Below are 57,671 nucleotides of genomic sequence, written 5' to 3' on the forward strand. Positions count from 1 at the left end.
AGAGGAGAAAAGCCTGTATTCCGCGGTATGACTCGACAGCGAGTCCAATCTGTACTACAATGCGCGCTGTGCTTTGTAACAGACATCGCACTTTGCAGCATCGCGAACCGTTAGCATTAACGATAAAGCCCCCCGCCTTCAGGTGTTGAATTCTAGACACCGTCCCGGCGCAAAGCTTTTGTGCCGAAATCTCTCAGAGCTTTCTTAGCTGTTTCGTTGGTTGGCGTTGCATTTTTTGCGCACTCGCAGACATTCATCGTGGACACAATCCATGATGCGCGCTGTCGCGCTGATATATACGAAAGAAAAATAATGACTTTTGAATCACTAGGCCTCCACGCGTCCATCATCAAAGCACTGACCGAATCGGGCTACACAGCTCCAACAGGTGTGCAAGCCCAGGCGATCCCTGCAGGCATTGAAGGCCGCGACATGATGGTTTCGTCACAAACTGGTTCCGGCAAGACAGCGGCATTCATGCTGCCTGCGCTGCATAAATTCGCAGTTCAATCCGAACAGCAACAACCTGAATCTGGCAAAACACCAAATCAAGAAGCGCAATCGGCTCGCTCACGCGGCGATCGCCCACGCTTTAAAGCTGCACAACCGAAAATGCTGGTGTTGACCCCAACCCGCGAACTCGCACTGCAAGTAACTACCTCGACCGACAAATACGGCGCGTTCATGAAACGTGTCAAAGCTGTTTCGATTCTGGGCGGTATGCCTTACCCGAAACAAATGCAATTGCTGGCCAAGAATCCAGAGATTCTGGTAGCAACCCCAGGCCGTTTGATCGACCACATGGAATCGGGCAAGATCGATTTCTCGCAACTGCAAATCCTGGTATTGGATGAAGCGGATCGCATGCTGGATATGGGCTTTATCGACGACATCGAAAAAATCGTCGCAGCTACACCAGAGGGTCGTCAAACCATGTTGTTCTCGGCAACACTGGACGGCATGGTCGGCAACATGGCAAAACGCATCACCAAAGATGCATTGATCATTCAGATCGCCGGTTCCGCTACCAAGCATGAAAACATCAAGCAATGCGTCCACTTCGTCGACGATCTGTCGCACAAGAATCGCATGCTCGATCACCTGCTGCGTGACGAAACCATGGATCAAGCTGTTGTGTTCACCGCAACCAAACGTGATGCAGACACCATTGCTGACCGTTTGAACATCGCTGGCTTCGCTGCAGCTGCATTGCATGGCGACATGCACCAGGGTGCGCGTAACCGTACATTGGACGGCTTGCGTCGCGGTCAGATTCGCGTATTGGTTGCAACTGACGTTGCAGCACGCGGTATCGACGTTCCAGCTATCACGCACGTCGTGAACTACGATTTGCCTAAATTCCCAGAAGACTACGTTCACCGTATCGGTCGTACCGGTCGTGCTGGCCGTAACGGTATCGCGGTATCGTTGGTCAATCATGCAGAAAGCATGAACGTCAAACGTATCGAACGTTTCATCAAGCAATTGATCCCGGTCGAAGTCATTGAAGGTTTCGAACCAAAACGCAGCGCTTCGGCACCGCGTTCGAACCACAAACCAGGTGGCTGGAAACCAGGCGACAACCGTGGCAACACAGCTAAACCAGGTCAACGCACCTTCAGCAAGCCAAATGCACCACGTAAAGATGGCAGCAGCTTCAACAAAGGTCCACGTACCGGCGATGCAGGCGGTGCAACACGTCGTCCTTTCGGCGAGCGTTAATCACTGACGTCATTCAGGCGTTGAAGTAAAAAAGACCGGGTCCTAGACCCGGTCTTTTTTTATGCTTCCACAGTTCTCAGCACAGTATCTTTATGTAAAGACGGAAATAACATACCGTAACAATTGTAAGCAGATGCATAAGTTGCTGAAGTAATTGATGCAAACGCTATAGTGAACCCATCATCACTTTCGAGACCAGAAATCATGAAACGATTACTTTTAGGTGTCGCCGCTCTTCTGCTCAGCGCAACTGCCGTTGTACCAATCCAAGCGATGGCACAACACACCAGCGTCAGCATCAATATCGGCACAGCGCCGCCGCCACCACGTTATGAACGCATGCCGCCGCCACGTCACGGCTATGTATGGGCACCTGGCTACTGGAATTGGAATGGCTATCAACACGTATGGGCGCAAGGCCACTGGGTACGCGCTCGTCCCGGCTATGTCTATCAACGTCCGCAATGGCGTCAGGATCATGGTCACTGGAATTTGCATCAAGGCGGATGGCAGCAAAACAGACACGACAAGCACTATCGCAAAGACAAACATCACAACAAGAATCACGGTTATCACTGTCCTCCCGGCCAAGGCAAGAAGGGCAACTGCTAATACCAACTCAGGGGGCGATAAATATCGCCTCCTGAGTTGAAGTCTTTCCGCTACAAAGCACAGGTACGAAATCCAACCAGCATATCGCTGCGTTCCGGCAGATAGAAATTTCTGAATTTAGGTGAACGTATTCTTTGTCGTGTCGCAAACGATGCACCACGCAACACTTGATGCGTCATGAAATACGGCTCCGAATATTCGCGATAAGCATCAACCGAGAATCCGGGATACGGCTCAAATGGCGAACAAGTCCATTCCCATAGATCGCCCCAACGCAATGCCGGATGCCCAGACATTGCAGCAAACTCCCATTCAGCTTCCGTCGGCAAACGTCGATGGGCCCACAAACAAAACGCTTGTGCTTCAAACAAACTGATATGCCGTACAGGTTCATGATCAGGCAACACGATCAATCGACCGAATCGTTCAGCACACCAACGATGTCCATCACGCTGCCAGCTAATCGGCGCTGAACGTTCCTGCTGCATCAACCATGCGCGCCCTGCCTTGCTCCAAAAATTCGGATTGTCGTAACCACCATCAGCGATAAATTCCGCAAATTGTGCATTCGATACCAAAGTGGAATCCATCGTAAACGCCGGCACATACATCGCATGCGCATACTTCTCGTTATCGAAGATGAAGTCATCCGTTTTTTCACTACCCAGCTGTATCGTCCCACCAGGAAAACCAATCTCGCCTTGCGACCAGTTCGGCAAGGCAGGTGCTGCCAGACGCGTCAAGGGCATGACACGCAGCGTTTGCATTTGGCAAACCAGCGTTTCGGCACGCATGTCTTCATATACCAATGCCAGACGATACGGATAGAGTGCAGCATCGTCGTCCTCTGCCCGCGAGAGCTTATCCAGCACGCGATCCAACACTTCATGGCAATAGGTTTTCAAGGCGCCAGTACGTGGCAAGTCCAAAGTCCAGCGACCACGATGCGGCAAAGTGTTCGGATCGAACCAGTCATCGCCTTTGGTCAGCATCGAGGTACGCTGTGCGGCCGTCGGCGCACTCGATTCTGCCTCGCGCAAGATATACCATTCGGCAAACCATGCAATATGCCCCAAGGTCCACAAAGGGGGAGAAACGTTGGGTGATATCGGCACATTCGCAGGAACATCCAAGCCTGCTTCACAAAAACAATCAAAAAGCTGCAGCGTATAATCACGTGCATCTTGCAGCGCGTTGGTCAGCTCTTCAGACGTGGCATTGCGAAAAGATGAAGTCATTGAATAAACGCCGGTCGCAGATGGATAAAAACATCTTGATTGATACGACATGATGCCATATCAAATCGACTAAAAGCCAAGCAGCAAAGAAGCAACACGCACACTTTAAAAAGAGAAATTCATGAATGCACCAATCAAACTTACTTCGTTCTCGCATGGTGGCGGTTGCGGCTGCAAGATTGCACCTGGCGTGCTGGCTGACATTCTGAAGAACTCTAGCGGCTTCCCGGTACCGAAAGAATTGATGGTCGGAATTGAAACTTCCGATGATGCTGCCGTCTACAAGCTCAATGATGAGCAAGCATTGATCGCGACCACAGATTTCTTCATGCCTATCGTCGATGATCCTTACGACTTTGGCCGCATCGCCGCTACCAATGCGATCTCCGACGTCTATGCGATGGGCGGCACACCTATCATGGCACTGGCCTTGGTCGGCATGCCTATCAATCAACTGCCGATAGAAACCATAGGCCTGATCATCAAAGGTGGCGAATCGATTTGTGCTGAAGCCGGCATTCCGATCGCGGGTGGCCACACTATCGATTCGGTCGAGCCTATCTACGGCTTGGTAGTACTTGGCTTGGTTCATCCTTCCAAAGTCAAACGCAATGCGGATGCCAAAGTCGGCGACAAGCTGATACTCGGTAAACCCTTGGGCGTCGGCATTCTTTCCGCAGCGTTGAAAAAGAATGCACTGGATGCAGACGGCTATGCCGCAATGATCGCCAACACCACCAAATTAAATAAACCTGGCATGGCTTTATCCAAACTGGATGGCGTACATGCACTGACCGACGTGACCGGCTTCGGCTTGCTCGGACATTTGCTCGAACTCGCACGCGGCGCAAAGTTAGGCGCGCAACTGAATATGCAAAGTATTCCGCTTTTGCCGAATGTTCAGCATCTGGCAGAGCAAGGCTGCATCACCGGCGCATCGGGACGTAACTGGGATGCGTATGGCCACGATGTAGCACTGGCCGCAACCGTCACACCAGTACAGCGCGCGTTACTGAGTGATCCACAAACCTCGGGCGGTTTGCTGGTCGCCTGCGATCCCGCGGTGGTCGATGAGGTTCTTGCCTTGTTTCAGCGTGAAGGCTTTGCCGATGCTGCAGTTATTGGCGAAATGACCACAGGTGCGGCCAAGGTCACCGTTTCTGCTTGATGCAGCTCAATTTCGCTATGGAAATACAAGTTTAGCCAGCGTTACTGATTATCAAATCAGCAACGCCGTGGACTACCCGTCTAATGTCAGACTTGACAGCCCAAGCCTGCTTCGCCTAAAGTTAGCCCCATGTCTTACGCAAACCACATTCCTTCCGCACCATCGCACATCGCTAGCGCATCGCTATCGACGCTGCTATCGCTACTACTAGCCTAGTATCGATCCCTTGTGTTGCACGCAACACACATGTTTTACCAGTCGTAGTCCATATCGCAGTACAACCGAGTTACCCGTAACCATCATGCCTATCAAGCCGATTTCAGCAGTGCGCATCAATGGCGATTTGTTCGCCGGGATGACGTTCGCTCGTTCATTGGCTTTGCTATTGCTACCGATCGGTTACCTGACCTAGCGCACGTGGCAGTCAGGTAGCCCACATCGCCACTCCTGACGCTTTATCCCGATTACCGAATTAAAGGATTTATCATGATGTTGACCAACCCGGCTGCGAAATACCGCGCCTTCCCGCCCGTGCAACTCAAGGACCGTACCTGGCCTGACCAAGTCATCACCAAACCGCCTATCTGGATGAGTACCGATTTGCGCGATGGCAACCAGTCCTTGATCGAACCGATGAACCACGAGAAGAAATTCCGTTTCTTCGACATGCTGTTGAAAATCGGCCTGAAAGAAATTGAAGTTGCCTTCCCTTCCGCCTCGCAAACCGATTTCGATTTCGTGCGCAAGCTGATTGATGGCAAACGCATTCCTGACGACGTCACGATTGAAGTCTTGACACCAGCACGTGAAGATCTGATCCGTCGCACCGTCGAGTCCGTCATTGGTTCACGTCGCGCCATCGTGCACATGTATAACGCGACCGCACCTTCTTTCCGCCGTATCGTGTTCAATATGTCGAAGGAAGAAGTGAAAGCATTGGCTGTCGCCGGCACCAAGCTGATCCGCGAATTGACCGATGCGCATCCAGAGACAGAATGGGTATTCCAGTATTCGCCAGAAACTTTCAGCATGACTGAACTCGATTTTGCGAAAGAAGTCTGCGACGCTGTGTCCGAAGCTTGGCAGCCTACACCTGAACGCAAGATGATCTTCAATTTGCCAAGTACGGTAGAAGCCAGCACGCCTAACGTCTACGCTGACCAAGTCGAATGGATGCACCGCAATCTGGCACGCCGCGACTCCATCATCCTCAGCGTCCATCCGCACAATGATCGCGGCTGTGGCGTCGCCGCAGCGGAATTGGCTGTGATGGCTGGTGCTGATCGCATCGAAGGCTGCTTGTTCGGCAATGGTGAACGTACCGGTAACGTTGATCTTGTCACGCTTGCCTTGAATCTGTATTCACAAGGCGTCAATCCTGGCCTTGATTTCTCCGACATCGATGAAGTCCGTCAATGCGTGGAAGAATGCAATCAAATTCCGGTTCATCCGCGCCACCCTTATGTCGGCGACCTGGTCTACACAGCGTTCTCTGGCTCACATCAGGATGCGATCAAGAAAGGCTTTGCCAAACAGAAAGCTGACGAAATCTGGGAAGTACCTTACATGCCTGTCGATCCAGCTGATCTCGGCCGCAGCTACGATGCCGTCATCCGCGTCAACAGCCAATCTGGTAAAGGCGGCATGACTTATTTGCTCGAACAGGAATACGGTCTCGTATTGCCGCGCCGTTTGCAGATCGAATTCAGCCGTGCCGTGCAACGCATCACCGATGAAACCGGTGGTGAAGTGGCAGCCGGTGATATACACAAGATTTTCAATAGCGAATATCTGACTGCCATCACGCCTTATCAATATCGCAGCCACCATATCGACGATACAAAGGGTAATGAAATCCAGATCAAAGTCGAGCTGGAAAAAGATGGCAAACCAGTGACGGTAAGCGGCTCTGGCAACGGCCCTATTGATGCCTTCATCAATGCGCTGGGCTTGGATATCAAACTGATGGATTTCCATGAGCATGCCATCGGTGCTGGCGCTAGCGCCAATGCTGCCAGCTACATCGAGCTGCGTGTCGACAATGGCCCGACCCGCTTCGGCGTCGGAATCGACAGCAATATCATGACGGCCTCGTTCCGTGCTGTGCTGAGCGCAGTGAATCGGGATGTTGCATTGACCGTGAATGTAAAAGCTGCCTGATCTGCGCACACCTCAAGAAAAAGCCGCTGAGTTTCAGCGGCTTTTTTACGTCTAAAAATGACCGCAATCAGCGATCAAATTCCTCTTCGACAACAAAGTTGATACAAGGACTGCCTGCTAGTCTTGAAATTGATACGTATGGCAAAATACGGCAAGGTCACATTTCCAGATTTCTCTCCAGGTATGTCGTATGCGTCGGATTATCCTATTACCCATCGTCATACTCATTGCTGCCTGTAGCACTCTGCTCAGCTCGCGTATCGATAATTTGTATGGCCCAGCGGATCCGACACGCTTTGATATACCGATGGCCCCACCCGCAGACAATTCCTATCTGCAAACAATACAACCGATACTCAATCAACGCTGCGTGGTTTGTCACGCCTGCTATGACGCGCCCTGTCAGCTCAAGACCACCAGTTGGGATGGCCTAGCACGTGGTGCCAACAAAACTGCGGTTTATGATGCGACACGTCTGCTAGCAGCCGAACCATCGCGCCTTTATATCGACGCGCAAAAACCTTCTGAATGGCGGCAGCGCGATTTCTTTCCTGTTCTGAACGAGCACATGTCTACGCCGGAAGCCAATCGCGCAGTCGGTTTGATCCATCGCATGCTGGCACTCAAACAGCAGCATCCTTGGCCGTCTGACGATAGCAAGCTCAGCAAACTGGATGTATCGGAAAATCGCGCCAATATGTGTCCGGCTGATTTTGAAATGGATGCCTACGAACGCAGCACACCGCTAGGCGGCATGCCTTTCGGCCTTCCCGCACTGTCGCCGGCAGAGCATCGCACCATGACGAACTGGCTGGAACGAGGTGCTCCTTATGAAGGGCAACCCGCATTGCCAGCGGCAGTGACGGTGAAAGTAAACCTGTGGGAAAAATTCTTCAATGGCGATTCATTGAAAGAACAACTGTTCGCGCGCTATGCCTATGAACATTTATTCCTGGCACATCTGTATTTCGGCGACGAGCTCAACGACGACAAGCAGCGTCGCTATTTCAAACTGGTACGCTCAGCGACGCCACCAGGACAGCCGATCAAAATCATTGCAACACCACGCCCGGTAGACAATCCCAATGTTGGCCGCGTCTACTATCGTCTGACTGAAGAACTCGAAGCAATAGTCGCCAAAACTCACATGCCTTATCGGCTAGATGCACAACGCATGACGCGCTGGCGCAGCCTGTTTTTCGATGTTCCTTATCAGGTAGATAAACTCCCTGGCTATAGCGAAGAAACCGCAGCCAATCCTTTTGCCACCTTCGCTCAATTACCAGTGGGTGCACGCTATCGCTTCATGCTGGATGAAGCCGAGTTCACCATCATGGGCTTCATCAAGGGCCCGGTATGTCGTGGCCAGGTTGCACTCAACGTCATCCGTGATCAGTTTTGGGTGACCTTCCTTGCACCATCCGAAACCTACGATAAAGAGGTTGACCACTTGCTGCAACAGAGCGCTGCTCTGGCAAGCCTGCCTACCGGCAATCGCAGCAGCGGCATCCTCGTCCCTTGGCTCGAATATGGGAAGCTGGAAAACGACTACCTGAAGGCGCGCACAACCTTGATGGCCAAAGTCATCAAACAACCGGCTGATATCAACCTCAATCTGATCTGGGATGGTGACGGCAACAACGATAATGCAGCGCTGACCGTGTTCCGCCACTTTGACAATGCAAGTGTGGTCAAAGGCTTTGTCGGCGACACACCAAAAACTGCCTGGGTCATAGGTTACCCATTACTGGAACGCATCCACTATCTACTGGTGGCCAATTACGATGTGTATGGCAACGTTGGTCATCAACTCAATTCTCGGCTATACATGGATTATCTGCGGGCAGAAGGCGAGTCCACTTTCCTGATGCTGCTACCCAAAGCACAGCGCATCGCCACACGTGACTACTGGTATCGCGGCGACAGTCTGTCTGTGCGAGAACAAGTTTACGGTGGTCCTGCCAGTACACTGAACGTCGATAGCGGCATCCCTTATGTCACCGATAATCCGAAAAAGGAATTGCTGGAGCTGATGAGAAAACGACTGGCACCCGTGATCTCTACCAAGCTGGATTGGACGAAGCAAACACCGACATACTTGCAAACTCCGTTGACGACACTCGCAACGACCAAGGGCAAGGCATTGCAATGGTTGCCGGAAACTGCGCTGCTGGTAGTCGATACGCCGGACGGCAACGCCAGAACCTACAGCCTGATACGCAATACGGCACATGCCAGCGTGTCGCATTTATTGGGTGAACGGAAAGAAGTGATACCGGAAGAAGATACCTTGACGCTGGCACCAGGCATCATCTTCAATTATCCGAATGCCTTTTATCGCGTGCGCTCTGCTGACTTGCCAGCCATGATCACCGCACTGCAAAGCCTACGTTCGGAAAGTGACTATGCCGCCTTTACCAAACGCTGGGCCGTACGCCGTGACAATCAGGATTTCTGGGCATTCAGCGATGCGCTACATCAACGCTACTTCAGGGAGCAATCATTGGAAGCAGGCATACTGGATTACAACCGTCTGGAATTCCGTTAAGCGGCTGAGTAAAAAACTACGACTGTCCAGCTCTAGCCATAAGCAAAAACACTTAAGCGATTCGATTGACTTGCTTCGCCGGCCAACCATACTATGGAGTCGTCTGAATATGCTTGCACACGCTTATGTCCGAGAAGAACATCGAAGGCAATAACATCTTGCTCTTCACACGCTCTGTAAAACGCCCCTCCCCCGAGGAAGTCGCTGCTATTGCTGCATCAGATCTGTACGAGCTATTACCCGTCTACGATCGGTTGATCGGACTGTTACGAGAAACCTACGACTATGAACTGGATATGTTGACGGATGACATCGTGCTTTCCGTCGTACGTTGTCGAGCAGCCCTGGCAAAAGGGATGGACGATCAAACCAGTTTGAAAATGGTCAAGGAAATGCGCGAAGGATTGCGTGAAATGCCTAAAACCTTGCGCTCGCTACTGCCGGGCCTGGGACCGCGTCTGGGAGAAAGCATAGAACACAAACTGGGAATCCGGTTTTCCAAGTACTAGGATCAAACCTGAGATCAGCATCCATCCTCTAAAGTACCTAGCGCGCCAAACGAATTCCGGAAAATTGCCAACGCGCCGTCGCCGGAAAGAAATTTCGATAACTGACACGCTCATGTCCGCTCGGTGTCACAGATGAAGAACCACGCAGTACATACTGATTCGACATGAACTTGCCGTTGTATTCACCCAGCGCACCCGCTGCAGTTTGATAACCGGGATACGCTGCATAACTGCTGCTGGTCCATTGCCAGCAAGTACCAAACAACTGGATCAAGTCTCTCGCTTCCCGCGCAGCATGTTCCCATTCAGCTTCAGTCGGCAAACGCGCACCACTCCAGCGCGCATAGGCATCCGCCTCAAAATAAGAAACATGCGTCAACGCTGCATGCAAATCAAGCGGCCGCAAGCCATGCAGAGAAAATGTATGCCAGCCTCTATCATGCTGCCAATACAGCGGATGCGAAATTTGTTGTGTCTGCACCCAATCCCAACCTTCCGACAACCATAAAGCCGGATTCTCATAGCCGCCCGCTTCGACGAAAGCCAGATACTCGCGATTCGTCACCAGTCGTGTCGCCAGTGCATACGGTTCGACAAACTGCCGATGGCGTGGCAACTCATTATCAAAACAAAAATCTGTTCCCTCATGCCCCAGCTGCACCACACCGCTATCGAAAGACTGCCATTGCAATGCCGGTGCTGTTTCGGCCAATGAATAGAGCGTATCGGTATACGCCGGCTTGAGCGGATTGCGTGAGAAGAGATGCAAGACATCCGTCATCATCAATTCCTGATGCTGCTGTTCGTGTTGCAAACCCAGTTCCAGTAAACCCACCATTTCTGACTTGGCCTCTGCTGGTAATGCTTGTGCAAGCAAAGCATGTATCCGTACATCCACATCACGCCGATAGGCCAGCACTTCGTCAAATGGCGGACGCGTCAGCAAGCCGCGTTGCGCACGTGCATGCTTGTCACCCACTCCGTTGTAATAGGAATTGAACAGGACACGGAAGGCTGGATGATGAGGCTGGAAGTTTGCTTCGAAACGTTCAAGGATAAAGGTTTCAAAAAACCAGGTGGTGTGTGCCAGATGCCATTTGATCGGACTGGCATCCGGCATCGATTGCGCACCACAATCTTCTTCCGACAGCGGCGCTGCCAAGGCTAGCGAGCGTGCGCGTATAGCCAGATAACGCGCCAGGCTCTGATGCGGTGCAAGCAGATGAATATTTTCTGTCTGTGCGTTCATTGCAATCCGTCATGTTGTTGGTGGAACAGTTTCAGGATGCGGCTTTGTGCAGTTTACTGCGAATTAAATAAATACGAAATCAAGCTGTAAACAAGAACTGCAAAGCAACTATTTGGCTCAAATCGTATGTGCGTGGCACACCATGAACCAGTGCTGCGGATCAGTCCAAAACGACAAGCGACGGAAGCCCGCTTGCTCCAGCAAATCCGTAAAGCTGCGCTGCGTGTACTTGTAACTATTTTCGGTATGTATGCGTTCGCCACGTTCAAAACGTCGCTCGCCCTGTGGCCAGCGCACGGTTTGCTCTGATGCCGCTTCCAGATGCATTTCTATACGACTGGCCTTGTCATTAAAAAAACCGCGATGTCGCCACGCCCGCACATCGAAGTCGGTACCTAACAAATGATTCAGGTGTCGCAACAGGTTCAGGTTGAAAGCAGCCGTAACGCCCAGCGCATCATCGTAGGCGGCATCCAGTATGGATTTTTCCTTGATCAGATCGACGCCTATCAGCAAGCCACCATCTTCACCGCAAGCCGCGCGGATGCGCTGCAGGAAGGCCAGTGCTTCCTCCGGCGTGAAATTGCCGATAGAAGAACCGGGATAAAAGAACAGGCGCTTTTCTTCACGCACACTATCCGGCAAGAGCAATTCACTGGAAAAATCCATCCCCAGACCGGTCATGACAATAGATGGAAATTGCTGCTGCAAACGCTGCAACGAGTCGCGCAGGAAGCTGACTGAAATATCGACCGGCACATATTGCACCGGTTGCAAGGCAGGAAACAGGCGCGCTGCCTTGACGCAGTTACCAGCGCCCAGATCGATCAGCGTGGCCCCGCTGCCTATGGCTTGTGCAATCGCCCTGCCATGCGTTTTGAAGATAAGGGATTCAGTGCGGGTTGGATAATATTCCGGCAACTCGCAAATCGCCTCGAATAATTTGGAACCCAGGGCATCGTACAGATACTTGGGTGAGGTAAAAGCCTGTGCTGCGCTCAAGCCCGCGAGCAGTTCGTCACGGACACTCTGGTCATTCTGTTCGGTACACTGGATGAATTGCAGCAATCTGCTCCCCCGTGATGCGTGAATCTGAATGACCCCATTTCGGCGTGACAGTTCATTGACTAGGCAAAGATAACAGTTGTGCTCTGCCCGCCCGCCCCCATATTGCCTGAGAACAAATGTGTTTTCTGCATTTTTTAACGAAGTACGCGGAAAAATATGCCGCGTTGACTGGTGTTAAGCTAGGCCTTCATGCCAGCCGTAATCGCCATGCCTTAAATGCAAGAATCAGGCTGCCTCTGCCTCCTGACATCATCTTTTACCCAGAATACTGTATCCATGACCATCAAGACGTCCCGAGAATTGCAAAAAGGCAGCATCGCCACTTTACGCGGCCTGGTTAAATTTTTACTGCCGTATAAAAAACAGTTTGCCCTGGCCGGCATTGCGCTGATCGTCGCGGCCGCCGCCACACTGGCAATCCCGTATGCATTCCGGCAAATGATCGATCTGGGCTTTGGTGCCAACGGCATGCATGATCCGTCCAGCATCAACACTTATTTCATCGCCTTGTTCGGCGTTGCCTGCGTGTTGGCGATCGCCACTGCGGCGCGCTTTTACATGGTGTCGTGGCTGGGCGAACGTGTCACCGCCGATGTGCGCAATGCGGTCTATTCACACGTGGTGACGCAAAGCCCGCAATTCTTTGAAACCACGCAAAGCGGCGAAGTCTTGTCGCGCATCACGACCGATACAACGCTGATACAAACACTGATAGGCACCAGCATTTCGATGGCTTTGCGCAATGCGCTGCTGTTCGCTGGCGGTTTGGTGATGCTCTTCATTACCAGCATCAAATTGTCATCCATCATTCTGATCACTCTCGCTTTCGTCGTCTTGCCTATCGTGTGGTTTGGCCGTCGTGTACGTACCTTGTCACGTGATTCACAAGATCGTGTAGCGGATGCTTCTGCACTGGCTGGAGAAATCCTCAATGCGATGCCTACCGTGCAGGCTTACACGCACGAAAAAATCGAAGCTCAACGTTTCGGTAAAACCGTAGAGAGCGCATTCAAAACAGCGATGCGCCGCATACGCGCACGTTCCTTGTTGACGATGATTGCCATCCTGCTGATCTTTGGTGCCATCGTCTTCGTACTGTGGCTGGGTGCACATGCTGTCATCGACGGCACCATGAGCGGCGGCGTGCTCGGTCAATTCATTCTTTATTCGGCAATTGTTGCCGGTGCGATCGGTGCATTATCGGAAGTGTTAGGCGATGCACAACGCGCAGCCGGCGCGACCGAACGTTTGCTTGAGTTATTGGAAGAGAAATCACCCATTAAATCTCCTGCATCGCCGACCGCCTTGCCGCCACGGCGTGCCAATGGTGCATCGCTGACGCTGGACTTGGTAACCTTCCACTATCCATCTCGTCCATTGACGCCGGCACTGTCCAATCTGTCGGTCGCAATTCAAGCAGGTGAAACTGTCGCCATCGTCGGTCCGTCCGGCGCGGGCAAGACTTCATTGTTCCAGTTGCTGTTGCGCTTCTACGATCCGCAAGAAGGCGTGATCGAGCTGGATGGCATCGATATCCGCGACCTCGACTTGCATGACTTGCGCAATACGATAGGCATCGTGCCGCAAGACACGGTGATTTTTTCTGCCAATGCGATGGAGAACATACGCTATGGCCGTCCCGATGCCAGCGACGATGACGTGATTGCCGCTGCCCGCATGGCCGCTGCGCATGAATTCATCGAGCGTCTGCCGGAAGGTTACAACTCCTTCCTCGGCGAGCGTGGTGTGCGTTTGTCTGGCGGTCAACGCCAGCGCATTGCAATTGCACGTGCTCTGCTGAAGAATCCACCACTGCTGTTGCTGGACGAAGCAACCAGCGCACTCGATGCCGAATCCGAACGTTTGGTACAAGGCGCACTGGAAGCTGCCATGGTCGGCCGTACCACCTTGGTCATCGCACATAGACTGGCGACTGTACAACGCGCCAATCGCATCATCGTGATGGAACACGGCAAGATAGTCGAAACCGGCACGCACGCTACATTGGTCGCGGCCGGTGGACTGTATGCGAGCCTGGCGGCCTTGCAATTTGGCCAGCATTGATCGCCGATTCCGCTGCCTGCGGCTTAAGCCGTTAAAATAGCGAATTCCCGGGAAATATAGCAAAAGTTATATTCCGACAACCTATATAAAAACGGACTACGCATGAAACAGTATCTTGACCTGGTGCGCACAGTACTCGATACCGGCACCTGGCAGGAAAATCGTACCGGCATCCGCACCATCAGCATTCCTGGTGCCATGCTGCGCTTCGATCTGCAAAAAGACGGCTTCCCAGCAATTACGACCAAGCGACTCGCATTCAAATCCGTGATCGGCGAATTGATAGGATTCTTGCGCGCGACCCGCAGTGCTGCCGATTTCCGCGCACTGGGTTGCAAGGTATGGGATCAAAATGCCAATGAAAATACCGAATGGCTGAACAATCCGTATCGCCAGGGCGAAGACGACCTCGGCCCGGTATATGGCGTGCAATGGCGCCAATGGCCAGCCTACAAATTGCTCGACGCCGACAATACAGCGCAGATTGAAGATGCACAGAAGCACGGCTTCCGCGTCGTCTCCGCCGTCAATGACGAAGGCAAGGGCAAAGTTCTGCTGTACAAAGCCATCGATCAATTACGCGACTGCCTCGACACCATCATCAAGAATCCAGGCAGCCGTCGCATCCTGTTTCACGGTTGGAACTGTGCCGATCTGGACGCGATCGCCTTGCCGGCTTGCCATTTGCTGTATCAGTTCATTCCAAATGCGACGACCAAAGAAATTTCGCTCTGCCTGTACATCCGCAGCAACGATATCGGCCTTGGTACGCCTTTCAATCTGGCTGAAGCCGCTGCCTTGCTGCATGTGGTGGGCCGCCTGACTGGCTATACACCGAAGTGGTTCACCTACTTCATCGGCGACGCACATATCTATGAGAATCATCTGGATATGCTCAATGAGCAAATGATGCGCGAACCGCATGCCTCGCCCAAGCTGGTTTTATCAGATCGCATTCCTGACTATGCCGTCACCGGCAAGTACGAACCTGAATGGCTGGAAAAACTCGAACCTAGCGATTTCAGTCTGGAAAAATACGAACATCACGCACCATTGAGTGCGCCGATGGCTGTTTAAAATTACACGAACACTATGCCCGCACATCTGACCATCGTCGTCGCCACTGATACCAACAACGGTATCGGCATCAACAACACCCTGGCCTGGCATTTGCCGGAAGATCTGGCGCACTTCAAGCGCACGACGTCCGGCCATCCGATCATCATGGGTCGCAAGACTTTCGACTCCATCGGACGCCCTTTGCCGAATCGCCGCAATATCGTCATTACGCGTAATGCAGAGTGGCAACATGCTGGCGTCGAAGCAGTCACTTCGCTGGATGCCGCCAAGGCGCTGGTCGGTGACAATGCGGCCTTCATTATCGGTGGTGCGCAGATTTATGCCGACACACTGGCAGGCACTGACCGCCTGATCGTGACCAAGATAGACAAAACCTTTGATTGCGATGCTTTTTTCCCGGTTATCGACCCAAAACAGTGGCAAGAAACCGCACGTGAAGAACATCATTCCGAGGCAAATGGCTTCGATTACGCCTACATTACCTACGACCGGATTAAATAGTCTGATCGTTTTTGTAACACTGGCGTCACACTGGTGACCCACTATGCCGCTGATCGACCAATCGGCGGCTTTTTTCTCCCCAAATCGCATACATATCTGCGAAAATTCGCTTTCCTTATCTGGCGCACAAATCAAGCCTGTGCGCCGCACTTTCCGTCTTGCTGGAGACCTCATGAAATTTCGCTTCCCCATCGTCATCATTGATGAAGATTTTCGTTCCGAGAACACGTCGGGACTAGGCATCCGCGCACTGGCCGAAGCGATGGAAAAAGAAGGCATGGAAGTGCTGGGCGTCACCAGCTACGGCGACCTGTCACAGTTCGCACAACAGCAATCGCGCGCGTCCGCCTTCATCCTGTCTATCGACGATGAAGAGTTCGGCGCCGGCTCGTTTGAAGAAACTGATTACGCATTGAAATCGTTGCGCGCCTTCGTCGAAGAAATTCGCCACAAGAACGCCGACATCCCGATTTATCTGTACGGTGAAACGCGTACCTCGCGCCACATTCCAAATGACATCCTGCGCGAACTGCATGGTTTCATTCACATGTTTGAAGACACGCCTGAATTCGTCGCACGTCACATCATCCGCGAAGCGAAGTCCTACATGGATGGCTTGTCGCCTCCGTTCTTCCGCGCGCTGGTGCATTACGCACAGGATGGCTCCTACTCATGGCACTGCCCTGGCCACTCCGGCGGCGTCGCATTCTTGAAATCGCCTATCGGCCAAATGTTCCACCAATTCTTTGGCGAGAACATGTTGCGTGCCGACGTTTGTAACGCGGTAGAAGAACTCGGTCAGTTGCTCGATCACACTGGTCCGGTCGCTGCGTCTGAACGCAATGCCGCGCGCATCTTCAATGCTGATCACTGCTACTTCGTCACCAACGGCACCTCGACCTCGAACAAGATGGTCTGGCACTCGACTGTCGCGCCTGGCGATATCGTCGTGGTTGATCGCAACTGTCACAAATCGATACTGCACTCGATCATCATGTGTGGCGCGATTCCGGTCTTCCTGATGCCGACACGTAATCACCTCGGCATCATCGGCCCTATCCCGCTGTCGGAATTTTCGATGGAAAATATCCGCAAGAAGATCGAAGCCAATCCTTTTGCCCGCGAAGCCGCCAACAAGAAGCCACGCATCCTGACCATCACGCAATCAACTTACGACGGCGTGATCTACAACGTCGAAACATTGAAAGACATGCTCGACGGCGAAATCGACACGCTGCATTTCGATGAAGCATGGTTGCCACACGCGACCTTCCACGATTTCTACAAAAACATGCACGCGATCGGCAAAGACCGTCCGCGCGCCAAAGAGTCGATGATTTTCTCGACCCAATCGACACATAAATTGCTGGCTGGCCTGTCACAGGCATCGCAGATCCTTGTGCGCGAATCGGAGAGCGTCAAGCTCGATCAAGACGCCTTCAATGAAGCGTATCTGATGCACACCTCAACTTCGCCACAGTATTCGATCATCGCGTCATGCGACGTTGCTGCCGCGATGATGGAAGCACCGGGCGGTACTGCACTGGTGGAAGAAAGCATTTTGGAAGCGCTGGACTTCCGCCGTGCGATGAAGAAGATCGATCAGGAATGGGGCAAGGACTGGTGGTTCCAGGTATGGGGTCCTGACACCTTCAGCGAAGAAGGCATAGGCACGCAGGACGACTGGATGATCCGCGCGGAAGACGACTGGCATGGCTTCGGCAATCTGGCTCCGGGCTTCAATATGCTCGATCCGATCAAGGCGACCATCGTCAATCCGGGTCTGTCACTCGACGGCAAGTTCGGCGAGTCCGGCATCCCTGCGTCCATCGTGACCAAATATCTGGCTGAGCACGGCGTCATCATTGAAAAATGCGGCCTGTATTCATTCTTCATCATGTTCACCATCGGCATTACCAAAGGCCGCTGGAACACGCTGCTGACCGCCCTGCAACAGTTCAAGGACGATTACGACAAGAACCAACCGATGTGGCGCATCCTGCCGGAATTCGCTGCGGCCAATCCACGCTACGAGCGTATCGGCCTGCGTGATCTGTGCCAACAGATTCATGACTTCTACAAAGCCTATGACGTCGCGCGTCTAACGACAGAGATGTATCTATCCGATATGCAACCGGCGATGAAACCGTCTGACGCATTCTCGAAAATGGCGCATCGCGAAATCGACCGTGTCCCTATCGATGAACTGGAAGGTCGTGTGACATCGATCTTGCTGACGCCTTACCCACCGGGCATTCCTTTGTTGATTCCGGGCGAACGTTTCAACAAGACTATCGTTGACTACCTGCGCTTTGCACGTGACTTCAACGAGAAATTCCCAGGCTTTGAAACCGATGTACACGGTCTGGTCAAACGTGAAGTGGACGGCAAGCGCGATTACTTCGTCGATTGCGTACGTCAGTAAATAAGTTTGTATCCTGATGAAAGGAATGTGAAATGAAACCTCGCATAACCGTCATCACGCTAGGCGTTGATGATCTGGAGCAAGCACTCCAGTTTTATCGGGATGGCCTCGGCCTGCAAACACAAGGCATCATCGGTGCCGAGTTTGAATATGGTGCAGTTGCCTTCTTCGATCTGCAGTCAGGATTGAAGTTGGCGCTGTGGCCGCGCAAGAGCATTTCTCAAGATACCGGCATTCCTGTCGCGCCTGTCAGTTCAACCGAATTCACCATCGGGCATAACGTATCTTCGAAGGAAGAAGTCGATGCCGCCATGCGGCAAGCAAAGAACGCTGGAGCAAGCATCGTCAAACAGGCGCACGATACGTTTTGGGGCGGCTACGCAGGCTACTTTAAAGATCCCGATCAGCATCTATGGGAAGTTGTATGGAATCCAGCCTGGGACGCGCCTAACTGAAGCGCATGAAGGTCCAATAATCTGGAGGCAGCTATGGTTGCACGTACCGTCAGATTGGGTAGTGAACGCATCACCAACGAAGGCATACGCATCGGCACAGTACATCGCCCGCCACGCGGCGTAGCCAAAACCGATTTTGCCTCGCATAACTGGTTCGATGTCTGGTTCCCCAACCTTGCTCCCAGCGCAGACACTGTCAAACTCGCACATAGCGCCACCACACCGCAGGAATGGAATACCTTCTTCAAACACTATCGCGCTGAAATGGCGACACCTGAAAACGTACACACGATTGAACTACTCGCAGCACTTTCGCATCACAGCAACTTCTCGGTCGGGTGCTACTGCGAAGACGAAGCGCACTGCCATCGCTCCGTGCTACGTAGCTTGCTAATCGACAAAGGTGCCAAGGTCGCGTGATTTGAAATCACTTTTTACATCGCAGTTACACATCCATTGCACAAGAACGATCACAATGAATAGTGTGAATCAGCACAACAGGAAATGTATCAATGAATAAAATCGCATTATTTTTCGCGGGCATAGCACTCTCTACAGCGGCTATCGGCGCAGACAACAATCGCATCGTCAAGACAGGAATTTTTCCACAAACCAAAGGCATGGTAGTTGTCGCTGAAGGAGACTTCGAGCCGCGCGGCATAGGCAGCTACTCGCTGCGCGTCTATGCCAAAAACGATCCTGCCTATCCTTACGATGAATTCATCACCGGCACCATACGCCCACGCAATGGCACGATAGAAAGTCTGACGTTTGCCGACCTCGACCACGATGGCACGCAAGAAATTATCGTCACCACACGTTATATAGGCAGCGGCAATTACGTTACGGTAGATGCCTTCCGCCTGCGCAAGAAGAATTTGCAATTCATCACATCAATCGCTGGCATGGATGCCAAATTAGATGCGGTACAAGCACTGAAAAAAAAGTTAGGCAAGAGCCGTTAATTTAAGAGGCGGGCAGTATTACTGTCTCGCCTATCAAACCCAAGCATTCCCCAGCAAAGCCACCAGACTACCTATCAGCAATAGCCACAGCGGATGTATCCGCGTTTTCCAGGCCAGCAAAGCAGTAACAATGGTAATCACCGTCAGTAGCCAATTGGTATCCGACGTATGTGCAATCACTGCCGCACTGGCAGCAACTATGCCCGCAGTCACAGGCACCATGCCGGATTGTATATAGGCACGCCACGGTCTATCTTTGAAACGTTCCCATGCATGTAGCGACATGATAGTCAGCAGCGATGACGGACCAAACTTAGCGATGGCGGTCACCAGCATGCCTGCCCAGCCTGCCACCTGCCAGCCAACCAGATTGACTATCATCATGTTCGGCCCCGGTGCGGCCTGGCTCAAGGCAAACAAGGCGCTGAATTCTTTCGCACTCATCCATTGATGCACTTCGACCACCTGACGCTGCATCTCGGGCAGGATCGCATTACCGCCGCCAAATGCCAGCAGAGACAACTGGGAAAAAATCAGGAATAAGGCAATCAGGGTCTGCGTCATTTCTTGCTCCTCGCCGTAACCCAGATGCTGAGTGGAGTCATCACCAGCATGACCCATAGCAATGGCAAACGCAGTAAAGCAATCGCGATAAAACACATCACTGCAACACCAGCCATCATGAACTTCTTGCGCAAAGGCAGCGCGATTTTGATCGCCATGGAAATTAGCAAACCAGCCGCCGCTGCGGCCAGGCCGGCAAATACATGCCCTACTTGCGCATCGTCTCGAAAGCGCTCATACAGCATCCCCAGCATGATCAAGACAATTGATGGCATCGCAACCAAACCCATGATGGAAACGAAAGCGCCTTTGACACCACGAAAACGCATGCCGACTGCAACCGATAAATTAATCATATTGCCGCCCGGCAGGAACTGACACAGACCGAGCAGTTCGGTGAATTCGGTTTCATTCAACCAGCGCTTGTCCTCCACCAGCATCCGGTGTGCCAGTGGCAAGGCACCGCCAAAGGCCATCATGCCCAGCGCCAGAAAGCCCAGAAATAATTGCCGAATGGTCGGGTGTGGCACTTCCGCTTGCGCCATTGGCATTTCCGCTATTTGTGTACTGCTTTCCATCTTCTTGCTTCCGTCATATCCATTGATAGGCGAAAGCTTACGCGCGAACCGTCATTCAGTCTAATATATGGAATCATAGTTAAACATACTTAAAATATATGTCATCCATAGATCTGCGCCTGCTGCGCTATTTCGTCGTCGTCGCCGAAGAAGGTCATCTGACCAAGGCCGCACAACGCATAGGCATACAGCAACCACCGCTGAGCCAGCAAATTCGCGCGCTTGAAAAAGAGCTGGACGTCACCTTGTTCCGGCGTCTTCCGCGCGGTATGGAATTGACAGAAAGTGGGCATGCCTTGTTGGTTGATGCGCGCATTATTCTGGATCAGGTCAACACCACCATAGAAGACGTGCGCCGTATCTCGCAAGGCGAGCTGGGCCGCATCGCAGTCGGCTTCACCGAGTCAGCATCACTACACCCATTCATCCCAGCCGTCATACGTGCATTCAGGGAGGTATCGCCGGGCGTTACGCTTGCGGTAGAAGAAAGCAATACATCCGATCTGGTCGAAGCCTTGCGTCAGAATCGTGTAGACGTCGCCTTCATACGCTCGCCGATAGGCAATGCAGCAGGATTGAAAATGGAAACGATGCTGGTGGAAGAAATGATCGTCGCGCTACCAGCCACACACCCACTGGCGCAGAACAAACGGCGCAAGAGTTTGCCGCTCACTGCTTTGGCAGAAGAATCATTCATCCTGAACCGACGTCCCAGCGGACCCGGTTTGTACGATACCGTGATCGCAGCCTGCCGCGTCGCAGGCTTCAGCCCCAAAGTAAAGCTGGAAGCACGCAAAAATCTGTCCACGCTAAGTTTGGTCGCTGCTGGCTTGGGCATCTCTATCGTTCCAGCCTCGATACGACATGTGAAACTGGAAGAAGTCGTTTATTTGAACGTTGATCACGCACCCGGCCTGCGCGCGCCTTTGCATCTAGCTTATCGTGATATACCGCAATCAGGTGCGGTGGAAAGAATGATTATTGAGGCGAGGAAGCTTGCCAAAACTCTAGGATGAAGATTAGGTAGTCCCAACTTTTCTGATTTGCTCTTGATAGTTATCAATCCGCCCTTGAGAAGCCTTAATACCTTTTGAATAATAATTTTCATCCTTATGTGACTCCGTTCCCCACTCCCTCAAATTTTCAATTCGTTGCTCTTCGCGCTCAATCAAATATGTCAACGCAGTCACACGTGCAACATTAGCTTGTTGCACGAGACTTGTTTTGATTAAATCTATTGTTTCAGCGTGCTGCGCCATTGCTGCTAATGTCTTTTGTTCAAATTCAGCGTTCTGTCTTTGTTGAAGAATCATTGAATAAATAGCTAACGCCAGAGCTACGCCGGAAAACAGAGCATTAATTGCTCCAAAACTATCACCAAAACTTCCAGCATCTCCAATATTGCCAAACCAAACCGTAGTAAGAGCTGAAGCAAGCCACAACAAGACGAATGTAATAATGAATGGTTTAAGTTTCATAAAGTAAGCAGTAGTAAAAGAAAAATCTACTGCTCACTAAAAATGAAACAGTAGATTTTGTAAAAAGCGCGGTGCTTTCCCATCAAAGTAAGTTATACCGCATGAAAATTACAAAGATAGCGGCATGCTGATTTTTTCACTCAAATATCAGCATCCAAATTTTCTATCAAGCCTTAGGCAAAGTTACGCCGTGTTGGCCTTGATACTTGCCACCTCTATCCTTGTACGACACTTCGCACACTTCATCGCTTTCAAAGAACAACACTTGCGCACAACCTTCACCTGCGTAAATCTTCGCAGGCAACGGTGTCGTATTGGAAAACTCCAGCGTCACATAGCCTTCCCATTCAGGTTCGAAAGGTGTCACGTTGACGATGATGCCGCAGCGCGCGTATGTCGATTTACCTAGGCAAATCGTCAGCACATTACGTGGAATACGGAAGTACTCGATCGTACGGGCAAGCGCAAATGAATTTGGCGGAATGATGCAAACATCGCTTTTGACATCGACGAATGAGTTTTCATCGAAGTTCTTCGGATCGACGATGGTGCTGTTGATATTGGTGAAAATCTTGAATTCGTCAGCGCAGCGAATATCGTAACCGTAGGAAGATGTCCCGTAAGAAACGATCTTCTGGCCGTTAGCCTGACGCACTTGACCAGGCTCGAATGGCTCGATCATGCCGGTTTCTGCTGCCATACGGCGTATCCATTTGTCGGATTTGATGGTCATATTCTTAGATTTAAGTGAGTGTTGTAAGGAATTTCCGCAATTTTACGCGAAATCGTTGCTCATCCGGCTGTAAGAAGCTTGCAAACAAAGGCCAGGACGCAATCGCAGCAACGCTCCCCGCGTTTGGGAGCTATAGAACTTTCCACCGAAGGAAGGCACTTAAGGCAGCCGGCACTCCGAATATCAGCAGGAAAATCGGCAATTCTTCGCCAAACGAATACCCAGCCTGATCAATACCTATCCACATATTGAAGGCAGCAATACCAAACCATAGCGTGACAAATATAGTCGTGGCCCAGGTCATGGCAGCCGGATAATTCGCAGAAAACAGCCGCGCCAGCAAAACGAATGCCGCGAGTATCAATAAGCCTGCAAGCAGGAAACTCAATGTGCGCATGGTTTTCCTTTAAGGATTTTTTCTGCCTGTTTCGATCCGTAGCTCGTATTCATTCAATTTTCCGATGACGTCCGGACGTCCTGCATATTTCTTCTTGAGTTGCGCCAGCTTGTTATCACTACCCGTGCAAAGCGCAGTAATGTTATCCAGCAAGAACTTGCGTCGCTCTTCATCATACGGCTCCTCGCCGCGAAAATGATCGCAGCCATCGCGCTTTTCAATGAAACGGGCGACATCCGCAGGAAACTTGCTCTGCGCCGAGACTTGCAGACAAATACTCGTCAAAATAGATAACAAAAATAGTTGATGGCGCATAGCTTTCCGATTTACTTAGAAATTCGTTTAACGTCCTATGCACCATCCGCGCAAACATCTTTGCGAACTACTCTAACGCTGCATCGTTTCCCACACCTTCTGCAATCGCTTGACCGATACCGGCATAGGCGTACGCAACTCTTGTGCAAACAAGGACACGCGCAACTCTTCCAGCAACCAGCGGAACTCCGTCATCTTCGGATCGCCGTGACGTTCCTTCAATGCACGTTGCCATGGCGCTGCAGCTTGCTGCCATTCAGCCATTGCCCGCGTATCGCGCGCAGGATCGGCGCGCAATTTATCGATGCGCACATTGATCGCCTTCAGATAACGCGGGAAATGCGTGAGGTTGATGTAATTGTTCTCTGCGATGAAGCGCTTGCTGACCAAGCCTTGTAATTGTGACTGCATATCGGTCACGGCTTGCGCATGCGCTTTTACTGTTTGCAGTTTCTTCGGCAAGGCGTGATATTCAGTCAGTATCAATCCGACCAGTCGTGCGATTTCATTGACCAGCAAACCCAGCCTCGACTTGCCTTCGTCCTTGCGCGCATTGAACTCTTCTGCATTTTTCGGCAACGGTTCTTGCAGACAGGCGCGCTCCAGGCCAGCGTGAATAATCTGATCACGCAATTCTTCCTGCGAACCCAAGGCCATGAACTGCATGCCCATTTGCTGCAAGCCTGGAATGTTCTTTTCCAGATACTTCAACTGTTCTTTCAACTGCAAAGCCAGCAAGCGACGCAAGCCTATACGATGCACGCGTGCTGCTTCATTCGGATCGTCAAACACTTCCAGATCGCAATACGTGCCTTTATCTACCAATGCGGGGAAGCCGATCAGCGTTTGCTTGCCTTGCTGGATTTCCAGCAACTCTGGCAATTCGCCAAAGGTCCAACTGGTCAGATTCTGATGCGTCGTTGCGTTTACGACTTTGCCGCCTGCATGCGTTGCTGTACCTGATTGTGTTTTAGTCGCAGAGCTAGCCACTTGCGTTTTACCGGTAACAGCAACCGGTTTAGCCGCGCTGGTCGATTGCCCCACCAGCGGCATCGCCGTTTGCTCAGCAATACGTTGAAAACTTTCTCTCGCTTGTCCGCCAAACTCTGAGCGCAAGGTAGCAAGATTGCGTCCCATCTCCAACTGACGGCCATGTTCATCGATGATCTTGAAGTTCATGAACTGATGCGAGGACAAGGTTTCCAGTTTGTAGTCTGTCGTCTTGGTAGCGATACCGGTTTGTTCGCGTACGTCAGCAATGACTGCATCCAGCAAACTGCCTTTGCCGAAGGCATGCGCTTCTTGCACACGATCACAAAAACCGGCCGCGTAATCTGGTAATGGCACGCAATGACGGCGCAATTTTTGTGGCAAAGACTTGATCAACAGATGTACTTTTTCCTTCAACATGCCGGGCACCAGCCATTCACAACGATCGGCCGATACCTGATTCAAGGCATACAAGGGAACAGTCAGCGTCACACCATCGCGCGGCGTGCCTGGCTCGAAGTGATACGACAGCACCATATCGACGCCAGCGACGTTCATCACCTTGGGGAACAACTCAGTCGTCACGCCTGCTGCTTCATGCCGCATCAAATCATCACGATTCAGATACAGTAACTTCGGTTCTTTGGCCGTCGCTTCCTTGTGCCATTTCTCGAAGGTGATGCCGTTATGAATATCGGCTGGAATCAGCTTGTCGTAGAAAGCCGCGATCAATTCATCATCAACCAATACATCAAGGCGACGTGACTTGTGCTCAAGATTCTCGATCTCGCGTATCAATTTATGGTTATGCGCAAAGAAAGGTGCACGCGTTTCAAAATCACCACCGACCAGCGCATCGCGGATAAAAATTTCGCGCGCATCCGATGGATTGATCAAGCCATATTGAATCCGGCGCTGACTGTAGACAACGAGGCCGTACAAGGTCGCGCGCTCATACGCAGAAACTTGCGCAGTGCGTTTTTCCCAGCGCGGCTCACCGTAGGATTTTTTCAGCAAATGACCCGCAACACGTTCCAGCCATTCCGGCTGTATCTGCGCGATGCAACGCGCATACAGGCGCGTGGTGTCGACCAGCTCGGCCGCCATGATCCATTTACCGGCCTTCTTGATGAGCGACGAACCTGGCCAGATGTGGAACTTGATCGCACGTGCGCCCAGATAATGCTGCTCTTCTTCCGACTTGAAGCCGATATTGCCAAGCAAGCCGGTCAGCAGTGCCGTGTGTAATTGCTCATAGGTTGCCGGTGCTTCATTCAAGCGCCAGCCCTGCTCACGCACGATGGTCAGCAATTGCGAATGCACATCGCGCCATTCGCGCAGACGCAGTTGCGACAGAAAACTGGCGCGACATTCTTCCTGCAACAGTCGATTCGATTTCTTGTGCGCGACCGCATCTTCGAACCATTTCCAGATTTTCAGATAACTGGCGAACTCCGATTTTTCATCAGCGAATTTCTTGTGTGCGTTGTCAGCTGCTGTTTGCGCTTCCATCGGACGATCGCGTGGATCTTGCACTGACAATGCAGCGGCAATAATCAAGACTTCAGTCAGGCAGACATTATCTTTCGCAGCCAGAATCATGCGACCTACGCGCGGGTCCAGCGGCAACTTGGCCAACTCGCGACCCAGTTTGGTCAACTTGTTTTCATCATCGACCGCGCCCAACTCTTGCAGCAATTGATAACCGTCGGCAATCGCGCGACCCAGCGGCGGTTCGATGAACGGGAAGGTTTCTACATCGGCCAGATGCAAAGACTTCATCCGCAGAATGACGGATGCCAATGAGGAACGCAGAATTTCCGGTTCGGTAAATTTCGGCCGCAACAAATAATCCTGCTCGTCATACAGACGTATACAAACGCCGGCAGAGACACGACCGCAACGACCAGCTCGCTGGTTTGCCGCCGATTGTGCAATCGGTTCTATTTGCAATTGCTCGACCTTGTTGCGATAGCTGTAGCGCTTCACACGTGCAAGGCCTGCATCAACCACGTAACGTATGCCGGGTACCGTCAGCGAAGTTTCTGCAACGTTGGTTGCCAGCACGATACGGCGCGCATTGGACACCTTGAATACGCGCTCCTGCTCTTGTGCGGACAAGCGCGCGAACAGCGGCAGAATTTCCACATGCGGTGGATGATGCTTACGCAAGGCTTCTGCGGCGTCGCGTATCTCGCGTTCACCCGGCAGGAATACCAACACGTCGCCGGAACCTATGCGCGCCAACTCATCAACCGCATCGACTACTGCATCCATCAGATCACGCTGACCGCGTTCCTTGGCTGCCATTGCCGAACGGCGTGCGGCTGCCGCATCCGAGGTTGCATTCGGATTGCCTTCTGTGTTCTTGTCGAAAGCTTCAACCGGGCGATAACGCACTTCGACTGGATACATACGACCGGACACTTCGATCACCGGTGCCAGTTTTCCATTGCTGCCGAAGTGACGCGCGAAGCGATCGGCGTCGATGGTTGCCGAGGTAATAATGACTTTCAGATCCGGACGCTTGGGCAGCAACTGCTTCAGATAACCGAGCAGGAAGTCGATGTTCAGGCTGCGTTCATGCGCTTCATCGATGATGATGGTGTCGTACTGACGCAGCAGCGGATCGGTTTGTGTCTCCGCCAGCAAGATGCCGTCGGTCATCAGCTTGATCCACGCGCCCTTGGTCAAAGTGTCGTTGAAGCGCACCTTGAAGCCGACGTGTTCGCCCAAGGGCGAGCCGATTTCTTGCGCGATGCGCTTGGCGGTGGACGAAGCGGCGATCCGGCGCGGTTGCGTGTGACCGATCAAGCCATTCAAGCCACGGCCGAGTTCCAGGCAGATTTTCGGCAATTGCGTGGTTTTCCCGGAGCCGGTTTCACCGCTGACGATGATGACCTGATTGGCCTGGATCGCGCGTGCAATATCCTCCCGCTTGCCGGAAACCGGTAGCTCTTCAGGGAAGGTAATTGCAGGCAGCGGATTACGGACCGGCGGTGCGGATGGGGCTTGAGCGACGCGCGCGGGACGATTAGTCGCGGCTGGCTTAGGTTTTTGGTTGGATTCTGGAGCAGACATGTAGTGCGGAATTATACAGAGCAGTGTCGCATTTCGTCGTCAGATCGCACAATCGATAGCGGTTGCCATGGTTATAATGCGTCTCATGGAAAATCAAGAACAATTCGTCCAGTGGCTGCGTTCCGTCGCGCCGTACATCCACGCCTTCCGCGGCAAGACCTTTGTCATCGCCTTCCCAGGTGAGTTGGTCAAGGCTGGCGCGTTACCGGTGCTGGCACAGGATTTGTCTTTATTGCATGCTCTCGGCATCAAGGTCGTCATCGTGCACGGCTCACGTCCGCAGGTGGAAGAACAGTTGGCACTACGAAATGTAGAAGCCCGCTTCCACGACGGCTTGCGTATTACCGACACCGCGGCGCTGGAATGCGCAAAAGAAGCGGCTGGCGAATTACGTCTCGATATCGAAGCTGCTTTCAGTCAGGGTTTGCCGAACACGCCTATGGCACACGCGGCGATTCGTATCATTTCCGGCAACTTCGTCACCGCGCGCCCTATCGGCATTATCGACGGTGTCGATCTGGAACTGACTGGCGTGACCCGCAAAATTGCTTATGAAGCAATCCACCCGATTTTGAATGCTGGTGGTTTGGTCTTGCTGTCGCCACTGGGATTCTCGCCGACCGGTGAGATATTCAACCTGACGATGGAAGACGTCGCCGTCTCGGCAGCAGTTGCATTGCGCGCCGACAAATTGATTTTCATCACTGAAACACCCATGATTAAAGACATGGGCGGCGTGGAAATACATGAGCTGTCATCACACCAAGTCGATGCCGTGCTGAGCTACGATTGCGTTCCTGCCGATTCCGCATTTTATTTGCAGCATGCAGTGCAAGCCTGTAACGGCGGCGTACCGCGTGCGCACATCGTTCCGTTTACCACCGATGGCTCGGCCTTACTGGAATTGTTTACGCATGATGGCGTCGGCACCATGATCTCGTTCGAGAATCTGGAAAGTCTGCGCGATGCCACGATTGAAGATGTGGGCGGCATTCTCAAATTGATCGAACCGCTAGAAGCCGACGGCACATTAGTAAAACGCGGCCGCGAACTGATCGAACGCGAAATCGATTACTTCTCCGTCATCGAACATGATGGCGTGATCTTCGGTTGCGCGGCACTCTACCCTTTCCCTGCCGAGAAAATGGCAGAGATGGCATGTCTGATCGTCAATCCTGAAGTGCAAACGCAAGGCGATGGCGAGCGTTTGTTGAAGCACATGGAGAATCGCGCACGCGCCGCTGGCTTGAAAAAACTGTTTGTTCTGACCACGCGTACTGCGCACTGGTTCTTGAAACGCGGCTTCGTTCCGGCGACTGTCGACGACTTGCCGAAGAACCGGCAGCAAATGTACAACTGGCAGCGCAAATCACTGGTTTTCACAAAAAACCTATAATGTCGCCTCTTTACCCAATACGCGCCGTCGCTCCTTGCAGCGGCGGCATTTGATTTAACACCCTGAGCCACCCGCGCCATTTACGCAACAGCGCGGTATAGCGATAGAAAAGGATAGCAACATGACACGCATGATTCACTGCATCAAACTGGACAAGGAAGCGGAAGGACTGGACTTTCCTCCATATCCGGGCGAACTCGGTAAACGTATTTATGAAACCGTATCGAAAGAAGCATGGGCTGCCTGGCTCAAGCATCAAACCATGCTGGTTAATGAAAACCGTTTGAATCTGGCCGATGTACGCGCACGCAAATATCTGGCAACACAAATGGAAAAACATTTCTTCGGCGATGGCGCCGATGCAGCACAAGGTTACGTACCACCAACCTACTAATCTGTCGCACCATAAAAAAGCCGACGTCTTATCGCGTCGGCTTTTTTACGTCTGGTGTTTTAATAAAACTTCACTTCACCCGTCTTTACATCCAGCATCGCACCCACAATCTTCACCTGATTATTCGCAGCCATCTCGCGCAGGATAGGACTTCTGTCCTGTACTGCTTGCACCATTCTCTTCACATTGTTTTCTGCTACTGCATCGACAAAGGCGTAATTGTGTGAAGAGCGGTCTGCGCCTTTCGTATCTGACGTCGCGTTGACGGCAGGACGTATCTTCGCCAGCAAGCCACTCAAATTTCCCAGTGCGATGTTGTCGCATGCACCTTTCACCGCGCCGCAGGAGGTATGACCGAGTACAACGATTAGTTTGGCGCCAGCCACTTTCGACGCATATTCAAGACTGCCGAGAATATCTTCGTTAATCACATTGCCAGCCACGCGTGCATTGAAGGCATCGCCGATGCCAAGATCGAATACCAGCGATGGCGACGAGCGTGAATCGATACAACTCACGATGCTGACAAACGGGAATTGCCCATTCTTGCCAGTCGCAAGAACTTGCGCAGGCAGATCATGTGCCCCACCCTTACCTGACACGAAACGCGCATTGCCATCCTTCAGCAATTGCAAAGCTTGCTCCGCCGTCATGCTGCTCTGCACTTGTTGTGTCATCACTGCTGGATGAGCCGATGTCGATGGACTTCCCTGCTGGCTGGCGCATGCCGCCAAAACCAGACTTGCCATCAACACGCTTACTCTGCGCAACCATCTTCCGCTGCCTACTGCCTGCATAGCTTTTCTCCTATCCGTCAAATTGTAAAAATATTAATTTTATTAAATTAACAAATAATTTGAAAGCGAATATCGAAACGCGCATAAGAAAAAAGCCCGCAGAATAATCTGCGAGCTTTTGTATTTCTTACTGTTTTTAGATATCAATCAGGTCGGGCTATCGGTTCTATCCTTCGTTCATACAGAGAACTCGTGGCGGACAAGATTTCACGCAGGAGCATCACAAAACTCGATACCAGACACAACATCGCCAGAATAAAAAATATCGCAATAAATTTGGATAACTCGACAGTCAGTGCATCGCCCACGAACAAGGAGATGATCACCATGCTGACCATCAAGGCACAAGCTGTACTCAGCACAATGGCACGATTGATCAAATGCGCGCGCGGATAAAGCGTGATCAGCTCAGCATTCAAGTCAGCATGATGTACTGGATCGGTAGTGCGCAGTTTGTCTTCCAACACACGCGAACGATCAGTAATCCGACCCAAACGATTGGTCAAGACCATCAAATTGGTACCAACACCCGTGAGCAAGAACACAGGTGCCACCGACAACTGAATCATGTGACCGATATCACCGACTTGAATTTCCATGGCAGTATCTAAAAAAGTAAACGGCTTAAACGAAAATAAGGCCTTGAGTATGCTCTGAGAAGCTGCTTACACAGCATACTCGCCTTTCTGCGAAATATCATGCCTGAAGTACTATGCGACAGGCAAGACCATCACAACACCTCAGACCATCATTGTTTCTGAATTTCACCACCCAAAGCTTCTACCAAATCAGCCAGCATGCGGCTCAATTCACCGGTCATCAGCATGATGTCCGAGTCAAAGCGCTCATCATCGTTCTGCGCAGTGGTATCAGCGTTTTCCTTGATCACATCCAGCGGTGCCACGCGCTTGATCGTCAACGATTCGGTCAATACAAAGGAAATCTTGTCAGCCCAGGTCATTGCCAGACGTGTGCATTGTTTGCCGGATGCAATGTGACGACGCACATCGTCGGCTTCCAGCGTATGGCGTACATAGCGTACGGTTGCCTTGCCTTCGCCGTTGGCGCGCAGTTCCGTATCCTGATCGACGGTAAAGCCGCTCGGTGCGGCATCAGCAACCAGCCATTCAGTCATGGCTGCGACCGGTGATTGCGTGACGTGCAGGGCTTCCATCGGCAACTTCTCGACAGATTTGATCAGCAGTTTGATGACTTCATCCGCTTTGGCCGGGCTGCCGGCATCGACTACCAACCAACCGTTGACTGGATCGATCCAGACCCAAGTCTGACGCCAGACGCTGAAAGCGCGCGGCAACAGCTCGTCGGTGACGTCTTCCTTGATTTCCTTCATTTGCTTGCGGCCAGGCTTGAAGCCTTGCTGCTCTTCGATCTCCGCGGCCTTGATCTTGGTGACTTGATTGATCACGGTAGTCGGCAGCAGTTTTTTCTCGGTACCAAGCAAGAGCAAAATCTGCTTGTTGAGTGAATACACCAGTTCGCCATTTTCGCGCGGCGATACCCAGCCCTGGCTTTGCATATCCAGGCTGCTACATGGCTGAAACGCGTGCGGTGCCAAATCTGCTGCCAACTGCTCGGTTGTAATAGCCCACGGTGCAGGAAGACGATATATCTGAAGATTCTTGAACCACATGGCTTGCCCCGAAAAAAAGGGGCTATTCTACACGCGACCCGATAGCTGGCCACACACAAAATTGCACTGAATTCGCTTCAAATAAAATATAGAAAAGGCTGGTATTGATGCGCAAAACCTTATATGGAAAAGACTGTGTCTTATCCTGTCAAACCCCGCGGAAACACTCGCGGTAGCGGTTATAATACGCGTCACCTGTTATCTGAGCGGCGCATGTTCGTGAGCAACTGATCGCAAGCAACGTTACCCGCCAGAAATTGACCGAAGAAATTTAAAACGCATCTGCGTCACCATTTACCGTACTCATGTCCAAAAGCTCATCCCGCAAGCCGATCGAAATCAAGATTTCCACCGTCGTCGCCGTCTCCGCCATTCTGCGGGAAGCCAACCTTGCCGTACTCGATACCGCAATGCAGGAAATGACTGGCGGCAATGCCGATTTTTTCGATGATGAATTTGCTGTTATCGATGTCGGCTCGCTGGAACCTGCAGGCCAAACCATAGACTGGGCCGCCATCACTGCGCTGCTCAAATCATATCGACTGAACGCGGTTGCCGTGCGCAACGCCACGCCAGAGATGGTGTCTGAGATACTGGCGCAAGGTCTGAGCCTGGACGGCACGGTCAAAGCGCGGGAACAAAATCTAAGCGCACCCGAACAAGCTGAAATCGAACTGGAACCACCAGTCGTACAGATTGCACCAGAACCGGCACCAGTACAAACAGCAGCACCGGTGGCAACGCAATTTGCTGCCAACACCATGATCATCGATACGCCGGTACGCGCAGGTCAGCGCATATACGCACGCGGAGCCGACTTGATCATCACGGCCGCCGTCAATAACGGCGCAGAAGTCATCGCCGACGGCAGCATCCATATTTACGCACCTTTGCGCGGTCGCGCGCTCGCGGGTGCAAGCGGTAATACAGAAGCACGTATTTTTACATTAAGCATGGAAGCGGAACTGGTATCGATCGCCGGCATGTATCGCACATTTGAAAACGGTTTTCCGGCAGATCGTGCGCAACAGGCAACGCAAGTTCGGCTGGTAGGCGATCGTATCGACATGCTGCCCCTCAAGGCAGCGGCATAAATCAATTAAAAAATTATTTAACGAAAGGGGTTTCCTTTGGCAAAAATCATCGTTGTAACGTCGGGTAAAGGCGGCGTCGGCAAAACCACTTCGAGCGCAAGCTTTGCGTCCGGTCTGGCCATGCGCGGACATAAAACTGTCGTCATCGATTTCGACGTTGGCCTGCGCAATCTCGATTTGATCATGGGCTGCGAACGCCGCGTGGTGTACGACCTGATCAATGTCGTCAACAAGGAAGCAACGCTGAATCAAGCGCTGATCAAGGACAAACACTGCGACAACCTGTTCGTGCTGCCTGCATCGCAAACACGCGACAAAGATGCGCTCTCGGAAGAAGGCGTGGAACGCGTACTGCAAGATCTGGCTGCCATGGATTTTGAATTCATCATCTGCGATTCGCCTGCAGGTATCGAACACGGTGCTGTCATGGCGCTGACATTTGCTGATGAAGCCATCATCGTCACCAATCCTGAAGTGTCGTCGGTACGCGATTCGGATCGCATCCTCGGCATCATTCAAGCCAAATCGCGTCGTGCATTGAACGGCGGCGAACCGGTCAAGGAGCATTTGCTGATTACCCGCTATGTACCGAAGCGCGTGGAAGCTGGCGAAATGCTGTCTTACACCGACGTGCAGGAAATCCTGCGCATCCCACTGGTCGGCATCATTCCAGAATCGGAATCGGTATTGCACGCATCGAACTCCGGTAATCCGGCGATCCATATCGAAGGCAGCGAAGTATCAGAAGCCTACAAAGATGTCGTCTCACGCTTCCTCGGCGAAGACCTCCCATTGCGATTTACTGACTACGAAAAGCCTGGCTTTCTGCAGAGAATTTTTGGAGGTAAGTAATCATGGCTCTCCTGTCTTTCCTGTTTAATACCAAGCCGAAAACTGCTAGCGCTGCCAAGGAACGTCTGCAGATCATTATTGCGCGTGAGCGTAATGGCCGTGCCGGCCCTGACTTCCTGCCAGCTCTGCATCAAGAGTTGATCGCTGTGATTTCAAAATACGTGAAGGTCAATCCGGACGACATCAAGATTTCTCTGAATAGTCAGGGCAATCTGGAAGTGTTGGACGTCAACGTCGTGCTGCCGGACGACGCGATTGAAGCTGCCATCAAGTAATTAATGTTTGCCTGGCTCTGGACTCTCGTTCAAACGGGAATCCAGAGCAGTATCACCACCCGCATGAAAAAAATGCATGCGCCATCTGCTAGCTGAGAGATAACGTATCATTTCACATCATTTATTTTTCGAGATCCCATCATGAAAACCAAAGCCGCCGTCGCCTGGAAAGCAGGACAACCGTTAACGATTGAAGAAGTCGAGCTGGGTGGACCGCGTGAAGGTGAAGTGCTGGTCGAGATCAAAGCCACCGGCATTTGCCATACCGATTACTACACACTGTCAGGCGCTGACCCTGAAGGCATCTTCCCCGCCATCCTTGGCCATGAAGGCGCAGGCGTGGTGGTCGAAGTCGGCCCTGGCGTCAAAAGCCTGAAAAAAGATGACCACGTCATTCCGCTGTACACGCCGGAATGCCGCGAATGCAAATTCTGCCTGTCGCGCAAAACCAATCTGTGCCAAAAAATTCGCTCGACCCAAGGTCGCGGTTTGATGCCGGATGCAACCAGCCGTTTCTCTATCGATGGTAAGCCACTGTTTCACTACATGGGTACATCGACGTTCTCCAATTACATCGTTGTCCCGGAAATCGCCTTGGCGAAAATCCGCGAAGACGCACCGTTCGATAAAGTTTGCTACATCGGCTGTGGCGTCACCACCGGCGTAGGCGCAGTCTTGTTCACGGCAAAAGTGGAAGCTGGCGCCAACGTGGTCGTGTTCGGCCTCGGCGGTATCGGCCTCAACGTGATTCAAGCGGCGAAGATGGTTGGCGCTGACAAAATCATCGGTGTCGATCTGAATCCTGCACGCGAAACGATGGCACGCAAGTTCGGCATGACGCATTTCATCAATCCGAGCAAAGTCGAGAACGTCGTGGACTCGATCGTGCAATTGACTGACGGCGGTGCGGACTACAGCTTCGAATGCATCGGCAATGTACACACAATGCGCCAAGCGCTGGAATGCTGTCACAAAGGTTGGGGCCAATCGATCGTGATCGGTGTCGCTGAAGCCGGTGCAGAAATCAGCACACGTCCATTCCAACTGGTCACTGGTCGCGAATGGAAAGGCTCCGCTTTCGGCGGTGCACGCGGTCGTACCGATGTACCGAAAATCGTAGACTGGTACATGGAAGGCAAACTGAATATCGATGATCTGATCACGCACAAATTGCCGTTGGAACGGATCAATGAAGGCTTCGATCTGATGAAGAGCGGCGAATCGATCCGCTCGGTTGTTGTTTACTAAGTTAATTGAAAAGTTAAGTGGGGAAAGAAGTGGAACTGACCAGCCAGCACAAATGCTTTAACGGCACACAAAGTTTTTACAAACACGAGTCGACGTCGACTGGTTTGTCGATGACGTTTTCCGTGTATCAACCGCCACAGGCCAAGCATAAAAAAGTACCTGTATTGTTTTATCTGGCCGGTCTGACCTGCACCGAAGAAACCTTCATGATCAAGGGCGGCGCGCAACGTTATGCAGCCGAGCACGGCATCATGCTGGTGACGATGGATACCAGTCCACGTCGTACCGGCATCAAAGGCGCTGCGGAAAGCTGGGACTTCGGTCACGGCGCCGGCTTCTATATCGATGCGACGCAACAACCGTGGGCCACGCACTTCCGCATGGAAAGCTATGTGGTGCACGAATTACGCAACATCATCATTGCCAACTTCCCTGCTCTCGCCGATCGCATCGGTGTGTTCGGCCATTCGATGGGTGGTCACGGCGCATTGACGCTGGCTTTGAAGCACCCGGATATCTACAAATCGGTATCGGCCTTTGCACCGATCACCGCACCTAGTCATTGTCCTTGGGGTCAAAAAGCCTTTTCGAATTATCTGGGCAGCGATCATGCGGAATGGGCTAAACATGATGCGAGCGCATTGATGCGCACACGCAAGACGCCATTCCCGCAAGGTATCTTGATTGATCAGGGATTGGATGATGAATTCCTCGATACCGAATTGTTGCCGCATCACTTCGAATCGGCATGCTGGACCGCTGAGCAGCCATTGACGCTACGTCGTCATTCCGGCTACGACCACAATTACTATTTCATCTCGACCTTCATGCAGGATCACATCGCCTTCCATGCAGGCATCCTGAACAAGTAATCGCATCGTCAACGATCAACGGCTGAATTTTTATTCAGCCGTTTTTTATGCTCATAAAAAATGGCGCTGTAGAGATCAACTCTGCAGCGCCATTTTTCTATCCGATCAAGTCGGATGGAATCAGATTTTAAAACTCTTCCCAATCATCCGTATTGCCATTGACTGCTGACTTGGTCGGCGCCGCTTTGGTCCGTTCCGGTACCGCCACTGACGACTTAACCGACTTAGTCACTGCTGGTGCACGGACTGCAGTCGATTGAATTGTGCGAGGTGCAGTCTGCTGCGCCGACGCATATTCGCCACCGACCTGAAATACGCTGACAGCTTGTGCCAGATTTTTGGCTTGATCTTGCAAGGATTCAGCTGCCGCTGCCGCTTCTTCCACCAACGCCGCATTCTGCTGCGTGACTTGATCCATTTGGCCGATGGCCTGATTCACTTGCTCGATACCATCACTTTGTTCCTGGCTCGCTGCAGTGATCTCGGCCATGATGTCGGCAACGCGCTTCACGCCATCGACGATTTCATCCATGGTGCTACCGGCTTCTGCCACCAGTTTGCTACCGGCATCGACTTTCTCAACTGAGTCGCCAATCAAGGCTTTGATTTCTTTCGCAGCAGCGGCTGAACGTTGCGCCAAATTACGCACTTCCGTTGCCACCACGGCAAAGCCACGGCCTTGCTCACCGGCACGCGCAGCTTCCACTGCAGCATTCAAAGCCAGAATATTGGTTTGGAATGCGATGCCATCGATGACGCCAATGATGTCGACAATCTTCTTCGCCGAATCGTTGATGGAACCCATCGTATCGACCACTTGCGAAACCACCGCACCACCCTTGACTGCGACCGCCGATGCAGCGACCGCCAGTTGATTGGCTTGACGTGAATTGTCTGCATTCTGTTTGACGGTCGACGTCAGCTCTTCCATCGAAGATGCGGTTTCTTCCAGTGAGCTGGCTTGTTCTTCGGTACGGGAAGAGAGATCCAGATTGCCGCTGGCAATTTCGCTAGATGCAGTCGCAATCGTGTCTGTACCCATGCGAATCTGCGTCACGGTTTTTGCCAAGCTATCCTGCATACGACGCAGTGCATTGAGCAATAATCCCGGTTCATCTTGCGCGGCAACCATGGTGCTGCGTGTAGTCAAATCACCTTCTGCTACCGATTCAGCCACCGACAATGCTTCCTGCAATGGTCGTGTGATACCAACTGTCAGACGCCAAGCGATAAGTGCACCCAGAACCAAGGCGATCAAGGCACCAATAATCAAGGTCATGCGGCCAGAGACAAAATCTGCCGTAATCGACTCATCCGCCAGTTTCACTTCATTCTGATAATACGCAACCACATCTTTTACGCTATCAACGTATGCATCCAGCGCCGGCACCATTTTTGTATCGATCATTTGGTTGGCTTCATCGATATTGCCACCAGCCTTGACCGCAAGTATCGATTTTCGGATGTCGATATAGGTGGATCTTTTCTTTGCCACTTCGGCAAATAATTCTTTTTCTTTATCTGTATTGATCCGGTCTTCAATACTCTTTTGAATTTCGGTAATTTGCGCGCTCTGTGCGGTAATCGCCTTTTGGAAAAAAGCCTGAACTTCCGCATTCGACGCTTTTACCAAAGCCAATGTACGTACGGCATTAACACTCGTTCCTTGCAACCATTCCCCTGCTGCCTTTTGTTTTTGCAGGGACTCATCCACCAGATGACGACTTGCATCATTGATATTTTGCAAACGCATAATACCGGTAGCTCCCATTGCTGCGACCAGCAATAAGATCAATCCGAAACCTAAACCAAGTCTTACACCTATTTTCATATTTGCGATGCGCATCGTGTCCCCTCCAAAATTACGTTCTGCTCTACCAACATCTTTATTCTCCAGAGTGAAAATCGACACATGCAATATGCTGATAAATCATCTGACCTGAGGATACGACCTACGTCATTGATGTCTTTTAATGACATTTAAAAACATGACAAAATTGAAAAATATTTTTTTGTCACGCCTGTGACATATATCGGCAGTAAATATCAAAGGTTAACGGTGCAGCACAAAAATAGTGCAAATATTCACCAATATGGACAAATGATTAAGAGAATTTGTGCGCTCAAGACACAATCACGCTACGCACTCACACATATCGAATCGTGAAGAAACTCTGCTTTACCTTGAGCTTTGAATAGGCTGCGATCTACCGGCATGACGACATCAGAATCGCTCATACCCCTTTAGATAACGCCACTGCCCTGCAGGCAAACTCGCCATCGGCATGCGCGCGATGCGGATACGTTTCAAGCTGACCACTTTCAAACCAACCATCTCGCACATGTGCGAGATCTGACCACGCTGTACGCCTTTCAAGGCAAAGCGCAAGCGCGTTTCGTTTTGCCAGCTCACCTTGATCGGCGGCAAAGGCTTGCGGTTAAAGGTCAAGCCATGGTTCAGCAAAGCCAATCCATTGGGCACGAGATCACCGCTGACTTCGACAATGTATTCCTGCTCCACGGTGGCAGCTTCATCGATCAATTTGCGCGCAATATGCCAATCCTGCGTATAGACAACAAGGCCGCTGGCATAGCTTTCCAGGTTATCTGTCGGCTTCAGATCAACGGTATGTTTTTTCAGAAAACGAATACCGGAACGGTCTTCCGCATACAAATTCTCAGGCGTGATGCTCTGCAAAGCGGTGGCGACATCGATACCGGCAGGCTTATGCAAGAGGATGGTAACGGGATCGACTGCGACCAATGTCGCATCAGGCGACAGAAGTATGGATTGTTGCTGCGTAACGCGATAACCGGGTTCTTCAATCACGATCCCGTCTACCGTTACCCAGCCGCCTTCAATGTATTGCTCTGCTTCGCGACGGGAACAAGGGACCGATTCGGCGACGCGTTTCGAGAGACGGATAGAGTCGACCATGATGAGGCAATCTGAAAAAGATGTGTATTGTCAGCTTGCCGCACGGTAGCTGCAAGCCTTTTAGCTCGCAGCGCTAAACATGGTGATAAAGAATGGAGAAAAGATGGCACAGGGACAACTGGCGCAAAACTGCAAACCAGTTGTATCCCTCAGTGGTATGGCTATCAGGCCGCTTTGGCTTCGGTGCTGCCTTCTTTGGTCGCCGGGCTAGCACTGCTAGATGCGATACCTTCGCTCTCCCAGCGATCAAATTCCGCCATGATCGCTGCATGCGTTTTCTGGCTGATTTCCGGCAAGGTGCCACCCAGCATATCGCTCGCTTCCTTAAAGCCTTTTTCCACCGCTGCGCGTATGGCTGCCAGCTTGCTTGGATCATCGCCGATAGCGCTCTTCGCAAAATTGAGGATGCGTTCCGACACTTGCTTGACGCCGAACTCGCCATCCTCAGCAATCGCCGCTTTGGCTGCCTCGATAGTCTCAGCATCCGTTGTCAGTGTCTGTTCGCCGCTCACCACTTTCGCAATATTCAATCCTTGCTGCTCCAGCAAAGGCAGAATCAGATTGATGATTTCCTTCACTTTGCGATTGGACTCTTCCAGCATCGTGGCAACATCAGGACGCGCTTGCGCCGCCGTATTACGCAGATCGCCGTAGGTAGCGTCTTCTGCCGGTTGTGCGCCCAACGTCACCTTGTCGCTGACGCTGGCTTCCGTTTTGTCGAAGGAACGTTGCGTTGCCTCACGTGCAGCCATCGCAGGCAAGGCAGCTGGTCGTTGTGTCGTATTGTTATTTAAACTTGTAATGCTCATGCGAGACCCCTTACTCATCAAATTGACGAAAAATGATCGCATTGACAACAACGCACTCGAACTTGCCGCGATCCTATCCTTGATAACGGCTAAAAAAAGAAAAAGCTGAGCACCGATGCAAATGGCTGGCCAATTTATTGGCACGAAAGCAACTTAAAAATAAAACTTCCAAATAAATCAAGGCGATAGCCTGCTTTAAGCCGCCTCGCTGCACGCCAAAGCTGTATACTGTCGCCTTCCTCGCCCCACGCGAAATGATGTCGATATAGACATCACTTCCAACCATTGCATCTCATGAGCGCACAGCCAAAAAATCTGTTTTCCTATTCAAGCAAACGTCCGCGCGATATCAAACCCGCGCCTTTTATGCCTATGTCGCGCGCAGAAATGGACAAACTTGGATGGGATAGCTGTGACGTCATTCTGGTAACGGGCGATGCCTACATCGATCATCCGAGCTTCGGCATGGCGCTGGTTGGACGTTTATTGGAATCGCAAGGCTTTCGCGTTGGCATCATCAGCCAACCGGACTGGCTGTCGGCAGAACCGTTCCGTGCACTAGGCAAACCTAATCTGTATTTCGGCATCACCGCCGGCAATATGGATTCCATGGTCAATCGTTACACATCGGACCGCAAGATTCGCTCCGACGATGCCTACACGCCTAACGGCGAACCGAACAAGCGTCCGGATCGCGCAGTGACTGTGTATTCGCAACGTGCACGCGAAGCATATCCCGGCGTCAACGTCGTCATCGGCAGTATCGAAGCGAGCTTGCGCCGCATCGCACATTACGATTACTGGTCGGACAAAGTGCGCCGCTCGGTATTGCCTGATTCAAAAGCAGACATCCTGATCTTCGGTAACGCAGAACGCGCATTGGTCGATTTAACTCATCGCGTGGCCGCAGGCGAACCGATTTCTTCCATCCGTGATTTGCGCGGTACCGCCTTCATGGTGCCACCAGGCTGGAAACCAACTCCAGAATGGACAGAAGCCAATTCAACCCGCGTCGATACGCCGGGCAAAGTCGATGCACATCCCGATCCGTATGAAATGAAGATGAAGAATACGGAAGGTTGCAAAACTTCCGAAGACGCATCTTCGGCTGCACCTGCCGCACCTGTAGAAGCACCGGTCAAAGTCATCAAGATCATGAGCCGCGAAGAGCGCCGTGAAGCCGAACGTGAAGTGCGCAACAAGACTGTCGTACGCCTGCCATCCTACGATGTGATCAAGGACGATCCGGTTTTGTACGCACATGCTTCACGTGTATTCCATCTGGAATCGAATCCAGGTAATGCACGCGCAATGGTGCAGGCACATGGCGAACGCGACGTCTGGCTCAATCCACCGCCGCTGCCATTGGCCATGGATGAGATGGATGGCGTATACGACATGAACTATGCACGCGCACCGCATCCGGTCTATGGCAAGGCACGCATACCTGCGTGGGAAATGATTCGCTTCTCGGTCAACATCATGCGCGGCTGCTTCGGCGGCTGCACTTTCTGTTCGATTACCGAACATGAAGGCCGCATCATCCAGAGCCGCTCCGAACCGTCCATCTTGCGCGAGATCGAACTGATACGCGACAAGGTCAAAGGTTTTACTGGCACCATTTCCGACCTCGGCGGTCCGACCGCGAATATGTATCGCCTCGCCTGCAAAGACAAACGCATCGAAGAGTCATGCCGTCGTCTGTCCTGCGTGTATCCAAGCATCTGTTCCAACCTTGGCACCGATCACAGCAAGCTGATCCAGTTGTATCGCAAAGCGCGCGCAATTCCCGGCATTAAAAAGATACTGGTCAGCTCCGGCCTGCGTTACGACCTCGCTGTGCGTTCGCCTGAATACGTCAAGGAACTGGTCTCGCATCACGTCGGCGGCTTGCTAAAGATCGCACCGGAACACTCGGAAGACGGCCCATTGTCGAAGATGATGAAGCCGGGCATGGGCGCATACGACAAGTTCAAGGAACTGTTCGAGAAGTATTCGAAAGAAGCAGGCAAGGAACAGTATCTGATCCCTTACTTCATCGCCGCACATCCTGGCACTACTGATGAAGACATGTTGAATCTGGCGCTGTGGCTGAAGAAAAACAACTTCCGCCTCGATCAGGTACAAACCTTCATGCCTACGCCTATGGCATTGGCAACGACGATGTATCACACGCGCAAGAACCCATTGCGTAAAGTGAGCGAAGATTCAGAAGTCGTAGAGACCGTACGCACCGGCAAAATCCGCAAGCTGCACAAAGCCTTCCTGCGTTATCACGATCCCGATAACTGGGAAATCCTGCGCGAAGGTTTGCAACGCATGGGACGCAGCGACTTGATCGGTAGTGGCGAGCATCATCTGGTGCCACGCCATGCAGCGCCATCGCGCGCCGTCATCGCCGCAGAACATAGACGCGAAACGCCGGGACCAAATCAGTTGGCAAAAAAATTCGGCCAAAACAAACCGCGTCCAGGTGCAGCAGTACAGCGCACCCCGACTGCACGTACTACGACAAATCGCAGTGCAGTCGCAGCAAGACCTGCGCGCAAAGGCACTACTGTCACCAGCAAAGGTGGGCGAAAATAAAATCCATGGGCCATGCCCTGTTTTATTTTCGCTACCTCTCTCAGCATTTTTAGCTATGACAATCGCAACGCAGGCATGCGTTGCGATTAGAAAAAAATTTCATCGCCCTACCTGCTTTCCCAATTTCGGTTATTCTTCCGCCAAAGTTACCGCGCTTGATCAGGCGGTGTATCGATAGGGGATCATCAATTGAGCAATTTATTCACGCGCCGACTCGCGCTATTGGCAGACGACGCGCATCGCGATCTGCTGAATCAGGGCCGCCGCGGCATTGAACGGGAAACACTACGCGTCGATATGCAAGGTAATCTTGCCATCGGCCCGCACCCACGTGCACTCGGTTCTGCACTGACCAATCCGCAAATCACCACCGATTATTCTGAATCGCTGCTGGAATTCATCACTTCGGCTGAGCCTGATGTCGCCACTGCATTGGATGAACTGGATCGTATCCATCGTTTTGCCAATGCAAAGCTGGATCACGAGTTGTTGTGGAGCCAGTCCATGCCCTGCACCTTGCCGGAAGAGGAAGATATTCCGATTGCCTGGTACGGCACTTCGCATATCGGCATGATCAAGCACGTCTACCGACGCGGTTTGGCACTGCGCTACGGCAAAGCGATGCAATGTATCGCTGGCTTGCACTACAACTATTCGCTGTCCGAAGACTTGTGGCGCGTCATCAAGAAAAGCGAACAAAGTACGTTGGATGACAAGTCTTACCAATCCGAAAGCTATATCTCGCTGATCCGCAACTTCCAGCGCTATAGCTGGTTGCTGATGTATCTGTTCGGTGCCTCGCCTGCGCTTTCTACGCACTTCCTGCGTGGCCGCAAGCATGAGTTGCAAACTTTGTCAGACGACACGCTCTATCTGCCGTATGCCACCAGTTTGCGCATGAGCGATCTCGGCTACCAAAACAATGCACAAGCCGGCCTGATGCCGCCGTATAACGATCTGGAAAGTTATATGCGCAGCCTGTCGCGCGCAGTACGCCAACCGTACCCGGCGTATGAAGCCATCGGCACACGACGCGATGGTGAATGGATACAGCTCAACACCAATCTGCTGCAAATCGAAAACGAGTACTACGCGACGATACGGCCTAAGCGCGTCATCAATAGTGGCGAACGTCCGGTAGAAGCGCTCTGCTCACGCGGTGTGCAATACATCGAAGTGCGTTGCATGGACATCGATCCATTCGAACCGCTAGGCATCAGTCTGGAAACCTCGCGCTTCCTCGACGCCTTCCTGCTGTTCTGCGCACTGGATGAAAGTCCTTTCACAGGTGAAACCTGCAATCGCGAAAACACGGAGAACTTTGCCCTTACCGTCAAGGAAGGTCGTCGCCCAGGTTTGTTATTGCAACGCGGTGGATCTGCTATCAAATTGCAAGACTGGGGATTGGAATTACTCGATCGCATACAGGCCACCTCCGATTTGCTGGACGCTCAACGTGGAGACGAACAACATACGCATGCACTCGTTACACAAAGAGAGAAATTACTGCATCCGGATCTGACGCCATCAGCCCGTGTATTGGTTGAGCTGCAAACAACGGAAAAATCGTTTGAACAATTTGGCCTGCGTCAAAGCATTGCGCATGCAGAGTACTTCCGTGCACGCCCATTGAATGATGAAGAAAACCAGTATTTCAATTCGTTGGCAAAAGCATCCTTGGCTGAGCAGGAAGATATGGAACGCACGCAAACCGGCAATTTTGATGACTTCGTTGTCGCCTATAGCGAAAGAACACCACGCCAATTGTGTGATTGATTTCTGATCTACCTCTACAAAAAACCTTCGTGCCTCCTCGTACGAAGGTTTTTTTTCGTTCATGCATGAGCAAATGCAAGCACATCCGAGATAAACCTCTCTCGATAAAAGGTTGTTGATAGTCAATAAACCGGCTCTATCTTGTGTTCGCTAACGCACAGACTGCAGCATTGCAAATCAGTAATCTCAAATTGTCGAAAAGACGAACAATATGCACAAGGTTAAAGACTATACAAAGCTTGCATAGGAAAAGCATTGATCACGATGCATCCCCTGCTTACAAATATAAACGAACCGGAGAATCAAACATGAACAAATCAAAATGGCTTACCGCCCTGTTCACGGCCATCCTGCTGACCACCGTAGTCGGTTGTGCGTCCACAGCAAAACAAGAAGGTACAGGCGAATACTTTGATGACTCCTTCATCACTACCAAAGTCAAAGCAGCCATCCTGAACGAACCAGGCCTGAAAGTGACTGAGATCAACGTCGAAACATTCAAAGGCATAGTCCAACTGAGTGGCTTTGTAAAAAGTGCAGCAGATATTCCCAAAGCCACCAGCGTTGCGCGTAGCGTAAAAGGCGTGCAATCAGTTAAAAACAACTTGATTGTGAAGTAAATGTCGAAAGGGGAAATCATGAAAATGATTTCCCCTTTTTTTAATCCATACACTTATGTCTTCTTTTCGGAAGAACGTTTAACCGCGACGAAAACCAATACGTCACTCTGCTTGACTATCCATCTGGATACGCATCGGTGTGTCAACGAATTGCAATCGATAATCGTTAATGCTCTGTATTGGCATCAATCGAATTGATGAGTTACACGTAACAAATGGAAACATATGTGCTTCTGTCATTTGCTTCAATCTGCATTATGATGAATCCCTAGTTGTGTTTTTACGTGTATCGACCAGACGAATATTCGTGACGCGTAGTTAAACCGTATCTTTCAATAAGGAAACCATCATGCGCAAATTAATGATCGGCAGTCTTGCCGCAGTATTAGTTCTCTCCGGTTGTGCAAACATGTCTGAAACCGAGCGCGGTACTGCACAAGGCGCTGGTATAGGCGCAGGCGTAGGCGCGTTGTTGGGCGGTATTACAGGCGGCGGAAAAAATGTCGCAGGCGGCGCAGCGCTAGGCGGCATCATCGGCGCAGTCGCAGGCAATGTCTGGTCCAGCAAAATGGAAAACCAAAAGCGCGCAATGGAACAAGCGACACAAGGAACCGGCGTACAAGTCAGCCAAACTTCCGATAACCGCTTGAAGCTTGAAATCCCTAGCGATATCTCGTTTGCAACCGGCCGCTCCGATATCAATCCTAACCTTCGCCCTATTCTCGACCGTTTCGCAACAGGCTTGGTTGATAATCCTGCCGCAACCGTCACCATCATCGGTCACACAGACAGCACTGGTAGCGATGCAGTCAATAATCCACTGTCGTTTGATCGTGCATCACGCACACGCGATTATCTTGCCGGTCGTGGCGTCGCACCGCAACGCATTTATGTAGATGGTCGTGGCAGCCGTGAACCTATCGCCAGCAATGCTGACGCAGCAGGCCGCGCACGCAACCGCCGCGTTGAAATCTTTGTCGCAGAACCACAGCAACAACAGCAACCACAACAGCAGCAACCGCGCTACTAAGTCAGTCAAGTACGCAGCTTTTGCTGAATATAAAAAAGCCCCTTATCGGGGCTTTTTTTTTGTACTGCGTTTTTAGCAGGGCTATTCTAGTTATTCGTTTTCAATAAACCTTCATAGACCTTCTTGATGCCGGCGTAGCACTCGCAGATGTGGTTTTCCAAACCCACGCGATCCACCACTGTGATGTGACCACGGCTGTAATGAATCAAGCCTTCATCCTGCAATTTGCGCGCAGCTTCCGTCACACTCTCGCGTCTTACACCCAACATATTCGCAATCAGATCTTGCGTCATGCTGATCTGATCCGATTGCAGGCGATCAATACTCAGCAATAACCAGCGACACAATTGCTGCACGATGGTGTGATGACGGTTGCAAGCAACGGTATGTGCCATCTGCGTAAACAATGCCTGGGTAAAGCGCAGAAGCAATTGCTGCAACGCACCACCACGGGCGAATTCTTGCGTCAATATCGATGCCTTGATACGAAAACCGTAACCGGCACTTTTGACAAAAGCACGGTGCAGCGATGCGCCGCCACCCATGAATACATCCGCACCAACCACGCCTTCGTAGCCGATGACGGCTGTTTCTGAGGATGCGCCATCTGCGGTTTCATACAATAGAGAAACAATGCTGCCGGTCAAGAAATAGACATACTGCATTTGCTCACCGGCACTACAAATCGTCGTGCCAAATGGCATTTCGACAAATTCAAGATGCGGCAATAAGCGTTCATAGTCTGCCGCCGGCAGCGCTGCCAGCAAGCCATTGTGCTTAGGATGATGGCCATGCAATCCGGCCAGTGTTTTTGGCGCCGCGAGACGAGCGTTAGCTGACTTAGGCTCAGACGGCAGTCCAAGGTTGAGCGCAGCAATTGTGTTCGCGTTGATAACGGGATGACCTGTAGCTGCAGTGCGAGCGTTTAATACTTGTGCCATGAGCTTCTCCCTGGATGTTCATAATTTCCAAGGTCCCATCATCACACTACAAACAAACGGCTTGAATCAGCGCTTATCCCATTCGCGTGTGAGATGACACTGACAAAAAGATAATAAAACAGCATGCAATTATTACTTTTTTGAAAACTTTATTGCCTAAAAGTAAATCACTAGACAAAAAATAGCCCGCTTCCTTATGAGAAGCGGGCTGAATCCAATTCTTGAGGAGTTGGAGGAGACAGGTCAACTATACTGCACTGCAACAAAATGTCAAACAATCTATTCGTTATTTGCATAGTCACAAATACATATATGAACTTATTACTCCAAGGAAAATAGGTAATTCAGCCTGAAACTGCCTTCCCCACTCCTAACTAAATTGCGTCAATGCCGGAAATGCTTCAATCAAGAAAGAAAGCAAAGGCTTCGCAATCAAGGCCCCCAGTATCCCAACAATGGAAATAGACACCATCGCGATCGACAGTCTTAATGTCAGTCCGCGATTATGTGCACGCAGCACGAGCGGCAGATTAATCAATACGCTAGCCAGCGATGCAATCACTGCACCTGCAGACGCGACATGTTCCGGCACCGTACCACTAGTCACCAAACTTGCTGCCGCTGCCACCGCACTCGCGCTGGAAACCACACCACCGATCAAACTCACAGCATAAAATCCAGCCTCGCCGAAACCTTGCTGTGCCACTACGCCTGCAATATGCAAGACCAGGAACACCAAGCCGTATTTCAAAGCAGCACTGAGCGAGAATGGCAAAGGCAGATCGACGGATTGAGCTGGATCGTCAGCCGTCTTTTTCACCGTGTTCGCATCCATGAAGAACCAGCCAGCGCTCAGCGCAAGCATCAACAGAAATGGAATCGATGCAGAGAACGCAGCTGCCGGTGCCAAAATCAGCAACAACATGCCGTTACGAATCAGCATCGCAGCAGTTGCCAGCAAAATCCCGCGATACGCTGCACTGACGGTATCGCGCTGATTGTCTCTGGCGCGCGAAGCCAACTCACTCACCGTAATGCTGCTATTGACCAAACCACCAAGGAAGCCAGTCATCACAATGCCGCGCGTGCCGTACATCTTCCACAGCACGTAGTTGACGAAGCCTATGCCGGCAATCAGGATCACTGTCACCCAGGCAGCACGCGGCTCGATCAAATGCCAAGGGCCAATCGCGCCGATTGGCAATGCCGGATAAATCACGATCGCCAAAATCGCCAGCAGCAATGCCGAGCGCATTTCGTTCTCAGTCAGCCCCAAGCTGAAGCCAGTCAATCTATCCTTCCACGCCAGCAGCGCAGTGACGATCACGATAATCGAAGCTGGCGTCGCAGTATGCCCTTTGCCGCACAAGATACCTGCCACACAGGTAATCAACATCGCTGCCGAAGTAGTCAGCTCGCTGCTGTCATTGGTACGCAGACGCTGCACATTCAGGAATACCGTCAGAATACCGGTCAGAAAAAGAATCAGATAAGCGTAATTATCGCCAAGCGTGCCACCCATCGCACCGAGCAGCGCAATCAGAGAGAACGTACGCAAGCCGGCTTCCTTGCCGCGTCGCTCGCGCTCCAGACCGATCAACAGTCCTAGTGCCAGCGCCAAACTCAAGCGCGTCAAACTCACGAGATACGGCCACTTGATTTCAGGCAAAGACATACCGACCTGAATCAGCGGCTCAACAATGACATTCGTGGTGCTTGGGTCAACCATAGATATAAAGAGGCAAGAAAAGTGGAACAGGAAACTATAAACCAGCCGATGACAATTGTCCGCTCAAAGTCTGCATGTTCTTATGCGTGCACGGTATAGACAGTCATCAACAGGAATGCGACAGCAAAACATCGCTACTCCAAGCAATAAGCAAGCCTTGTATAGATGCATCAACTTAATGCACTCGTCGTAGAGCAATACAACAATCAAGGTTGTGCAAGCAAATCATCGATCTTCTGTTTCGTATCGGCGATGACCATGATTCTTGCTGCCTCACTGGTATGGCCCTGACAAGGGCCGCCAAATCCTTGCGATATCTCGTCACCATCCGCACCGCTCGTTTCAATCTCGCTCGTCGCCGACCACCAACCATCACCGTTAGGTACAACCACGGTAAATATCTCGTAGCCCTTGTAAACTGTATCCGGCACTCTACTCATGATAGACGTTCCTCCAAAGATGTTCACATAGTGTGTATCGACTGACTAATATAGAAATTGGCTCAAGAGATTACTGCATGTGAGGTACAAAGCTAACTGCTACGCGTATGGTTCGTACTGGATTCCAGCATATGAGCGGCCGCCTTGCGCGCTTCAGCTTCGGCTTCGGCTTGACTGGGGAATATGGCATCCAGCGATACACGCTGATCTGGAAAGACGCAGTTTCTGTGCATGGGATTGCATGAGTGACCGTAGATCGCAACATGTGCCACCCAACCTTGACCATCTGCAAGTTGAACACCAGAGTATTCAACTTCGTACGCGCCCATTTTCTCGGATGGCATAACGGTCTCCTTAAGACAAACCATCCTAGCATGGACCACATATACACACGATATGCGATACACAAGCGCATCGTTTGCCTCATCAGTTCAGCATGAAGATATATAACAATATCCCATACACATGGGATCGTCATCCTAAAGAGGATGGGCAATAATCGGAACAAATTACAACTCTCATTGATGTCTCTTTGGGCTTCTCTGGCAACAGAGAGGCCCTTGTTTTTTGAAGAATCAAAAACAAGGGCGGACATTCACCACACCAATCAACAGAGAGCTTAAAAAATCTTCAGCATGACTAGGCTACTTGCCCAACTCAAGCATCTCTTTTTAATTTCATAGCAAGGCCACTTCCACATCAAAACTTATCCCCGAATTCTGTGGATAGTCCTGTGGACAACCATACTGGCTTCACCATAACCCATTGATCTCAAACGTATTATTACTCCTGCTTAAATCATTACACTCACTACTCAAAAAGGCTGCAATCCTGCATTACTCACGTGTTTCAGATAATTACTCACCGACTTCTCCATTAGACTGCATGTACCGGTATATGCCGGTGTCCATTGAATTGGGGAGACCATGAAACTAGCCATCGCAGTCATAGTGCTAAGTATTGTTGGGATTAGCGCACACGCAGCACCACTAGCAGATGCTGTTCAATCTGTACGTGAAACGCTGGCATTCAATACCGGAGGTTCATTCGTGACACCGTTAGAAATCAAGGGGAGAAAAGGTAGTACGAGAAGAGGTGGCTATACCAGCAAAGGCAAAGGTAGCCACTACGTTGGCGGTCGCAAATAATACTTGGGCTAAAAATTAGGACAAAAATCCCATGTACATGGGATCGTCACGCGAAAAAGAATAGGTAATACTCGACCTGCATCTTTTCCTTCAATACTCTTTTGGGCGGCCCTTTTACAGGGGTCGCCTTATTTTTTATCCGAGCAAGTCAGAGCGAGTATTCAATCAATGGCGTAGCAAGTGAACACGAATACGCTGCAATCGGCATTTGCATCTCCTGTTGCCACCAGCAAACTCTCCAACAGGAACAATATTGCTATATGTGAGATGGCGTACAGAAGCATGCACGACGATAAGTCACCATGACTTTCCCGCCATGGTCGGCCATCCGACTTATGGCGTCATCCATCTTTACAGGAGACACTCTCATGAACAAAGAACAAGTAGAAGGCGCGCTTAAAGATGCAGCGGGCAAAGTACAACAAGAAATTGGCAAGCTTGTCGGCAGCACAGAACAACAAGCCAAAGGCCTGGCAAAACAGGTAGAAGGAAAAGCAGAGAAAGCCGTCGGTGATGCCAAGGACGCTTTCAAGAAATAACCAGCAAGCCGGAGCACCTGCTCCATACGATCATTAAAAGCCCATTTTTATATGGGCTTTTAATTTGCCACTCAACTGAATATCCACAGAAAAATCGGGCGTCGATAAACATGAAACGCTCAGATAACAAAAAACCCGTATCAGCACTTAGCTTGATGCGGGTTCCTGAACATGACTGATGCTTTATTCTGGCGGCAAGGGTGATGCGCTTGCAAGCGCAGCGCTGCAAATCCCACACGCAATCCAAGCCATCAGCTTGATGCAGAAATAAAAAAGCCCGCTTGCGCGGGCTTTTTTATTAATTCTGGAGGAGAGAGAGGGATTCGAACCCTCGGTACGTTCGCACGTACGCCTGATTTCGAGTCAGGTACATTCGACCACTCTGCCACCTCTCCTAATATGGTCTATCTCTGCGGTTTAATGCAGTGAAGCGAAAGATTATATCAGAGTCTTTCGCGATGGGAAACCCTCCCCACAGATAGATTGATCCAACGCAGCATGTTTTCTCAAACATGCATTCAAGGGCAATGCCAGGCGCATGAATTAAATTATCAATAACATAATATTTCTTATCATCATCCTGTCATAAATCATCAGTAACATTCCGCTGAGATTAATCCGTCGGCCCTGCCCATCACTACGTAAAGAGTCATTTTGATGTCCTTTTCTCCTGTACAGCCAAGCAAACCAAGAAGAAACACGCTCACTGAAAAGACACTGAATACATCAGCAATTTCGTTCGCTCAACCTTTACGGTTTAAAACCCAAGAGGCACACATGTCAATTGCCGCCAATGATGTCGCAATGAGTGAGAGTACCGATCAACCGGACGATCATCTGGTACAACGTCTAAAAGAAATTATCGAGCATCGTCAGTTGACGCCTTTGTTCCAACCTATCATCCGCATGCAAAGCGGCGAGATCATCGGTTACGAAGGATTGATACGCGGTCCCTCCGATAGTCCATTGCATTCGCCCTTGAATCTGTTCAAGGTTGCGCGCTCATGCAATCTCAGCGTTGAAGTCGAACATCTGTGCCGCCGCATCACACTGGAAAAATTTGCAGAGCTGCGGCTACCGGGAAAGTTATTTTTGAACGTCAGCCCGGAGTGTCTGGTGCAACCAGACGTCAAGCACGGTGAGACGCTGGGTTACATCCATGAAGTCGGCATCAATCCGGAACGCGTCATCATCGAACTGACCGAAAGCCAGCCGACTTACGATTACGATCTGCTGCGCGAAGCAGTCACGCATTATCGTGCGATGGGATTTCGTATTGCGATTGACGATCTGGGTGAAGGCTTCTCTAGTCTGCGTCTGTGGTCAGAGCTGCGCCCTGAATACGTCAAGATTGATATGCATTTTGTACAAGGCATTAATCAAGACCCGATCAAACTTCAATTCGTGCGCTCCATACAAGAGATCGCAGAAAAATCCGGCACCATCGTCATCGCAGAAGGCATAGAAACCGATGCCGAATTGCTGATGATCCGTGATCTTGGCGTGGCCTACGGCCAAGGCTACAAAATCGCCCGCCCGCACGCCAATCCTGCAACCACACTGTCTGCCGACCTGTGCACCCTACTGCGCCACAATGGCGTTGCCGTTTATCCACATGAAAATGGCCGTGGTCATAAGATGTTGACCGCAATAAAACTGCTACGCAGCGTGAAGGCGGTCGCACCCGAGGTGCACAACAATCGCATCTATGAAATGTTCAACAACGATCCGACGCTGGAAGTCATTCCAGTCGTATCAAACGGCATCCCGGTTGGATTAATCACACGCGCCAATTTGATCGATCGCTTTGCACGCCCTTACCTGCGCGAGCTGCACGGCAAAAAATCATGCACGCTCTTCATGGATGCCAATCCATTGATCACCGACAAAAATGCCGCCCTGCATGCACTGAGCCAAATCATCGTCGATGCCGAGCGCCATCATCTATTCAATGGATTCATCATCACGGATAACGGCCAATATATGGGCATGGGCAATGCGCACGATCTGATGCGCGAGATCACGCAGATGCAGATCAATGCCGCACGCTATGCGAATCCGCTCACGCTATTGCCGGGCAATGTACCTATCGATGAACATATAGACCGACTGCTGGAAAACGGCACACGCTTTTGCGCCTGTTACGTCGATCTTGATCACTTCAAACCGTATAACGATGTCTATGGTTATCGCAAAGGTGATGACATGTTGCGCCTGACTGGAAAAATCCTCAGTGGACATTGCGATCCGCAAAAGGATTTTGTCGGTCACATCGGTGGCGACGATTTCATCATCCTGTTCCAGAGTGAAGACTGGGAACAGCGCTGTCGTGCCATCATCGATGCCTTCGTCGATGCGGTGCCTGACTTTTATTGCGTCGAAGATCGCAAAAAAGGTGGCTACATCAGTGAAGACCGACGCGGCAAAAAAGTCTTCCACACGCTTGCCACCATCTCATTAGGTTTGGTAAAGATAGAGCCAGGTCATTACGGCTCACACCATCAGATCGCCACCGCCACTGCTGATGCGAAGAAACAGGCGAAAAAAATCCCAGGAAACAGTCTGTTTATAGACCGTCGCCTGGGACCTTATGCAATGGAAAAGCAGAATGACGACGATGCAGCACAGGAACTGGCTGCACCTATCGTCTAACTTGCTTTAGGCTTGTGGCGTCAAACGCTGCAAGCCACCCATATACGGATGCAATACTTCCGGGATCGTGACGCTACCGTCTGCCTGCTGATAATTTTCCAGCAAGGCAACCAAGGTACGACCGACCGCCAGGCCTGAACCATTCAGCGTATGTACCGATTCCGTCTTGCCCTGGGCATTGCGGAAACGCGCTTGCATGCGACGCGCCTGGAAGGCTTCGCAATTTGAGACCGAAGAAATTTCGCGGTAAGTATTTTGCGCTGGCAACCATACTTCCAGATCGTAAGTCTTGGTCGCGCCAAACCCCATATCGCCGGTACACAGCGTAATCACGCGATACGGCAAGCCAAGTTTCTTCAAGATGTTTTCAGCATGGCCGCACATTTCGTCCAGCACTTCGTAGGACTTATCCGGATGCACAACCTGCACCATTTCGACCTTGTCGAATTGATGCTGACGTATCATGCCGCGCGTATCGCGACCATAGCTGCCAGCCTCGGAGCGGAAGCATGGTGAATGTGCCGTCATACGGATAGGCAAGGCATCACCAGCGACGATTTCATCACGCACGATATTGGTCAGCGGTACTTCAGCGGTAGGGATCAGATACAGCGCTTCGCCCTCGCCTTCCTGACCGCCTTTTTTAACTGCGAACAAATCAGCTTCGAACTTAGGCAACTGGCCGGTACCCTGCAGTGAATCTGCATTCACGATGTATGGTGTGTAGCACTCGGTATAACCGTGCTCTGCAGTATGCGTGTCCAGCATGAACTGCGCCAATGCGCGATGCAGGCGGGCGATGCCGCCCTTCATGACGGAGAAGCGCGAACCGGTAATTTTAGCTGCCACATCGAAATCCAGGCCGAGTCCCGCGCCAATATCGACGTGATCGCGGACTTCAAAATCGAATGCGCGCGGCGTACCGACTTTACGCAATTCGACATTGCCTTCTTCATCTACGCCAACCGGCACCGATTCGTGCGGCAAATTAGGGATAGCCAGCATGAATGTGCTGATCTGCGCTTGCAGGATATCCAGACGCGCAGCCGATGCTTTCAGCTCATCGCCGATACCGGCTACTTCAGCCATTACTGCCGACGTATCTTCGCCCTTGCCTTTCAAGGCACCGATCTGCTTGGAGAGTGTATTGCGCTTGTTTTGCAAATCTTCAGTGCTGGACTGGATCTGCTTACGCTCCGCTTCCATTGCATTGAAGGCGGCGACGTCGAGCTTGAACTTGCGACCAGCCAGGCGGGCGGCAACGTTGTCGATGTCTTTACGAAGAAGTTGAATATCTATCATGGGAAAAAGCTAAAAGATGAGTTAAGTAGAGATTGTACCAAGGCGCCAGCCGATTCCAACGTGGCGGGAAAAATTCATCCGGATAAGCCTTCGCTGCCCAGCCTGCGTTACCATTGCCTTACTTTTCAAACCAAGCAAGCAGAATCATGGAAGATCAAAACACACCACGTCCCGTTTCCCTCACCGCCCTGATCGCAGGATTGGTCATTGCACTCGGCGTTGCGATCTGGGGCGGCATCCAGTTCCTGAACTCCGGCCACAGCCTCGGTTATGGGATCGTAGCGGGCGTCAGCATCGGTGCCGCTTATGCCTTCCTGAACCAGATCAGAGTCCGACGTACCGAAAAATAGAAAACCAGCAATTACTCTGAACAGGCAGCAAGCAACTTACTTTTTACTTCGTTTCGCAGCCTGATCCAGCGAACGCAAATACGCCAGTTTTTCAGAAATCTTGCCTTCCAGCCCACGTGGCGTCGGCTGATACCAATGCGGCTCAGGCATGCCGTCCGGCAGATAAACCTCATCCGCCGCATAGGCATCCGGCTCGTCATGCGCATAGCGATACAACTTGCCGTAGCCCAGCTCCTTCATCAGCTTGGTCGGCGCATTGCGTAAATGCTCAGGCACCGGCCGCGACTTGTCTTTAGCCACATGCGCCCGCGCTGCGTTGTACGCCTTGTAGGCGGCATTCGATTTAGCTGCGCACGCGAGGTAAATCACCGCTTGTGCCAGTGCCAACTCACCTTCCGGCGAACCAAGACGCTCATAGGTCTCAGCCGCGTCCAGTGTCAGACGCAAGGCACGTGGATCGGCCAAGCCGATATCCTCACTCGCCATGCGCACGATACGACGCGCCAGATAACGCGGATCGGCACCGCCATCGAGCATACGCACGAACCAATACAGGGAAGCATCCGGATTCGAGCCACGTACCGATTTATGCAAGGCAGAAATCTGATCGTAGAAGGCATCGCCACCTTTATCGAAGCGACGCAAGGCATCGCCCAGACAGGCTTTCAATAACTCTGCATCGATTTCTGTAATCTTTTTCGCTTGCGCTGCGCGCGCGACGATTTCAAGATTGTTCAGCAACTTGCGGCCATCGCCATCGGCACTGCCTATCAGCGTCACTTTCGCATCCGGCGTGAAGCTGATGCCATCCAGTTCATTCACAGATGCGCGATCCACCATCGCACCGAGATCATCTTCATCCAGCGATTTCAACACATAGACGGAAGCACGCGACAGCAACGCGCCATTGACTTCAAACGATGGATTCTCAGTCGTCGCACCGATGAAGGTGAACAAGCCGCTTTCCACATGCGGCAAAAAAGCATCCTGCTGACTTTTGTTGAAACGATGCACTTCATCGACAAATAGGATAGTGCGACGTCCCATCGCGCCACGCGACAATTCGGCACGCTCTACTGCTTCGCGTATATCTTTGACACCAGATAAGACTGCAGAAAGTGCGATGAAGTCTGCATTGAAGCTATCTGCCATCAAGCGCGCCAGCGTTGTCTTGCCAACGCCCGGCGGCCCCCACAAAATCATCGAATGCGGCTCACCCGATTCAAACGCCACTCGCAAAGGTTTGCCGGCACCGAGTATGTGCTGCTGCCCGATGACCTCATCGAGAGTATGCGGGCGGAGTCGTTCGGCAAGAGGGATGAAACTCATGGATAGCTAACTTCTGAAAAGTCGAGACTGCGAATGAAATCGACGCCAGTCGAAAAATCAAACTGGCGTCGCGCTATAACAAGGGCCGTGCATGCGCACCGTCAAACCGGCGCGCAACAGTGCGTATTTTTACTAAATCGTCTACTGAAAAACGTCCGCACCTTTCGGCACAACGAATTTGAATTGATTCGCAGGCATAGGTGGATTTTTCTCAAACTTGGTGAAGGTCAACAAGGAGACTTGACCGAAAGAATCACGCAGCTCCATCGCTTCCGGCACGCCGTTACGCAAGCCGATGCCTATGTGATCGAAGGTTGTGTCTTTAGCTTTCGGCGTAGCTTCCAGCCATTCCAAACCATTCTTGGTACCCGCTTCTTTCAGCGTGAAATTTTTTTCCAGATCGTTGCTGCCGAACAGAATCGCAGCCGGCGAAGAACCGAGCGCATCGCCCAGCTTCTTGATCGTGACTTGATTCAAATCTTTATCGTAGATGTAAAGTTTATCGCCATCCGCCTGCAGCAATTGCTCGTACGGTTTTTGATAAGTCCAGATGAATTTACCAGGACGCGCAAAAATAAACGTGCCTGTCGATTTATTCGATACCTTGGCCGTGCCGCTATCGATCTTCACCAATTGCTGTGAAAACTCGCCGCGTGCTGATTGTGTGGATGCGACGAAAGATTTGAACTGATCCAGCGCTGCAGCGTGAGCGAAGCGTGGTGCTACCAAGGCAGCTGCCACCAACAAGGCGCTCACAAGCACAGTGCGCGGCGCTAATATTTTCGTAACCAGAGATTGCTGTTGTTTCATATGATCTTTCAATTCTGCTGCGCTATTCCGCTGCATTACCGGCAGGTACCAAGATTTCTCGGTTGCCGTTGGATTGCATGGTTGAAACCAAACCGCTTTGCTCCATCTGCTCCAGCAGACGCGCAGCACGGTTATAGCCTATGCGTAAATGACGTTGCACCAGCGAGATCGATGCACGGCGATTTTTCAACAC

At 51.5% G+C, this 57,671-nt stretch carries 53 protein-coding genes and 1 tRNA gene (1 of these 54 running past the window's edge); 29 read left to right on the top strand and 25 right to left on the bottom strand.

What is annotated here, in order from left to right; genetic code table 11:
• Positions 1-312: 312 nt before the first annotated feature.
• On the top strand, positions 313-1,722 hold the full coding sequence (locus BQ6873_RS05970) for a DEAD/DEAH box helicase (RefSeq protein WP_076593968.1): 1,410 nt from the start codon (positions 313-315) through the stop codon (positions 1,720-1,722).
• Positions 1,723-1,926: 204 nt separating this feature from the next.
• Positions 1,927-2,334, top strand: coding sequence for a YXWGXW repeat-containing protein (locus BQ6873_RS05975; RefSeq protein WP_076591831.1), 408 nt, complete (start codon positions 1,927-1,929; stop codon positions 2,332-2,334).
• 50 nt (positions 2,335-2,384) lie between these two features.
• On the opposite strand, the gene senA is transcribed toward BQ6873_RS05975, so the two are convergent.
• A complete protein-coding gene (gene senA / locus BQ6873_RS05980; RefSeq protein WP_076591832.1) occupies positions 2,385-3,572 on the bottom strand; it encodes a selenoneine synthase SenA in 1,188 nt (395 codons plus the stop codon).
• 121 nt (positions 3,573-3,693) lie between these two features.
• On the opposite strand from senA, the gene selD reads away from it, so the two are divergent.
• The 4 genes from selD to BQ6873_RS06000 all read left to right on the top strand — a co-directional run bounded on the left by selD (position 3,694) and on the right by BQ6873_RS06000 (position 9,957).
• Positions 3,694-4,740 (top strand): selenide, water dikinase SelD, encoded by a 1,047-nt coding sequence (selD, locus tag BQ6873_RS05985; protein ID WP_076591833.1) that lies wholly within the window; start codon positions 3,694-3,696, stop codon positions 4,738-4,740.
• Positions 4,741-5,226: 486 nt separating this feature from the next.
• The gene (gene leuA / locus BQ6873_RS05990) at positions 5,227-6,900 is read left to right on the top strand and encodes a 2-isopropylmalate synthase (RefSeq protein ID WP_076591834.1); all 1,674 of its coding nucleotides are present in this window, start codon (positions 5,227-5,229) and stop codon (positions 6,898-6,900) included.
• A gap of 190 nt (positions 6,901-7,090) precedes the next feature.
• On the top strand, positions 7,091-9,448 hold the full coding sequence (locus BQ6873_RS05995; protein WP_076591835.1) for a fatty acid cis/trans isomerase: 2,358 nt from the start codon (positions 7,091-7,093) through the stop codon (positions 9,446-9,448).
• Positions 9,449-9,573: 125 nt separating this feature from the next.
• Complete coding sequence (locus BQ6873_RS06000; RefSeq protein WP_076591836.1) at positions 9,574-9,957, top strand: hypothetical protein; 384 nt, start codon at positions 9,574-9,576, stop codon at positions 9,955-9,957.
• 37 nt (positions 9,958-9,994) lie between these two features.
• Here BQ6873_RS06000 and egtB read toward each other — a convergent pair whose 3' ends face one another.
• The gene (gene egtB / locus BQ6873_RS06005; RefSeq protein ID WP_076591837.1) at positions 9,995-11,206 is read right to left on the bottom strand and encodes an ergothioneine biosynthesis protein EgtB; all 1,212 of its coding nucleotides are present in this window, start codon (positions 11,204-11,206) and stop codon (positions 9,995-9,997) included.
• 117 nt (positions 11,207-11,323) lie between these two features.
• The gene (gene egtD / locus BQ6873_RS06010) at positions 11,324-12,274 is read right to left on the bottom strand and encodes an L-histidine N(alpha)-methyltransferase (RefSeq protein ID WP_076591838.1); all 951 of its coding nucleotides are present in this window, start codon (positions 12,272-12,274) and stop codon (positions 11,324-11,326) included.
• A gap of 276 nt (positions 12,275-12,550) precedes the next feature.
• Here egtD and BQ6873_RS06015 point away from each other — a divergent pair, with 276 nt between their 5' ends.
• From BQ6873_RS06015 to BQ6873_RS06045, 7 genes are all read left to right on the top strand, one after another.
• Positions 12,551-14,338 (top strand): ABC transporter transmembrane domain-containing protein, encoded by a 1,788-nt coding sequence (locus tag BQ6873_RS06015; RefSeq protein ID WP_157889134.1) that lies wholly within the window; start codon positions 12,551-12,553, stop codon positions 14,336-14,338.
• A gap of 102 nt (positions 14,339-14,440) precedes the next feature.
• On the top strand, positions 14,441-15,415 hold the full coding sequence (locus BQ6873_RS06020) for a thymidylate synthase (RefSeq protein ID WP_076591840.1): 975 nt from the start codon (positions 14,441-14,443) through the stop codon (positions 15,413-15,415).
• A 15-nt stretch (positions 15,416-15,430) separates the two neighbouring features.
• Positions 15,431-15,919 (top strand): dihydrofolate reductase, encoded by a 489-nt coding sequence (locus BQ6873_RS06025; RefSeq protein WP_076591841.1) that lies wholly within the window; start codon positions 15,431-15,433, stop codon positions 15,917-15,919.
• 172 nt (positions 15,920-16,091) lie between these two features.
• Positions 16,092-18,344 (top strand): arginine/lysine/ornithine decarboxylase, encoded by a 2,253-nt coding sequence (locus BQ6873_RS06030; RefSeq protein WP_076593969.1) that lies wholly within the window; start codon positions 16,092-16,094, stop codon positions 18,342-18,344.
• A 32-nt stretch (positions 18,345-18,376) separates the two neighbouring features.
• Positions 18,377-18,799, top strand: coding sequence for a VOC family protein (locus BQ6873_RS06035; RefSeq protein WP_076591842.1), 423 nt, complete (start codon positions 18,377-18,379; stop codon positions 18,797-18,799).
• A 33-nt stretch (positions 18,800-18,832) separates the two neighbouring features.
• On the top strand, positions 18,833-19,219 hold the full coding sequence (locus BQ6873_RS06040) for a DUF488 domain-containing protein (RefSeq protein ID WP_076591843.1): 387 nt from the start codon (positions 18,833-18,835) through the stop codon (positions 19,217-19,219).
• A 92-nt stretch (positions 19,220-19,311) separates the two neighbouring features.
• Positions 19,312-19,764, top strand: coding sequence for a PliI family lysozyme inhibitor of I-type lysozyme (locus BQ6873_RS06045; RefSeq protein ID WP_076591844.1), 453 nt, complete (start codon positions 19,312-19,314; stop codon positions 19,762-19,764).
• Between the two features lie 33 nt (positions 19,765-19,797).
• Here the strand turns inward: BQ6873_RS06045 and BQ6873_RS06050 are convergent, their stop codons facing one another.
• Both BQ6873_RS06050 and BQ6873_RS06055 read right to left on the bottom strand, forming a co-directional pair.
• Positions 19,798-20,328, bottom strand: a complete 531-nt coding sequence (locus tag BQ6873_RS06050) for a chromate transporter (RefSeq protein WP_076591845.1) — start codon at positions 20,326-20,328, stop codon at positions 19,798-19,800.
• Positions 20,325-20,906 (bottom strand): chromate transporter, encoded by a 582-nt coding sequence (locus BQ6873_RS06055; protein WP_083664400.1) that lies wholly within the window; start codon positions 20,904-20,906, stop codon positions 20,325-20,327. The genes BQ6873_RS06050 and BQ6873_RS06055 overlap by 4 nt, the downstream gene beginning before the upstream one ends.
• A 98-nt stretch (positions 20,907-21,004) precedes the next feature.
• On the opposite strand from BQ6873_RS06055, the gene BQ6873_RS06060 reads away from it, so the two are divergent.
• Positions 21,005-21,922: a LysR family transcriptional regulator gene (locus tag BQ6873_RS06060; protein ID WP_076591846.1), complete on the top strand. Its 918-nt coding sequence runs from the start codon at positions 21,005-21,007 to the stop codon at positions 21,920-21,922.
• Positions 21,923-21,925: 3 nt separating this feature from the next.
• On the opposite strand, the gene BQ6873_RS06065 is transcribed toward BQ6873_RS06060, so the two are convergent.
• The 5 genes from BQ6873_RS06065 to hrpA form a co-directional block, all read right to left on the bottom strand.
• Positions 21,926-22,384: a hypothetical protein gene (locus BQ6873_RS06065; protein WP_076591847.1), complete on the bottom strand. Its 459-nt coding sequence runs from the start codon at positions 22,382-22,384 to the stop codon at positions 21,926-21,928.
• 166 nt (positions 22,385-22,550) lie between these two features.
• The gene (gene dcd, locus BQ6873_RS06070) at positions 22,551-23,117 is read right to left on the bottom strand and encodes a dCTP deaminase (RefSeq protein WP_076591848.1); all 567 of its coding nucleotides are present in this window, start codon (positions 23,115-23,117) and stop codon (positions 22,551-22,553) included.
• A 130-nt stretch (positions 23,118-23,247) separates the two neighbouring features.
• The gene (locus tag BQ6873_RS06075; protein WP_076591849.1) at positions 23,248-23,514 is read right to left on the bottom strand and encodes a hypothetical protein; all 267 of its coding nucleotides are present in this window, start codon (positions 23,512-23,514) and stop codon (positions 23,248-23,250) included.
• Between the two features lie 9 nt (positions 23,515-23,523).
• A complete protein-coding gene (locus BQ6873_RS06080) occupies positions 23,524-23,829 on the bottom strand; it encodes a hypothetical protein (protein ID WP_076591850.1) in 306 nt (101 codons plus the stop codon).
• Between the two features lie 72 nt (positions 23,830-23,901).
• Complete coding sequence (hrpA, locus tag BQ6873_RS06085; RefSeq protein WP_076591851.1) at positions 23,902-27,900, bottom strand: ATP-dependent RNA helicase HrpA; 3,999 nt, start codon at positions 27,898-27,900, stop codon at positions 23,902-23,904.
• Between the two features lie 85 nt (positions 27,901-27,985).
• On the opposite strand from hrpA, the gene argA reads away from it, so the two are divergent.
• Together argA and BQ6873_RS06095 are read left to right on the top strand one after the other, a co-directional pair.
• Positions 27,986-29,296, top strand: a complete 1,311-nt coding sequence (gene argA / locus BQ6873_RS06090) for an amino-acid N-acetyltransferase (RefSeq protein WP_076593971.1) — start codon at positions 27,986-27,988, stop codon at positions 29,294-29,296.
• A gap of 121 nt (positions 29,297-29,417) precedes the next feature.
• Entirely contained in the window at positions 29,418-29,690 is a 273-nt protein-coding gene (locus BQ6873_RS06095) for an oxidative damage protection protein (protein WP_012079035.1), read from the top strand.
• A gap of 59 nt (positions 29,691-29,749) precedes the next feature.
• Here BQ6873_RS06095 and BQ6873_RS06100 read toward each other — a convergent pair whose 3' ends face one another.
• The 3 genes from BQ6873_RS06100 to BQ6873_RS06110 all read right to left on the bottom strand — a co-directional run bounded on the left by BQ6873_RS06100 (position 29,750) and on the right by BQ6873_RS06110 (position 32,138).
• Positions 29,750-30,487, bottom strand: coding sequence for a carbonic anhydrase family protein (locus BQ6873_RS06100; protein ID WP_076591852.1), 738 nt, complete (start codon positions 30,485-30,487; stop codon positions 29,750-29,752).
• Positions 30,488-30,630: 143 nt separating this feature from the next.
• A complete protein-coding gene (locus tag BQ6873_RS06105) occupies positions 30,631-31,086 on the bottom strand; it encodes a DUF2721 domain-containing protein (RefSeq protein WP_076591853.1) in 456 nt (151 codons plus the stop codon).
• Positions 31,087-31,235: 149 nt separating this feature from the next.
• A complete protein-coding gene (locus BQ6873_RS06110) occupies positions 31,236-32,138 on the bottom strand; it encodes a recombination-associated protein RdgC (protein WP_076591854.1) in 903 nt (300 codons plus the stop codon).
• A 305-nt stretch (positions 32,139-32,443) separates the two neighbouring features.
• Here BQ6873_RS06110 and minC point away from each other — a divergent pair, with 305 nt between their 5' ends.
• From minC to fghA, 5 genes are all read left to right on the top strand, one after another.
• On the top strand, positions 32,444-33,232 hold the full coding sequence (gene minC / locus BQ6873_RS06115; protein WP_076591855.1) for a septum site-determining protein MinC: 789 nt from the start codon (positions 32,444-32,446) through the stop codon (positions 33,230-33,232).
• A 36-nt stretch (positions 33,233-33,268) separates the two neighbouring features.
• On the top strand, positions 33,269-34,084 hold the full coding sequence (gene minD, locus BQ6873_RS06120; RefSeq protein WP_076591856.1) for a septum site-determining protein MinD: 816 nt from the start codon (positions 33,269-33,271) through the stop codon (positions 34,082-34,084).
• A gap of 2 nt (positions 34,085-34,086) precedes the next feature.
• Positions 34,087-34,359, top strand: coding sequence for a cell division topological specificity factor MinE (gene minE, locus BQ6873_RS06125; RefSeq protein ID WP_076591857.1), 273 nt, complete (start codon positions 34,087-34,089; stop codon positions 34,357-34,359).
• Between the two features lie 141 nt (positions 34,360-34,500).
• Positions 34,501-35,607 (top strand): S-(hydroxymethyl)glutathione dehydrogenase/class III alcohol dehydrogenase, encoded by a 1,107-nt coding sequence (locus BQ6873_RS06130; protein WP_076591858.1) that lies wholly within the window; start codon positions 34,501-34,503, stop codon positions 35,605-35,607.
• Between the two features lie 29 nt (positions 35,608-35,636).
• Positions 35,637-36,479 carry an S-formylglutathione hydrolase gene (gene fghA, locus BQ6873_RS06135; protein ID WP_076593972.1) on the top strand — a complete coding sequence of 281 codons (843 nt, stop codon included), beginning with the start codon at positions 35,637-35,639 and terminating at the stop codon, positions 36,477-36,479.
• 127 nt (positions 36,480-36,606) lie between these two features.
• Here fghA and BQ6873_RS06140 read toward each other — a convergent pair whose 3' ends face one another.
• The 3 genes from BQ6873_RS06140 to BQ6873_RS06150 form a co-directional block, all read right to left on the bottom strand.
• Positions 36,607-38,325: a methyl-accepting chemotaxis protein gene (locus BQ6873_RS06140; RefSeq protein ID WP_076591859.1), complete on the bottom strand. Its 1,719-nt coding sequence runs from the start codon at positions 38,323-38,325 to the stop codon at positions 36,607-36,609.
• Positions 38,326-38,703: 378 nt separating this feature from the next.
• Positions 38,704-39,417: an rRNA pseudouridine synthase gene (locus BQ6873_RS06145; protein ID WP_076591860.1), complete on the bottom strand. Its 714-nt coding sequence runs from the start codon at positions 39,415-39,417 to the stop codon at positions 38,704-38,706.
• Between the two features lie 164 nt (positions 39,418-39,581).
• The gene (locus BQ6873_RS06150; RefSeq protein WP_076591861.1) at positions 39,582-40,226 is read right to left on the bottom strand and encodes a hypothetical protein; all 645 of its coding nucleotides are present in this window, start codon (positions 40,224-40,226) and stop codon (positions 39,582-39,584) included.
• A gap of 372 nt (positions 40,227-40,598) precedes the next feature.
• Here BQ6873_RS06150 and BQ6873_RS06155 point away from each other — a divergent pair, with 372 nt between their 5' ends.
• The 4 genes from BQ6873_RS06155 to BQ6873_RS06175 all read left to right on the top strand — a co-directional run bounded on the left by BQ6873_RS06155 (position 40,599) and on the right by BQ6873_RS06175 (position 46,238).
• Positions 40,599-42,812: a YgiQ family radical SAM protein gene (locus BQ6873_RS06155; RefSeq protein WP_231949425.1), complete on the top strand. Its 2,214-nt coding sequence runs from the start codon at positions 40,599-40,601 to the stop codon at positions 42,810-42,812.
• A 189-nt stretch (positions 42,813-43,001) separates the two neighbouring features.
• The gene (gene gshA / locus BQ6873_RS06160; protein WP_076591863.1) at positions 43,002-44,588 is read left to right on the top strand and encodes a glutamate--cysteine ligase; all 1,587 of its coding nucleotides are present in this window, start codon (positions 43,002-43,004) and stop codon (positions 44,586-44,588) included.
• A 308-nt stretch (positions 44,589-44,896) separates the two neighbouring features.
• Entirely contained in the window at positions 44,897-45,208 is a 312-nt protein-coding gene (locus tag BQ6873_RS06165; protein WP_076591864.1) for a BON domain-containing protein, read from the top strand.
• 349 nt (positions 45,209-45,557) lie between these two features.
• On the top strand, positions 45,558-46,238 hold the full coding sequence (locus BQ6873_RS06175) for an OmpA family protein (protein WP_076591866.1): 681 nt from the start codon (positions 45,558-45,560) through the stop codon (positions 46,236-46,238).
• Between the two features lie 86 nt (positions 46,239-46,324).
• Here the strand turns inward: BQ6873_RS06175 and BQ6873_RS06180 are convergent, their stop codons facing one another.
• The 4 genes from BQ6873_RS06180 to BQ6873_RS06195 form a co-directional block, all read right to left on the bottom strand.
• On the bottom strand, positions 46,325-47,179 hold the full coding sequence (locus tag BQ6873_RS06180; protein ID WP_083664401.1) for a Crp/Fnr family transcriptional regulator: 855 nt from the start codon (positions 47,177-47,179) through the stop codon (positions 46,325-46,327).
• A gap of 370 nt (positions 47,180-47,549) precedes the next feature.
• Complete coding sequence (locus tag BQ6873_RS06185) at positions 47,550-48,908, bottom strand: MgtC/SapB family protein (protein WP_083664402.1); 1,359 nt, start codon at positions 48,906-48,908, stop codon at positions 47,550-47,552.
• A gap of 206 nt (positions 48,909-49,114) precedes the next feature.
• Positions 49,115-49,348: a hypothetical protein gene (locus tag BQ6873_RS06190; protein ID WP_076591867.1), complete on the bottom strand. Its 234-nt coding sequence runs from the start codon at positions 49,346-49,348 to the stop codon at positions 49,115-49,117.
• A gap of 92 nt (positions 49,349-49,440) precedes the next feature.
• The gene (locus BQ6873_RS06195; protein WP_076591868.1) at positions 49,441-49,692 is read right to left on the bottom strand and encodes a hypothetical protein; all 252 of its coding nucleotides are present in this window, start codon (positions 49,690-49,692) and stop codon (positions 49,441-49,443) included.
• Between the two features lie 582 nt (positions 49,693-50,274).
• Here BQ6873_RS06195 and BQ6873_RS18015 point away from each other — a divergent pair.
• Together BQ6873_RS18015 and BQ6873_RS06200 are read left to right on the top strand one after the other, a co-directional pair.
• Complete coding sequence (locus tag BQ6873_RS18015; RefSeq protein ID WP_157889135.1) at positions 50,275-50,496, top strand: hypothetical protein; 222 nt, start codon at positions 50,275-50,277, stop codon at positions 50,494-50,496.
• Positions 50,497-50,864: 368 nt separating this feature from the next.
• Positions 50,865-51,035 (top strand): CsbD family protein, encoded by a 171-nt coding sequence (locus tag BQ6873_RS06200; RefSeq protein ID WP_076591869.1) that lies wholly within the window; start codon positions 50,865-50,867, stop codon positions 51,033-51,035.
• A gap of 305 nt (positions 51,036-51,340) precedes the next feature.
• On the opposite strand, the gene BQ6873_RS06205 is transcribed toward BQ6873_RS06200, so the two are convergent.
• Positions 51,341-51,430, bottom strand: a tRNA-Ser gene (locus BQ6873_RS06205).
• A 382-nt stretch (positions 51,431-51,812) separates the two neighbouring features.
• Between BQ6873_RS06205 and BQ6873_RS06210 the strand changes: the two genes are divergently transcribed.
• The gene (locus BQ6873_RS06210; protein WP_407928013.1) at positions 51,813-53,687 is read left to right on the top strand and encodes a GGDEF domain-containing protein; all 1,875 of its coding nucleotides are present in this window, start codon (positions 51,813-51,815) and stop codon (positions 53,685-53,687) included.
• A 6-nt stretch (positions 53,688-53,693) separates the two neighbouring features.
• Here BQ6873_RS06210 and serS read toward each other — a convergent pair whose 3' ends face one another.
• Entirely contained in the window at positions 53,694-54,989 is a 1,296-nt protein-coding gene (serS, locus tag BQ6873_RS06215) for a serine--tRNA ligase (RefSeq protein WP_076591870.1), read from the bottom strand.
• A gap of 146 nt (positions 54,990-55,135) precedes the next feature.
• Between serS and BQ6873_RS06220 the strand changes: the two genes are divergently transcribed.
• Positions 55,136-55,339, top strand: coding sequence for a hypothetical protein (locus BQ6873_RS06220; RefSeq protein WP_076591871.1), 204 nt, complete (start codon positions 55,136-55,138; stop codon positions 55,337-55,339).
• Positions 55,340-55,375: 36 nt separating this feature from the next.
• Here the strand turns inward: BQ6873_RS06220 and BQ6873_RS06225 are convergent, their stop codons facing one another.
• The 3 genes from BQ6873_RS06225 to BQ6873_RS18325 all read right to left on the bottom strand — a co-directional run.
• On the bottom strand, positions 55,376-56,668 hold the full coding sequence (locus tag BQ6873_RS06225) for a replication-associated recombination protein A (protein ID WP_076591872.1): 1,293 nt from the start codon (positions 56,666-56,668) through the stop codon (positions 55,376-55,378).
• Positions 56,669-56,809: 141 nt separating this feature from the next.
• Complete coding sequence (lolA, locus tag BQ6873_RS06230; RefSeq protein ID WP_076593976.1) at positions 56,810-57,478, bottom strand: outer membrane lipoprotein chaperone LolA; 669 nt, start codon at positions 57,476-57,478, stop codon at positions 56,810-56,812.
• Between the two features lie 22 nt (positions 57,479-57,500).
• Positions 57,501-57,671 carry the final stretch of a DNA translocase FtsK gene (locus tag BQ6873_RS18325; protein ID WP_076591873.1) on the bottom strand. The gene runs 2,166 nt beyond the window's last position, so the window shows 171 of its 2,337 coding nt (coding positions 2,167-2,337); the start codon falls outside the window, past its right edge; the stop codon is at positions 57,501-57,503.

Source organism: Herminiimonas arsenitoxidans (assembly GCF_900130075.1).
GTDB lineage: Bacteria > Pseudomonadota > Gammaproteobacteria > Burkholderiales > Burkholderiaceae_D > Oxalicibacterium > Oxalicibacterium arsenitoxidans.

Excerpts from the sequence above, each read along its gene's own strand:
- BQ6873_RS05970 (WP_076593968.1), top strand. The coding sequence starts at position 313 with ATGACTTTTGAATCACTAGGCCTCCACGCGTCCATCATCAAAGCACTG.
- BQ6873_RS05975 (WP_076591831.1), top strand. The coding sequence starts at position 1,927 with ATGAAACGATTACTTTTAGGTGTCGCCGCTCTTCTGCTCAGCGCAACT.
- senA (WP_076591832.1), bottom strand. The coding sequence starts at position 3,572 with ATGACTTCATCTTTTCGCAATGCCACGTCTGAAGAGCTGACCAACGCG.
- selD (WP_076591833.1), top strand. The coding sequence starts at position 3,694 with ATGAATGCACCAATCAAACTTACTTCGTTCTCGCATGGTGGCGGTTGC.
- leuA (WP_076591834.1), top strand. The coding sequence starts at position 5,227 with ATGATGTTGACCAACCCGGCTGCGAAATACCGCGCCTTCCCGCCCGTG.
- BQ6873_RS05995 (WP_076591835.1), top strand. The coding sequence starts at position 7,091 with ATGCGTCGGATTATCCTATTACCCATCGTCATACTCATTGCTGCCTGT.
- BQ6873_RS06000 (WP_076591836.1), top strand. The coding sequence starts at position 9,574 with ATGTCCGAGAAGAACATCGAAGGCAATAACATCTTGCTCTTCACACGC.
- egtB (WP_076591837.1), bottom strand. The coding sequence starts at position 11,206 with ATGAACGCACAGACAGAAAATATTCATCTGCTTGCACCGCATCAGAGC.
- BQ6873_RS06015 (WP_157889134.1), top strand. The coding sequence starts at position 12,551 with ATGACCATCAAGACGTCCCGAGAATTGCAAAAAGGCAGCATCGCCACT.
- BQ6873_RS06020 (WP_076591840.1), top strand. The coding sequence starts at position 14,441 with ATGAAACAGTATCTTGACCTGGTGCGCACAGTACTCGATACCGGCACC.
- BQ6873_RS06025 (WP_076591841.1), top strand. The coding sequence starts at position 15,431 with ATGCCCGCACATCTGACCATCGTCGTCGCCACTGATACCAACAACGGT.
- BQ6873_RS06030 (WP_076593969.1), top strand. The coding sequence starts at position 16,092 with ATGAAATTTCGCTTCCCCATCGTCATCATTGATGAAGATTTTCGTTCC.
- BQ6873_RS06035 (WP_076591842.1), top strand. The coding sequence starts at position 18,377 with ATGAAACCTCGCATAACCGTCATCACGCTAGGCGTTGATGATCTGGAG.
- BQ6873_RS06040 (WP_076591843.1), top strand. The coding sequence starts at position 18,833 with ATGGTTGCACGTACCGTCAGATTGGGTAGTGAACGCATCACCAACGAA.
- BQ6873_RS06045 (WP_076591844.1), top strand. The coding sequence starts at position 19,312 with ATGAATAAAATCGCATTATTTTTCGCGGGCATAGCACTCTCTACAGCG.
- BQ6873_RS06050 (WP_076591845.1), bottom strand. The coding sequence starts at position 20,328 with ATGACGCAGACCCTGATTGCCTTATTCCTGATTTTTTCCCAGTTGTCT.
- BQ6873_RS06055 (WP_083664400.1), bottom strand. The coding sequence starts at position 20,906 with ATGGAAAGCAGTACACAAATAGCGGAAATGCCAATGGCGCAAGCGGAA.
- BQ6873_RS06060 (WP_076591846.1), top strand. The coding sequence starts at position 21,005 with ATGTCATCCATAGATCTGCGCCTGCTGCGCTATTTCGTCGTCGTCGCC.
- BQ6873_RS06065 (WP_076591847.1), bottom strand. The coding sequence starts at position 22,384 with ATGAAACTTAAACCATTCATTATTACATTCGTCTTGTTGTGGCTTGCT.
- dcd (WP_076591848.1), bottom strand. The coding sequence starts at position 23,117 with ATGACCATCAAATCCGACAAATGGATACGCCGTATGGCAGCAGAAACC.
- BQ6873_RS06075 (WP_076591849.1), bottom strand. The coding sequence starts at position 23,514 with ATGCGCACATTGAGTTTCCTGCTTGCAGGCTTATTGATACTCGCGGCA.
- BQ6873_RS06080 (WP_076591850.1), bottom strand. The coding sequence starts at position 23,829 with ATGCGCCATCAACTATTTTTGTTATCTATTTTGACGAGTATTTGTCTG.
- hrpA (WP_076591851.1), bottom strand. The coding sequence starts at position 27,900 with ATGTCTGCTCCAGAATCCAACCAAAAACCTAAGCCAGCCGCGACTAAT.
- argA (WP_076593971.1), top strand. The coding sequence starts at position 27,986 with ATGGAAAATCAAGAACAATTCGTCCAGTGGCTGCGTTCCGTCGCGCCG.
- BQ6873_RS06095 (WP_012079035.1), top strand. The coding sequence starts at position 29,418 with ATGACACGCATGATTCACTGCATCAAACTGGACAAGGAAGCGGAAGGA.
- BQ6873_RS06100 (WP_076591852.1), bottom strand. The coding sequence starts at position 30,487 with ATGCAGGCAGTAGGCAGCGGAAGATGGTTGCGCAGAGTAAGCGTGTTG.
- BQ6873_RS06105 (WP_076591853.1), bottom strand. The coding sequence starts at position 31,086 with ATGGAAATTCAAGTCGGTGATATCGGTCACATGATTCAGTTGTCGGTG.
- BQ6873_RS06110 (WP_076591854.1), bottom strand. The coding sequence starts at position 32,138 with ATGTGGTTCAAGAATCTTCAGATATATCGTCTTCCTGCACCGTGGGCT.
- minC (WP_076591855.1), top strand. The coding sequence starts at position 32,444 with ATGTCCAAAAGCTCATCCCGCAAGCCGATCGAAATCAAGATTTCCACC.
- minE (WP_076591857.1), top strand. The coding sequence starts at position 34,087 with ATGGCTCTCCTGTCTTTCCTGTTTAATACCAAGCCGAAAACTGCTAGC.
- BQ6873_RS06130 (WP_076591858.1), top strand. The coding sequence starts at position 34,501 with ATGAAAACCAAAGCCGCCGTCGCCTGGAAAGCAGGACAACCGTTAACG.
- BQ6873_RS06140 (WP_076591859.1), bottom strand. The coding sequence starts at position 38,325 with ATGCGCATCGCAAATATGAAAATAGGTGTAAGACTTGGTTTAGGTTTC.
- BQ6873_RS06145 (WP_076591860.1), bottom strand. The coding sequence starts at position 39,417 with ATGGTCGACTCTATCCGTCTCTCGAAACGCGTCGCCGAATCGGTCCCT.
- BQ6873_RS06150 (WP_076591861.1), bottom strand. The coding sequence starts at position 40,226 with ATGAGCATTACAAGTTTAAATAACAATACGACACAACGACCAGCTGCC.
- BQ6873_RS06155 (WP_231949425.1), top strand. The coding sequence starts at position 40,599 with ATGTCGCGCGCAGAAATGGACAAACTTGGATGGGATAGCTGTGACGTC.
- BQ6873_RS06165 (WP_076591864.1), top strand. The coding sequence starts at position 44,897 with ATGAACAAATCAAAATGGCTTACCGCCCTGTTCACGGCCATCCTGCTG.
- BQ6873_RS06175 (WP_076591866.1), top strand. The coding sequence starts at position 45,558 with ATGCGCAAATTAATGATCGGCAGTCTTGCCGCAGTATTAGTTCTCTCC.
- BQ6873_RS06180 (WP_083664401.1), bottom strand. The coding sequence starts at position 47,179 with ATGGCACAAGTATTAAACGCTCGCACTGCAGCTACAGGTCATCCCGTT.
- BQ6873_RS06185 (WP_083664402.1), bottom strand. The coding sequence starts at position 48,908 with ATGGTTGACCCAAGCACCACGAATGTCATTGTTGAGCCGCTGATTCAG.
- BQ6873_RS06190 (WP_076591867.1), bottom strand. The coding sequence starts at position 49,348 with ATGAGTAGAGTGCCGGATACAGTTTACAAGGGCTACGAGATATTTACC.
- BQ6873_RS06195 (WP_076591868.1), bottom strand. The coding sequence starts at position 49,692 with ATGCCATCCGAGAAAATGGGCGCGTACGAAGTTGAATACTCTGGTGTT.
- BQ6873_RS18015 (WP_157889135.1), top strand. The coding sequence starts at position 50,275 with ATGAAACTAGCCATCGCAGTCATAGTGCTAAGTATTGTTGGGATTAGC.
- BQ6873_RS06200 (WP_076591869.1), top strand. The coding sequence starts at position 50,865 with ATGAACAAAGAACAAGTAGAAGGCGCGCTTAAAGATGCAGCGGGCAAA.
- BQ6873_RS06210 (WP_407928013.1), top strand. The coding sequence starts at position 51,813 with ATGTCAATTGCCGCCAATGATGTCGCAATGAGTGAGAGTACCGATCAA.
- serS (WP_076591870.1), bottom strand. The coding sequence starts at position 54,989 with ATGATAGATATTCAACTTCTTCGTAAAGACATCGACAACGTTGCCGCC.
- BQ6873_RS06220 (WP_076591871.1), top strand. The coding sequence starts at position 55,136 with ATGGAAGATCAAAACACACCACGTCCCGTTTCCCTCACCGCCCTGATC.
- BQ6873_RS06225 (WP_076591872.1), bottom strand. The coding sequence starts at position 56,668 with ATGAGTTTCATCCCTCTTGCCGAACGACTCCGCCCGCATACTCTCGAT.
- lolA (WP_076593976.1), bottom strand. The coding sequence starts at position 57,478 with ATGAAACAACAGCAATCTCTGGTTACGAAAATATTAGCGCCGCGCACT.